Genomic DNA, 57671 nt, shown 5'->3' on the forward strand with positions numbered 1-57671 from the left:
TTATATGCAAATCGTTTTTTGAAGCCAAATGCAAAAATTCCATCCGATGAGACAGGGACACGTCACCGTGTCGCTCAGAGAATGGCACAACAAGCCCATTGTATTGTTGTTGCGGTGTCACAACGTCGTTCTTCGGTGACGATTTATGTGAATGATAAAAAGCATGTATTAGCCCCATTACCTACGTTGCTTAATAGAGCGATGCAATCATTGCAGACCATTGAGAAATTTTTAGTTACAATGAATCAGTCTTTGCAAGATTTGACTATTCGCGAATTTCAAGATGTAGTAACTATCTTTGATGTTTGCAAAACAATTCAAAGGACGCAGGTGGTTTTGAGGTTAGCAGATGAACTGAACCCAATTATTCTCGAATTAGGGACTGAAGGTCGGTTAATACAAATGCAATTGAAAGAACTATTAATTCCTGTTCCAGAGGCAGAACTGGTTATTAAAGATTATTACCGTGAACGGACTGGCTTCGATTACAATACTGTGTTGCAAAAGATTCACGAATTATCACAAAATGAATTAATAGACCTCGGAAATATAAGTCAGATTTTAGGTTATAGTGCGAATCTTCGTTCTGTTGATATATATCTAACACCACGTGGTTATCGTATTTTAACAATGACGCATAGATTACCCACAGCATTGATAGAGAATCTTGTAACAAAATTTGGTGGATTTAAACAAATTTTACATGCCTCAAAAGAGGACTTGATGGATGTCGAGGGGATAGGTGATGTCCTTGCGGAACGTATTAGAGGCAGTTTAAATTTATTACGTAGCCAGATGGGATTAGAATTTCGGAGGTAATATGAAAAAAATTCATGAATGTATTATTAGATTGAATAATGAGGTTTCACCTAATCATTACCGCTTGGTATTGCAAAATAAAGATATTCCTATCCATGCTTTGCCGGGGCAATTTGTGATGTTGGAAGTATCTACAGGGTATTATCCATTTCTTAGAAGGCCTATGTCGATTGAGAGAATATTCCATGATGGCATATCAATTTTATATAAAGTCTGCGGAGAAGGGACAAAGATTTTATCAACGTTGTCAGCTGGTGAAAAAATAAATGTGCAGGGACCGTTAGGAAATTCATTCCCTCTTCCAGAAGATAATAAACGTTCTCTAATAGTGGCAGGAGGAATAGGTGTTGCTCCTTTCCCCGCATTGGTAGAAAAAATATTAAATATTAAAGGTATTGCTCCAGAAGTAATTTTAGCGGGAAAGACTTTTAACCATTTGTTATGTGAAAAAGATTTTCGACAAATGGGATGTAAAATCCATTTAGTTACAGAAGATGGGAGTGCTGGTTATAATGGTATGGCAACAGATTTCCTTAAATCATTGGATTTGCCAGAAAATATACTTATTTATACATGTGGTCCTTTACCTATGATAAAAAATGTTCATGAGATATGTAATAAGAATGGGTGGCTATGCTATGCATCATTAGAAGCGGAGATGGCATGCGGTGAAGGTGTTTGTTTGGGTTGTGTTCTTCCAGCAAGGATTGAAGTAGAAAAAGAAATGATGGTTCGTGTTTGTAAAGAAGGGCCTATCTTTGATACACGGATAATTCTGTGGGACAAAATCGGAGAGGAATAATATGAATGTAAACATGAAGGTAACCATTGGAAACTTAACATTAAAAAATCCTGTAACTGTTGCATCAGGTACGTTTGGCTATGGTGAGGAATATTCAGAATACTTTGATATATCTTGTTTAGGTGCGGTAACTGTAAAAAGTTTAACACTTAAACCACGTTTAGGGAATCCACCACCTCGTATTGTGGAGACGCCCGCAGGGATGTTAAATGCAATTGGGCTACAAAATGTGGGACTTGAGGTATATCTTAAGGAAAAACTTCCTTATTTACGGCAAAAGAAATGCACAATTATTGCTAACATCTATGGGACTTCAATACAGGAATATGAGGAATTAGCCGAAAGATTAGAAAAAGAAGGTGGGGCAGATGCTATTGAAATGAATTTGTCTTGTCCAAATGTGCATGATGCACGGAGTAGATATAAATGTCCATTAGTTGCTCAATCGCCAGAATGGGTAGAAAAATACACAATGGCAGTTCGTTCAAAGATAAAACTACCCTTAATTGTAAAACTTTCACCGAACGTTACAGATATTACAGAGCCTGCAATCTCAGCTGAAAAGGGTGGGGCAGATGCTATATCAATAATAAATACATTATTAGGAATGAGTATTGATATAAAGACACAAAAGCCCAAATTAAAAAATGTTGTAGGCGGGTTAAGCGGACCTGCTATTCGACCTGTTGCAGTTAAGATGGTTTGGGATGTAAGTAGAACAGTAAAAATACCAGTGATTGGTATGGGTGGTATTTGTACTGTTAATGATGCGTTAGAATTTATCTTTGCAGGTGCAAAGTTGATAGCTGTTGGTTCCTTTATATTTCGTGACCCCTTAGCACCAATAAAGATAATTCAGGGATTGGAAGAGTATTGCAATTCTCACCGAATTGAAGATATTAATAAATTAATAGGTTCAGTAATTATTAGCTAACACTTAAAATAATTAATAAAGAGGGAAAAATGTCTGAGCGATTAATTTTAGGTTTGGATGTAGATACCATTTCAGAAGTAAAACAAATTGTAAGTATGTGCCCACAATGTCTCTGGTATAAAGTAGGTAGTCAACTTTTTACTCGGTGTGGACATGGGGTCATAACTTTTCTTAAAGAACAGGGGAAAAAAATATTTCTTGACTTAAAATATCATGATATCCCAAATACAGTAAGAAATGCGGTAAAATCTGCTTGTAGTTTAGGAGTAGATATGTTGACTATTCATGCCTTAGGTGGAAGGCAAATGGTTAAGTATGCAAGAGAAGGTGTTGAAGGAACAAATGTTAAAATTATTGCAGTAACCATATTAACAAGCCATACCGAAGAGCAAATTCAGAAAGAATTAGGTATATCTTGGAAATTAGAAGATGCAGTGTATAACCTTGCTAATATGGCTCTAAGTGCTGGTGGACATGGTATAGTATGTTCTCCTGTAGAAATTGCTATTTTAAGGGCAAGGTTAGGAAATGATTTTCTGTTGATTACTCCTGGTGTTCGTCCTACATGGGCATCAGAGACTCATGACCAAGCCCGTGTGATGACTCCAAAAGAGGCAATTCAACGTGGAGCAAATATGTTGGTTTTATCTCGTCCTATATTAAAAGCAGATAACCCAGGACATGCGTTTGACAATATTGTGAAGGAAATTGAACATGACCAATGATGAAGTTATCCAAATTTTTATTCAGCATAAGGCTTTACTAAATGGCCATTTTGTTTATGCGAGTGGAAGACATGGAAATAAATTCCTTCAATTTTCACGCATTTTGCAATATCCGAAAGTAACCGAGCGATTGTGTTCAGAGTTAGCAACGTATTTTAAAGAATTCCATGTTAATTTAGTAGTTGGTCCAGCAACAGGCGGAATTGTTCTTGCATATGAGGTAGCACGACAACTTGGATGTCTGACAGCGTTTCTCGAAAAAGAGCCAGATAAAACAATGGCTATGAAACGTGGCTTTACCTTAGTAAAAGGCTGGAAAGTTATAGTTGTAGAAGATATTACTACGACAGGTGGTTCTGTCAAAAAATGTATAGAACATCTCCAGGGGCGAGGTGCTGAAATTGTCGGAGTTGGTTGTATCGTTAATAGAAATCCAGGTAATGTATTGTTTGATGTGCCTTTTTTCTCATTAGCAGAAATAAATTTAGAAACATGGGAACCAGAAGAATGTCAACTATGTAAAGATGGACAATCTATTACAGAACCAGACAACATCCTTCTTACCTAAAAGATATAATATAAACTTATAGATATAGAGTAGGTTATGAGAAGAAGGGAAGTAACACATAATAGAATCCCCATGAAAATGGTAAAACGTTTAGCAATCCTTGGGGGGAGTAGCGTATATATTCCAGCATTTCTATATGCTGTTATGAAGAACAATTTAAGAATAAAAGAGATTGTATTGATAGGTAGAAATCCCGAAAAACTTGAGATAGTCTCGTCGTTTTGTAAAAGGATGGCTGATAATATAGGTTATCCATTAAAGATAAAAAGTTCGGTTTCAATTGAGGAAGGGATAGAGGATGCTCAAATTATCATAAGTCACATTAGGGTCGGTGGCTTTTTAGCAAGGATTGATTATGAAAAGAGACCTTTAAATTATGACTTGATTGGAGATGAGAGTTTTGGTGCTGGAAGTTTTATGAATGCTGTAAATACACTTCCCATAATGCTTGAAGTTGGAAAAATTATCGCCTTAATAAATCCCGATGCATGGCTAATAAATATGACCAATCCGATGGGGCTTGTTGTTGAAACGTTAACGAGATATGCAAATCTAAAACACGTTATTGGAATATGTGAAACAACAGCAACTTACAAAAGAATTATTTCTGACATATTTAGAGTCCCAGAAAAGCAGGTTCGTATTCAATATATTGGGTTATATCATTTGGGGGTTGTATGTGATGTGTTAATTAATGGTGAAAGTGTTATGGTGGAACTTATCGAGAAAATTGACAAAGAACTCCCAAATCAGTTTGACCATGAACTAATGTCTGTTTTTAATGTTATCCCTTCAAGAGCGTTAAGCATATTTCTTCGAAAAAATGAATACTTAAAAGAGCAACAACGGAAACCACAGTTTCGCTCCGAAATGTTATATGAAAACGAGTCAAAAATTTTGAACATCTATAAAGACGAACAAATAAAAAGTATTCCTGATATTGTATATGAACGGAATCCTATATGGTATGAAGATTTAATTGTTCCACTAATCCGTGATTTGCAAAGTATTTATTCAGAAGAACACATTATTTGTGTGCCAAATAAGGGATATATCCCAGAATTTCCTTATGATACATCCGTAGAAATTCCGTGTGAAATCAGCAGAAACAGATTTAAACCTTCTATGAATACTAAATTGCCAGAAGTCTTTCGTGGTTTGTTACTCACAGCAAAAGAAAGTGATAGATTGATGATTGAATCAGTTATTAATCGGTCTTATGAATATGCACTTAAATCCCTAACAATAAATCCATTTGTGAATTCATATTCTTCTGCTAAATCATTTTTGGATGGGCTTGTAAAGGAAAGAAGAATAAATTGGCGGGAAACGTAACGTTAATTTTTACTGTTTGTTTAAAAGTGCCATGATTAAACAAATTATGAGATAATTAGATTAAATTGAATAATTTTAATGATAATAAAGCAAATAAAAGGATAAAATAAAACATAAAAAGTAAGAAAGGGATGATATGAAATCAAAATGGTTTATAATGTGTTTTTTGATAACAATATTTGTATTTTGTCTATTTTCGGGAGTTATAACAGCACAGAATATAAAAATTACTGGTGACAAGAGTTTGGATGCGTTGTTAAAATCTGACAATCTTGTGACAGTTATATTAAAAAACTCAGGTGCACAAGATGTTAACCTTAAATTAATTGAAGTACATCCCGAGTACTTGGTTTTTGAATCTGAAAAAGAGGAACGAGTGACGTATAAATTAGACCAGATTTCTGAAATTATAATTCAGAAGGAAAAAAGGGAAAAGACATCAGTTCAAATTATGCCAGGTATCACATTGCGGACAGAAGACAGAATGACCGTTGAAAGAGCATGGGTTCGTGTTGAAGAAATTTACAAATCTTCGGAGAGCAATCAGGACTTAAAAGTGGAATGTGCGGTTTTGCTCACTCTTCACAATTCTCAAGAAGCATCAGAATATTTGCAAAAGTTACTCGATGCCAATGAAATATCAACACAATTAGTATCCGCAAGAGGGATATATCTTACAGGAGGACAGGTGCCAACCGCTTTACTTAGAAGCGGTTTGGAGCATGGAAATCGTGCGGTTCGAATCCAATCAACAATATTAAGTGGTTTAGTAGGTTATCGGGATGGTATCCCATCGTTAATGAATATGCTACAGGACAGGTCTGGAGAAATTAGTGGTCCTGCGGCTCGTGCATTAGCAATGTTAGGTGTTCGGGAAATTATTCCTAAATTATTAGAGATGTTATCTTCCCAGAACGAAGATAAGTCAGAATCAGCAGTCTATGCATTTGTAGAATTAGGTGGAGAGGATATAAAAGAACAATTAAGGCAAATCATTCCAAATTTACAAGGGATGGCACAATATCGTGCAATAAAAGCACTTTTCTTTATGAAAGATCCTAACGGAAAAGCGTTACTCTCACAAATATTTGAAGATCAGGTAACATTAAGACCAGAAATTGCTCTTTTACTTGCAAGAGAGCAAGAATGGAAAGCTCAACAATTTTTGAGGACACGATTAACCCGACGAGAAAATCCAACGGATTCTAATTTTATATATCGTGCTCGAGCCATTACCGCTTTATATGAAGGAGGAGACCCGACTGTTTTGCCTCAGTATCAAGAATTAATGCGAGAAGGAAGTCCTGTGGTTCGTAAGGAAGTGTGCAAACTTATATTTAAATTAGGGGATAAGAATTTATTAAAAATATTGCCTTCCTTAATTGAAAATCGGGAACCAGAGGTTGCATTTGAGGCTTGTCGTGCCGCTATTGGTGTAACCTTGCCTGAATACAGAAAAAGATACATTAGATTGAAGGGTGAACTGTGAGTTCAAAGCTTCATCTTGTAATTTATGGTATTGTCCAAGGTGTTGGTTTTCGATATGCGACATACCGTAAAGCAGTGCAATTAGGTTTGAGAGGTTGGGTTCGTAATAAAAAAGATGGAACTGTAGAAGCAGTGTTTGATGGACCTGAAGAAAAAGTGCAAGAGATGTTACTCTGGTGCCATAAAGGACCGCTTGGAGCTAAAGTTAGTCACGTAGATGTCTCTTGGGAAGAAACTTCGGAAAATTATACGACTTTTGAGATTAAATATTAATTTTGGAACTATAACAGTACAATTAACATCAATATATAAACTATTTTATGCTATTTCCAAATTTATAAATATTTTGTAGAGAGAATCCGTCTCTAAATTCAGAGGATAAGTATGAAATTGAAATAAATATATTAGTTGAACCATAATAAATGTCAGATTCAACCTAAGTATATAAAAACCCATCAAAAAGAAAGGAATATCTTATGCAACAGCTTTTAATTTCCTCATTATTTATTTCTCTGGTGTTGTTTGTTTCCGTTATTCTGTTAGGCTCAAAGACATCTTTTGCGGATAACGAATTGTATACTGGAGGTGCTCCCAACGCGGAAGCCATCGGCTGGAAGATTGGTTGTCAGGCATACTCTTTTAATCGGTTTACATTCTTTGAAGCAATCGATAAAGTCGCTTCTATTGGACTTCACTATATCGAAGCATATCCAGGCCAGAAACTATCCAAAGAGACAGGTGATGTCGTGTTTGACCATAATATCTCTCCAGAACTACAACAGAAAGTAAAAGAAAAATTACAGCAAGCAAACGTAAAACTTATAAATTATGGTGTTGTAAACCTTCCGAATAATGAAGAAGAATGCCGTAAGGTATTTGATTTCGCAAAAGCCATGGGGATAGAGACAATTGTATCCGAACCCCCTGCGAATGCAATGCAGCTTGTTGATAAACTGACAGGAGAATATGGTATTAAAGTAGCAATTCATAATCATCCTAAACCTTCTTTATATTGGGATTATAAAAAAGTTCTGGAAGTAACAAAAGATGTGAGTCCACGAATTGGTTCATGTGCCGATACAGGACATTGGATGCGTTCAGGAATTAAACCAATGGAAGCTATTGAGGCATTAGGAACAAGAATCATATCGTTCCATTTAAAAGATTTAGGTGAGTTTGGGAAGAGAGATGCCCATGATGTTATTTGGGGAACAGGACAAGCAGATATAAAGGCAATATTGACATATCTTTATAAACAGGGATTTAAGGGAGTTTTTTCTATTGAATATGAATATAACTGGGAAAATTCACTTCCTGAGATATCTCAATGTGTCAAGTATTTTGATGCTGTGGCGAAAGAACTTTCAGGAAAGTAGAGAACATACCATTACTAATATTCAAAATTGAATGAGGATGGAGGTGTAAGAATACACCTCCATTTTATTTTATGATAAACAATAAAATATTAAGAGGTACTTATGAATAAGATTCTCTTATGGTTATTTGTAATTATTTTGTATATGATACCTACCGCCTTATATACAGAAGATAGTAATCAAACACCTGTATTTAAATCAGGCGAGGAAGGGTATGATACATTTCGGATACCATCATTAATAAAAACAAAGCAAGGTTCACTTATTGCTTTTTGTGAAGGGAGGAAAGACTCCGTCTCAGATAGTGGAAATATTGACCTGATTTGTAGATGGTCGGAAGATGATGGAAATACCTGGGGACCTCTACAAGTAATATGGGATGATGATAAGAACACATGTGGTAATCCCTGTGCTGTGATTGATAGTGAAAGTGGAACGATTATTCTATTAATGACCTGGAATCTTGGAGAAGATTCTGAACCTGAAATTATCGCGGGAAAATCAAAAGATACACGTCGTGTATTTATTTCACGTTCAGTAGATGACGGTCAAACATGGACAAAGCCAGAGGAAATAACCTCCTCTACTAAGCATGCAGACTGGACCTGGTATGCTACAGGGCCTGGAATAGGTATACAACTGGAAAGTAACCTATACAAGAATAGAATTATCATTCCTTGTGACCATGCCAATAAAAAAGATAATCAATGGTACTCACATGTTATATTTTCAGATGATGGAGGGAAAACATGGAACTATAGCCAGCCAATAGGACCTAAGCAAAACGAGTGTCAGGTTGTAGAAATTCAAGATGGCAAATTATTGTTGAACATGCGGAATTACAATCGTGAATATCCATGTAGAGCCATCTCAATAAGTTCAGACGGGGGAACTCATTGGGGAGATATTAATTACGATTTAACACTTGTAGAGCCCGTATGTCAAGCAAGCTTGATTAAACATAAAAGGAATGATAAAGAATATCTTGCTTTTTCTAACCCTGCAGACAAAAAAGAACGAATTAATATGACTGTAAGAATAAGCGATGATTATGGCAAAACATGGAAATACAATCAATTAGTATATTCAGGTCCTTCTGCTTATTCCTGTCTTTGTTCCTTAAATAAGAATGAAATAGGGATTTTATTTGAATGTGGAATGAAAAATCCTTATGAACAAATTGTTTTTAAGAAATTAAATATTCGGTCTCTTATTAAGGAAGATTAACAAACAAAAAGGAAAAGAGTCATGGATATGAAATTGAGACAATTAGGGGAGAGTGATATCTATATTACTCCTTTGGGGTTAGGATGTTGGCAGTTTAGTAATCAAATTGGGTTTGCTGGAAAGTTCTGGCCATCATTAAAAGAAGTTCCGAGTGATGATATTATCCGTGTAACCTGGGAACAGGGCATTAATTGGTTTGATACTGCTGAAATGTACGGTTGGGGCGTTTCAGAGCAATGTGTAGCAAATGGATTGAAAAGAATTAATGTTCCGCCAGAAAAGGTTATAATTGCAACAAAATGGCACCCTGTTGCTCGACGTGCCTCGAGGATGTTTCATTCTATCGAAGAGCAAATTCAGCGGTTGTCTCCATATAAAATTACCCTCTATCAAATTCATTCACCTACGTCATTATCAAGTATTAAGTCTGAAATGGAAGTAATGGCAGAGTTGATAAAGTCAAAATATATTCAGGTTGCTGGAGTTAGCAACTATACTGCAAGTCAAATGAAAAAAGCACATACATATCTCGAAAAGTTTGGTTTTCCACTGGTATCAAATCAGGTACATTACAGTTTACTTCACCGTCGCATTGAAAAAAATGGTATTTTAAGAACAGCTAAAGAACTTGGTATGACTATTATTGCATATTCGCCATTAGAGCAGGGTTTATTAACAGGAAAATTTCATGAAAATCCAGACCTTATTAAAACAAGGGTAGGTTGGAGAAAATATTTTCCATTATATCGCCCTGCGGGTTTGCAAAAAACGAAGCCTGTGATAGATACATTAAGAAAAATAGCAGAACGGCATGGTGTTACACCGTCGCAGGTTGCACTTAACTGGTTAATACATTTTCATGGGGAACGAGTAGTTGCTATTCCTGGGGCTACAAAAATTGAACAGTCAGAACAAAATGTAGGAGCGTTAAAATTTCAACTATCAGATTCGGAAATGGATGAGATTGATAAAGTATCTCAACCTTTTATTTAATCGAAGTATTTTTTGAACTACCCATAAACATAAGAATTGTCATTGAAAATAGAATAACAATAAAATCGGATACCCATGTTTGTACCCGTGTTACTGCACAAGAACAACCGCGTCTAATTTGTGAGCCACATGTCTGTAGTTTTTTTATTGCCTCTTGTAATTCTTCTTTCGTTAGTTGTTCATCTTGATTTGAATCAAATGAGAGAAATACATCTAAACTTAATCCCTCAATTAAATTTTGTGCTTCCTGCAATGTTAGAAAGCCATCTCCGTTTGCGTCCATAGAATCAAAATTATCGTACATTGCGTACGCAAAATCTATTGGTTTATCTACTTTGGGTATATTAACGTTTTGAACACTTAATGTTATTAATAAAACAATACAGATTCCCATAATTATTTTCCTTATAGATTACATTATAATGTTATACTACATCCGTTAATTTTAGTGATGTCAGGATAAATTAAGCAAATTATCAATATCATGAAAAATACATTGAGAAATAATAACAGCAGTCATCATAATAAAACAGCGGTTATCATCCCCTGTTATAATGCTGGAAATAGGTTAAAAAAAGTTGTTGAAGCTACCTTAAAATTTCCAGTAGATGTGTTTGTTGTTGATGATGGTTCAACCGACAATTGTATAGATACAATTATTCAGTTGCCTTTACATATTATATCTTTACCCCAAAATCGGGGGAAAGGCTTTGCTATTATTGAGGGCTTAAAAACGTCTTTGACTTCTAAGGATTATGAGATATTTTGTTTTTTAGATGCGGATGGACAGCATAATCCTGAACTTTTGCCTATGTTTATAAAAATGTGGGAGGAACACAAATATGACATTATCATCGGCCAAAGAAGTTTTAAACCAGGACAAGTTCCGTTGGCAAGTAAGATAGGCAATTATTTTACCCATTTTATCCTACGTATCTTGGTGAAATGCCCTGTTTCAGATACACAATGTGGTTTTCGACTGTATTCTCGTGCATTCGCTGAAGAAATTATTCAATGCGTCAAGCCAGGACGGTATGAAACAGAAACATTAATATTATTGTTGGCAATTCAAAAGGAAAAAACAATAGGGACTATTCCTATTCCTTCTATTTATGAAGACAAAAATCGCTCATCCCATTTCAGAAAAGTTTACGATTCTTTTAGAATCCTTAGTGCAATCATTAAATATTCATTTATGAATTTATTTAAATAAAGTGTACAAATCAGTTTCTGAAAAAATCTAATGTCTCACGATAGAATGTGTTACCCATCATTGCTGTCATGTGGTCTCTCCCTTTAAGGAAAATACACCGTGCATTTTTCATATGTTTTTCGAGTTCTTCCACCCCTTTACTTAATGGGTCTTTATCACCCACAATTACAAGTGTCGGAACGTGGTTATTTCTTAAAGAATCTTCCGTTACAGCCATTTCTGGAAATTGTTTCATCACATCAGCCATTGCTTTTGAATCGGACATCATGTTTAATCCAAAATCTAACAATTTAATACGCCATTTTGGTGGTTCTTTTCTCCCTGGTTCTAATGCTTTGGTTAGGGGGTAGTATCCTTTTCCATTTTCTAAAGATTCTACCAGTTCCATAAGGATTTTTATATTATCTCCATCCACTTTTTCATATCCAGCTCCCCCAACAACAGCTTTGATTACACGTTCTGGATACATTGTTAAAAGTTTTAATGTTGTAAAACCTCCCATCGAATAGCCCATAATATACGCTTTGGGAATATTTAAATGGTCCAGTAATCGGATAACATCATTTACCATTTCTAATCCATATTTGTTTGGTTCAGAGGGTTTGCCACTTAATCCATGTCCACGATGGTCAAAAGAAATAACAGTAAAATGTTTCCTTAATTTTTTTATCATCCCATTCCACCTCCAATTTAAGTCTGCATTAACTGCATATCCATGAATTAAAACTAATGGCGGTCCGTTACCCTCAACACGATAATGTATTTTGCATCCGTTGGAATCAAAATATTCTCCTTTTACCCGATACTTTAATAAAAATAGAACCAGAAAAATACCAATTATAATTAATAAAATAAAAGAGAGGAGAATTATTAAAAAAATCGTCATATTGTGGTCTCCTTTTAGTTAGGGTTATTTTTAGTTATAAAATTTTCTACTGATGAGGCAAATTTCTTTTTGAGTAAGGTTGTCAAATGTGTCCCACCTTCTATCCAAACAACGTCATCATTAGGTAAGACAGTACTTAACTCATTTATTGTTTTGCACATCGGGTCTGCAGTTCCACCAATAAGTAATATTGGCACTTGGCAAGCCGAAAGGTCATTTTCCTCTACTTCAAGTGCGGTAACACTTTCTAATAAGTCGGCTATGGCATCCAAATCATTAGTCTTTTTGGCATAACAATTGGCAAATGCAATTGAAATTCTACCGAATCCTTTTTTCTCCATACCTACCAGTTCAAATAAAGGTGTGCAGTCCTTTTTTTCACGCATAGCATTATATATACGTTTTAACTTTTCTATATTTTCTTCCGATTGTTTCTCCCAACCAGCACCTGCTACTGTTACAGAATATGCTCTTTCAGGATAAAGTGTCGCAAATTTTAATGCGATGAAGCCTCCAAGCGAGTACCCGACAATATGTGCTTTTTGTATCTTTAAAGAATCCATAATTCTTCGAACATCCTCTACTAAGTTTAATCCATAATTTTCAACACCATACACAACTTCTGATTTGCCATGCCCACGTAAATCAAATGCAATGACATGATATTTTCTTGATAATTTTTTTGTAATCCCTGGTAACCGCCAATTTAGGTCTGCATTTGCAAGAATTCCATGAATAAGAATTACAGGTGTTCCTTGTCCTTTTTCTAAATAATGAAATGTAATGTCATTATTTAGGTAATGCCCTTGTTGTTGATGGAAGATAGCACAGCTTATGTTTATGATTGAAGTTAGGACTACTATTATGCTTAATTTTATGGTAAATCCTGAATTTTTAATATCTATTTTTGAAAATAAATCATCAAAATTCATATCATTTAACCCTTAAAATAATTTAATGTATAGATTTAGTAATGTAGTTTTTTATGTTATCATATCTGTTAGTATTTTTTGTAATATGAAGTATCTTTCTCCATATTTATATATGCTTGGAGCCTCATTTTGCTTTTCAATCATGTCGATTTGTGGAAGTTTAATTGGGGATAGCCTTTCTTGGATTGCGATTTCATTTTTTAGAATCCTTCCTACATTTATTTTTATTTTGATTTTTGCGTTGCTTATAGGAGAAAAACCCATTTTAATTGGTTCTTTTTCTTTATGGCTACGTAGTATTTTTGGGACTGTTGCATTACTTTGTACCTTTTATTCCTTATCCCATTTACATGCTACTGACACAGTTACTATTTTTGCTACAACCCCTATTTGGATAGGATTTATTATGGCAATTGTTTTCAAAGACAAAGCACCTCCGTTACTTTGGGTTTTTGTTATATCTACATTTATAGGAATATGCATAATAGAAAGACCACAATTTCAAGGCAATGTTATTCCTATATTTATTGCATTTATAGGTGCTATATGTGCAGGTTCTGCTATGGTTAGCTTAAGTTTCTGTGGAAAAATTACACCGATTACCGTTGTATCCCATTACAGTATGGTAGCAGTGATAACGAGTTTTATCCTTTTTTGCTTTTACTGCTCTCAATTTTCTAACATAATAGTCATAATGAAAAAATATTACCTCTTGCTTATAGTGATAGGAGTAAGTGGAACAGTAGGTCAAATTTTTTTAACAAATGCTTATGGTAATGGGAAACCACAGTGGATTTCTATTTTAGGATTAAGTCAAGTTTTAATCACTATGATGATTGAATTGTTTTTAAATCGAATGAAAGTGGATATATATCATTTGATTGGGATGATAATGGTATTATTCTCTATATCTTGTGTTATTTGGATAAAACCATTAAATAAAAATATATCCAAACCTATTTAGATTAAAAACTATAAATAAAAATAAAACTTAACAAAATGTCAAACATAAAGATGAATATGAAAGATAATAAAAAAGGAGAACCACTTTCTCTGTTGTGGGTGACAGATATACATTTAGACCATCTCCCACCTGAAAAAGGCTCTGCTTTTATTCGCGAAATAGCTGAGAAGAAACCTTCGTTAGTTGTTATAACGGGGGATATTTCGACTGCTGAGACAGTAGATAAGTGGTTATTATATATAGACCGTGTTTTTACGTGTCCCGTGTACTTTGTATTAGGTAATCATGATTATTATCATGGGTCAATAGAACAAGTTCGGCAAAAGGTCAGGCAGATTACGAGATACTCTCAGCGTGTTCGATGGTTACCAGAAGTGGGTATTGTTACATTAACCCCTAACACGGTACTTATAGGCTGTGATGGTTGGGGAGATGCGAGGCTTGGTGATTTTGACCATGCAGAAACGAAAATGAGTGACTATCTATTTATTAAAGAACTCATTGGGCTTGACCGTCCTCGAATTAAGCAGGTTATTCAGGCTATCGGTGCCGAGTCTGCTCGATATTTAGCTAAATTACTGCCTGAGGCGATGAGCCGTGCTCAGTATATAATAATTGCAACCCATGTTCCTCCTTTTGCTGAAGCATGCTGGCATCAAGGTCGCAGAGGGGATGCAAAATGGTTGCCAAACTATACATGTGGTGCCTTAGGAGAGGTTATTCAATCATCTGCTATGAACAGTATGTATCATCAATTTCTGGTTCTATGTGGACATACTCACGGGTATGCTGATGTACATATCCTACCTAATTTACATATTAAAGTAGGTGAAGTGGAGTACGGTAAACCAATTGTTCAGGATATAATTACAGTTTATTAAAAAGGGTATTTTAAGGTAGTACCTTTAAGTAATTGCAATTACTAAAATGATAAAGCATAGGGAATTGCAGAAAGGCATTCCGCAACATATCGATTTACAGGTGCCCTACCTTCATACCTTATAAATTCTACATGCCCGTCTAAATATAGCACATTACAACCACCAGGAATATGATTGAAATATTGTGTTTTACTTCCAGTAGCCAAAATATCAAACATAATCCACACGCTACTTTGTGCTTGTGCTTTACTGGAAGGATTGTTAATGTCCGTAATTAAAAATCTTTCAATACCTTCACGTAAGCGGTAAATAATATCTCCACCAGCATTCCCATTTGGAAACATTCCAGGGATGTCTTTATCAGCCACACTATAATTATGAGCCATAGCTCCTTGCATTGCGGTATAGGCTAATCCATTCCATAATTGAGCACTACCTTCTTTTGACGGTGCAAAAGGAGTTAAATTTGTTTTTGGGTCAGTTAACTCACAGCGGTCAAAAACCCAACCTGTATAAATATAACTATTCACCCCGAGTCGTACACCTGCGGAATGTAAAAGATGCCCAGTACCATCATCACAGGCATAGTTAATCATCCAATCACCTTTCGAGTTTTTTAAGTTATTTACGGTCACTTTTGAATTAGAAGGACAAACAAGAATAGCTGGGTCGGTAAGATATTCAGGATAAATATCAGATATTCTCGGATTTAAACCATAAACGTAATTCGTGGCTCCAGTAGGGGTAAGAGTCTCACAGTCATATAATGATTCCATGTTAATCAATACCATAGGAAATCGTTCTCCCTTAGCCTCTCCTGCATACATTTTTAGGATGATACCCCATTGTTTAAGATTGTTCTGACAGCTGGAACGGCGTGCCGCTTCACGTGCTCGCGCTAATGCTGGTAATAAAATTGCCGCCAATATACCGATAATCGCAATAACTACCAGTAGTTCTATAAGAGTAAAACCATATTTTTTCATTTCAAACACCTCCTAATGATTTGTAAGATAAAATAGTTAACTAAAGAAAGAGTAAGATTGAGTATTTAGAATTTTAGACAGGATGAATAGGGAGGTTTAATAATTTGGGGGACCCCGTCTGGAGTAAGGTTCATGAAAAATTTTTAAATAACATACCTTTGGTTTATGGGAACATGTGTTATCCCAAATTTGATATAAAAGATAAGATATAAAAACAGAGAAGATTAATAAGGGAGTAAACATTAGAATTCTAAAAGGACCTTTTCCCTCAGCTCCCCCAAAGGATTTTTTCCAAATTCCAGGAGCAATGCCGTGTAACACAGCAATGATAAGATATAGTGCGATTATAAAACTGAGAATTTTTGTAATTGTTCTATTTCGAAGGGGCATGTTTCCTTCCAAAGATTTGCAGTAGGTATTCGATATTATTTCAATGATGCATAGTTGCCATTTAAATTTTAAACACTTTTGTGAGTTTTATGCAAATGGAATCTTTAATTGGTTCTTCTTAAAGGTGAAGGCAAATCATGAATAATGGTATAATTTAATTAACACATGAGGAATTAACGATGATTTGCCAAAAATGCAAGAAAAAACTTGCCACAGTTAGATATGCAGAGGTTATAGATGGACATGTTACTGAGATTCATTTGTGCCCTGACTGTTTAATAGAAGTCCAAAATAACCCGAAAGGATTTAAACTGAGTTCAGAAGAACCACAAGTAAAAGAACCAAAAGAAACTATAGAAGATATATCCAAAAAGGCAAAAGTCAAATCTATATGTTCGGTATGTGGTACCCAGCTGAATTATATCCAGGAAAAAAACAAGGTTGGTTGTTTTACATGTTACAAAAATTTTGGTCCAGAAATAGAGTCTATACTTGAAGTTATTCAAGGTGGAGGCACTCATATCGGTAAAAAATTAAATTATTCTAATGATGAAGAGCGGGTTCGGGCACAGTTTCTTCTGGATACTAAAAAAGCGTTAATTCGACAAGCAATTAAAGCAGAAGATTACGAATTTGCGGCTAAGCTACGTGATGAAATTATAGATTTAGAGAAAACAATATCTTCTTGGAAAATGGGAAAGAATTAGTTATGATTATGAAAACGTGGGTAGATAATAAACCAATATGGTGGAAAGAAGAGGCAGAAGGTGCACCGGTTGCTATTTTTACTGTCGGGACATTATGTCGTAATGTTGCAGGGTTCTTTTTTCCAGTACGAATGGGCGAAGAAGAAAAAGAACGGCTTGAAATCTTATTGAAAGAAGCACTAACGCAGTTTGATGAGTTTTCAGTAGATGAATATGTCAGTTTTGCAGGAGTATCTCCACGAGAACACCTTTTTTTGTCAGAACGATTTCTCGTGTCTTACGATTTACTTTCAGGTATTGGACGTAGAGGTGTTTTTATTAGTAGAGACCAACGGTTTTCGCTAATGATTAATGGGGGAGAGCATCTTGTTCTTCGTTCCGTTTTTGCAGGGGCTCAGGTTGAGAAGGTCTGGGAATTACTTAATCAAATCGACGATAGAATAAGCAAGTCTATTGACTATATGACAGACTCACGGTTGGGATTTTTAACGTCAGATTTGAACCTTGTTGGTACAGGGTTGAAGTTATTTGTTATTCTTCATCTTCCAGGACTGGCAAGAACGGGGAGTATAATGCTCTGGGAAGAAAAATTGAAGTCATTAGGTTTTTATTTAAATGGAATTAAAACAGGTCCTCCCGTTGACGCCAGGCCATTATCCATCCCAAAACATCTTGTTGAACAAGGATTTCATAGTACCATAGGCACGCCAGTTACTGTCGGATTTATAGAGACAGTAGGTAGTCTTTTTGCCATTGGTAATAAGTATACCCTTGGATTTTCCGAAGCAGAGATAGTTTTTTCCTTATCCCACATGGTTAGTGAAATAACAAAGGCTGAAAATGATGCAAGACAGAAATTGTTATCTTCAAGTCGGTTAACATTAGAAGATATCGTAGGAAGAGCTGAAGGTGTCGCATACGGAGCTAAATTTTTGGAATTTGCTGAGGCAATTGAGTTATGGTCTGCTTTGCAATTAGGCTCTTCTTTGAACCTAACTTCTAAAAATATTCCATCTTTACCTTTACCTTTGCTTTTTGAACTTCAAGGAGGACATATTATCATTAATTTAACTGGAAATGGGAATAACACTGTGAAGATGAGTTTAGCACGCGCAAGCAAGTTTAAGGAAATATTCAAAAATTAATTTAAGAACAAAAGAATTTTTTATAAGGGAATAAGTAAATGTTATGGGAACGATTTACAGAACGAGCTCGGCATGTTATCGCTGTCGCTCGTAATGAGGCTGTAAAACGAGGAAGTGAATACGTTCGTACTGAACATATTTTATTTGCTCTTTGTCTTGAAACAGAGGGTATTGCTGCGAAGGCTTTATTAAATTTAGGCATAGATTTAGAACAGTTATTGCAAGAAATTGAACATCGTTGTCCTTCCGGACCGGCTTTGCTTTCATCCGATGAAATTACCTACACACCAAGAGCAAAAAAAGTTCTTGAGATGGCAGTTGAAGAAGCACATCGTTTTAACCATACTTATGTAGGTACCGAGCATATCCTTTTAGGTCTAATTAAAGAGGGAGAAGGAGTTGCTGCAAAATTGCTACATGATTTTGGTGTTGACTTACACCGTGCACAAGCAGAAATTATGAAACTTATCGGTGAAACCAGTAAAGGTGGAAAGAGCGAACCTCATGAGCGGAAAAAATCTACGACTCCTGCTTTAGATACATTTGGTAGAGATTTAACCTACTTAGCGAGAGAAGGCAAATTAGACCCCGTAATTGGGAGAGAAGTGGAAATTGAGCGTGTAATACAGATATTAAGTAGGAGAACAAAAAACAACCCAGTTCTTATTGGTGAGGCAGGTGTCGGTAAAACTGCAATAGTTGAGGGGTTGGCTCAGGCAATTGTAAATGGGAATGTGCCAGATTTGTTATTAAATAAACGTGTTTTGACATTAGATTTAGGAGCAGTTATTGCAGGAACGAAGTATCGGGGACAGTTTGAAGAACGATTAAAATCGGTCATGAAAGAAATTCAAAGGGAAGATAATATTATTCTATTTATTGATGAAATACATACAATTGTAGGTGCAGGAGCCGCAGAAGGTGCTGTTGATGCTGCAAATATGTTAAAGCCTGCTTTGGCTCGCGGTGAATTGCAATGTATCGGTGCCACAACTGCCGATGAGTATCGTAAATATATTGAAAAAGATAGTGCCCTTGCACGTCGTTTTCAAACTATTTTTGTGGATGCGCCTACTCCAGAAGAGACAATTAGGATATTGGAAGGACTGCGTGATAAGTATGAAGCACATCATAAAGTAAAATATACCGATGACGCTATCATCGCAGCAGTTCGATTATCCGACCAATATATTTCTGATAGATATCTGCCAGACAAAGCAATTGATGTCCTTGACGAAGCGGGGAGTCGTGTCCGTTTACAAATTACGACAAGACCAAAGGAATTAAAAGAATTAGAAGCGGAAATCGAAAAAGTAACACAGGATAAAGAGATAGCTATAAAACACCAGGAATTTGAAAAAGCAGCTTCACTACGTGACCGTGAACGGAGATTACAATCTCTTTATCAAGAGAAGAAAAAGGAATGGGAGTCACAGCGAGATTCTGCTCAAGCAGTAGTTACTGCTGAAGACATCGCTTACGTCGTTTCGAAATGGACAGGAGTCCCACTTACCAAGATTGGGGAGACTGAATCTGAACGATTGCTTCGAATGCGTGAAGAGCTACATAAATCGATAGTCGGACAAGATGAAGCGATTAATGCCATTACCCGCGCAATTCAAAGGTCAAGAGCAGGTTTGAGGCACTCAAACCGTCCTGTAGGCTCGTTTTTATTTTTGGGTCCTACTGGTGTAGGAAAAACACTTCTCGCTAAGAAACTCGCTGAATTCTTGTTTGGTGATGAGCGGGCTCTAATTACGTTAGATATGTCGGAATATATGGAAAAATTTACTGTATCACGACTTATGGGGGCACCTCCAGGATATGTAGGTTATGATGAAGGAGGTCAATTAACAGAGCAGGTAAGACGGAGACCATACTCAGTAGTGCTGTTCGATGAAATAGAAAAGGCACATCCTGATATTTTTAATGCATTATTGCAAATACTTGAAGAAGGCCAAATGACCGATGGTAGTGGAAGAAAAGTAGATTTTAAAAACACGGTAATTGTTTTAACGTCAAATATTGGAGCACGTAAAATTGGAAAGTCAACCTCATTAGGTTTTCAAAAAGATAGTATAGAAGAAGAATATGAAAAGATGCGTGACCGTGTTATGGAAGAAGTTAGGAAAACATTTAATCCAGAATTTCTAAACCGTTTAGATGAAGTCCTTGTTTTCCATCGCCTTACTCAGGAACAATTAGAACAAATTGTCGATATTCAAATGAATGAAGTTACTAAGCATTTACAAGAAAAACAAATGAAAATTGAAATTACACCTTCAGCTAAAAAATTCCTTGTAAATATAGGTAGTAGTGAAGAATATGGTGCTCGTCCTCTTCGTAGGTCTATTCAACAAAACATTGAAGACCCGCTTGCTGAGAAACTGCTCTCAGGCGAAATAAAGGAGGGAAGTACTGTATTAATTGATTTAAATTCCGATGGAACTGCTCTGGAATTTAAGGTAAAGGAGAACCAGTTTGAAAATCAATTACCAAAAACGGATAATAATACTGTAAAATTAATAAATAATTAGGGCAAAACTGTAGGCGAAAAATATTGAATATAACATAATGAAGGGATTTGTTCAATGTTAAGAACAAGATATGTACATGTCATTTTATCTATTGTTATTTTTATTTTATGTAAAAATTCTGTGACACAAGAAACGGATTATTCAGGCAAAGAAGTTCTTTCTGTAAATATTCAAGGGCTTGAAAAACTTAACGAACAGGTTGTGTTAGGACAGGTAGAAACAAAAGTGGGAGATAAACTCAATTCCAGAGCTGTAGCACGAGATATTAAACGAATTTATAATTTAGGCTATTTTACAAAAGTAAGTGTTGAGGTCATTCCAGAAGGGGATGGAGTCAAAGTGACATATATAGTGGAAGAAGAACGAAGAATATCAGATGTGAAAATAATTGGTTGCAAAAAAATAAAACCCCGTGCAATAGAACCTGTATTAAAGCAAAAAAGAGGAACTTCTTTTATTCCCGAACTTTGTGAGGAAGATAGAAAAGCAATTATTAATATGTATCAAGCAAAGGGATATGCAAATACAAAGGTTGATGTTATAACAGAAAAAGTGGAACCTGGACTTGTTCGTATTATTTATTCTATTGATGAAGGGAAAAAAGCAAGAATTAAAGAGATTGAAATTGAAGGGAACTCAGCACTGAGTGACCGTCAGGTAAAGAAAGCAATGAAGACCAAACCCGCTTGGTGGTTTTTGGGTGGTAAATATGACGAGACCAAATTTGAGACCGACCTGGAGAATATAGTTAATAAGTATGGAGACCACGGTTATTTAGATGCTAAAGTAACGCATACAGATGTTCTATATACAGATAATGGAAAAAAGCTTAGAATAAAACTTTTTGTTGAGGAGGGAGACCAATATAAAGTTCAATCTCTACAATACGCAAATAATATCGTTTTTGATGCTGAAGAGTTAGAAAAGGATATCAAAGTAAAACCAGAAGATATTCATAATAAAGGACAGGTGGCTAAAGATGCTCAAGTACTTGAAAAGAAATACCAAGATAGTGGTTATGTGGATGCTACCGTAACTCCACAGGTCTCAAAAGATGAACAGAATAAAACAACGAATATTGTATATAACATATCTGAAAGTGAATTGAAATATATAAAACAAGTTGATATTACGGGTAATGATGTTACACAAGATGAAGTCATTCGCAGGCAGGTATTAGTGAAACCTGGAGAACGATATGATGGTTCTGCTGTGGAATCAAGCCGATTGCGACTTGAAAATACGGATTATTTTGATAAAATCCGTATTACGCTCCATGATGATGAAGAAGACCCAAGATATTCTAATTTACTTGTAGATGTAGAGGAAGGGAAAACCAATACCTTTCTTTTCGGAGCTGGGTATAGTACAGATGAAGGTGTTGGCGGTTTTGCACAGTTAAGACTAAGAAATTTTGACATTACCAACTGGCCATCCTTTTCAGGGGGAGGACAACAATTTTCAGCACGTGTTCACGTCGGTGACAGAAGAGACCGCTATAGTGTAAGTTTCACTGACCCCGAGATATTTGGATATCCTATTTCACTTGGCGTAGATTTGTATGATGAATCCTATTGGGTTCGTAGTGGTGCAGACTACCGTGAAAATCAGACAGGAGGACAAATACGTTTTGGGAAGGCGCTTTCACTTTACAATACTGCACGGTTAGCATTTAGGGTTGAAGATGTCGATATTAGTGACCTTTCATGGTTTATAAATCCTGAAATAAGAAAACAAACTGAAAATTCAACAACGGTAAGTACAATTTTGAGTTTAGAGAGAAATACTTTAGACCGTTATCGTGACCCAAGTCGTGGTATTAATGCTGTGTTAAGTTCAGAACTTGCTGGACTTGGCGGAGATAATAATTTTGTAAAATTGCAACTTGATTTTGCTTGGTATAGGGCATTGGATAAAGATAAAAAGTGGGTTTTTATGCTAAGAACTCGTGAGGGTTGGATGACAGAATATGGAGACTCAGATTATATACCACTAATCTACCGTTTTTATGCTGGTGGTACTACCACAGTCCGAGGTTATGATTATCGTGATATTGGTCCTAAGATTCGTGAATATGGCTTCTTTGGAGATTGGATTGCCAAAGGCGGTAATTTACGATTAGTTAACAATTTAGAATTAAAGTATAAGGTGACAAATATCTTTAGAATTTATAGCTTTATTGATATGGGTGGTGTTTGGGAAGATGAGGGAGATATCGATTTGTCAGATTTAAGATATAGTAGCGGATTAGGAATAGGTGCAGAAATTCCGAAGATAGGACCTATTCGTGTTGATTATGGTATTCCATTAAATCCTGATGATGACCAAGGACACGGTAGATTACATTTAACTACAGGATTGCAATTCTAATCAAAAAGAATATATGATAAAGATTCCCTTATTCTTAGAAAAAATCCCGCATACGTGAAATTTAAAATAAAAATTTGATATACTTTCGTCTATATATTAAATAAGAATAAAATAACAATTGTTAAATTAACATAAATAGAAAGGATTCGCAGTGAACGGGAGATATTTTTTTATATCATTAACGATTTGTATTTTATTACTTCTTCCTGTCGGTATGATTTTTGCACAGGAACCAGTAAAGACTCAAAGTTCAGAAGCCTCATACAGAATTGCTGTTGTTGATGTTGAGCTTGTTATGAGGGAATACAATAAGAGAAAACAAAAATATGAAGAACTTCAAAAGGAAGTCGATTCCCAACAAAAAGAACTCGATAATCTGATGAGTCGTATTGAAGAAGATAGAAAAAAACTTGAGTCGGGTAAGTCTACAATGAGCGATGAAGAAAAACTGGATTTGAAAATGAAAATAGAACAAGAGGCGGCTACATATAGAGCAGAACTTGAAAAAAGGCAAAAAACTATTGATAGCAAGGAAGAACGAATTATTCGTGAATGTTTAGATGATATTCAAAACGCTATTAATGTAATTGCCACCTCAGATAATTATCATCTCGTATTCAATGCGGGCAAATCTCTGAAAAGCAGTTTATTATTTCACAGCCCAACAATGGATATAACCTCCAAAGTCCTAACCTATTTGAATTCAAATTCAAGTACTACGGAATCAGTAAAACCAAAGAAATAAAAACGGTTAATTGGTATATAGATAACTCTATATTGAAAAATTAAGAAAATGTCAATAAATGTGAAACAAATATCAGAATGGATAAATGGGATAATTATTAAGGGGGATGAAAACACTATAATAACAGGTGTTAATAGCATCGATAATGCGAGTAGTGGCGATTTAGTATTTGTCCGTGATAAAAAATATGAAGCGTTATTAACGAAAACCCAAGCATCTGCTGTGCTTATGTCCTCAGAACCTGTAGTTCCAGTACCAGAAAATCTTGTTTGTATTATAGTGACAAATCCAGAACTTGCATTTTTACAAGTATTACAACAATTTAATCCTCAAAAGATACAATTACCTGAAGGAATACACCCCTCTGCAGTTGTAGGGGATGATGTCACTTTGGGAGAGAATATTGCAATAGGTCCTTTTGTATTTGTTGGTAATAATTCAAAAATTGGCAATAAAACGAAGATATATCCCCATGTATATATCGGGGAAAACTGTGAGATTGGTGAAAACACCATTATATTTCCTAATGTCACTATCCGAGAAGAAACGAAAATAGGTTCTAATTGTATTATTCATTCAGGAGTATGTATTGGAACAGATGGATTTGGTTTCATTCATGATGGTAATTTGTGGCATAAAATTCCACAGATTGGATGTGTTATTATAGGAGATAATGTTGAAATAGGTAGTAATACATGTATTGACCGTGCTACATTTGGGGAGACCCAAATAGGCACAGGTACTAAAATAGATAATTTGGTTCAGATAGGACATAATGTTAAAATAGGTGAAAATTGTGCAATTGCAGCAACAACTGGTATAGCTGGCAGTGCTACTATAGGTAATAGTGTTCGAATTGGTGCCGGTGCGGGTATCAATGGACACATTAATATAGGAGACAATGCAACTATAGGTGCATGGTCAGGTGTAGCAAAGTCAGTGGAAGTTGGTGCTGTAGTTTCTGGTTTCCCTGCAACAGAACATTCGCGGGCAAAAAGGATATTAGTTGCCCAGCAGTATGTCCCCGAATTGCTCAGGAGAGTTAAAGAACTTGAAATGAAAATTCAAGAAATAGAGAGTAAAGTATATGAAAAATCAGCGAACAATCAGTAAAGAAGTATCTTTCTCAGGAGTAGGATTACATTCAGGAAGTTTAACAACAGTGACTTTTAAGCCTGCCCCCCCAGATACAGGAATTATCTTTATTCGAACCGATTTATCAGGAAAGCCAGCAATTCCTGCAGATATTGACCATGTAATTGATGTTTCTCGTGGTACTACTATTGGTTTAGGTAATGCCAAAGTAAGGACGGTAGAACATGGTTTGGCAGCAATGGCTGGCTTAGGTATTGATAATTTATACATTGAACTTGATAATGAAGAAATCCCTAATGGCGACGGGAGTGCTTTGCCTGTAATGAACTGCTTACTTCGGGCAGGAATAACAGAGCAGGAAGAGCCAAAAAGGTCACTGCTTGTTGATAGACCCGTATATTATCGTCAAGATGATGTAACTCTTAATATCCTTCCCGCAGATGAATTTCGCATTACCATGACCATTGCTTATGACCATGTTGCTATTGGTACACAGTATGCCAGCTTTATTATTAATGAAGAAACATTTATGAATCAACTTGCCCCTGCTCGTACATTTTGTTTTCTGAAAGAGGTAAAAATGTTGAAGGAGCAGGGATTAATCATGGGGGGAAGTTTAGAAAGTGCAGTAGTTATAGGGGATGAGGAAATTCTAAATGATGGATTACGATTTCCCGATGAATTTGTAAGACATAAAATTCTCGACTTGCTTGGTGATACATATCTATTAGGAAGACCTTTAATAGGACATATCATTGGCGTTAAGTCGGGACACGAAAAGAATGTAATGTTTACAAAACAAATAAAAAAAGTTTATCTGAACGGTTATGGGATTTATGCTATACATGACCCAAGACCAACAGCACATCGACAAATACCAGTTTTAGATGTAAATAAAATATTGAAAATATTACCACATCGCTATCCCTTCCTGTTAGTAGACCGAATTATCGAATTTACATCCATGAAAAAAGTGGTTGGAATTAAGAATGTTACAGTAAATGAGCCATTTTTCCAAGGGCATTGGCCTGATGTTCCTGTGATGCCAAGCATTTTGATTCTCGAAGCGATGGCACAAGTATCCTCTGTGCTCATTTTCCGAGAGAATGGCGACCCACCCCTTTATCAGGCATACTTCGTAGGTTTAGAAAAGGCGTCACTTCGTAGACTAGTAGTACCTGGAGACCAGCTTGTAGTGGAAGCAGAAATGGTTTACTACCGAAACGACCTATTCAAGGCAAAGGTTGTAGCTTCTGTAGAAAATCAAGTAGTGGCTGAAGCAACTATGAGTTTTGGTTTGGTAGAATTAAGAAAATAGATATTTTCCATTTTTATTTTTATAAACTATAAATGAGGGTGACTGAGTTCTGTTAATAATCATAAAGAGAGATTGGTTTTTCATAAATTGTTTGAAAAATTATAGTTAAAACAATTAATATTAATCATCAAAATATTAGAAGAAAAGAATGTTTTATAAAAATTGAGATTACATTTATATGTTGGCAAAAAGATGAAATTTAATAATTATTATATTGGTTATTTTTTTATTGCTATATTATTTTTATTTATTCAATCATGTGAAAATCCGAGAAAAGACATTTTTATAGTTTCTGGCCAAATAGAGTGCAAAGTACATACCCCTGGCTCGACAATAGGTGGACGTATTATTAAAATTTACGTAAACGAAGGGGATACGGTAAAAAAAGACCAATCATTAATTCAGTTTGATTGTGCTCAGCAAGAGTCAATGTACCAATCCGCATTGGCGGGTGTAAAACGTGCAGAAGCTTTAGTAGAAAAATTAAAAAAAGGGGCAACAGAAGAGGAACTTCGTCAGGCGGAAAAAGCAGTGGCTTCCGCAGAGGCACAGTATAAATTATTACTTGCTGGAGCAAGGGAAGAAGATAAAAAATCTGCAAAAGCAGCCTTGGATTCTGCTCAAGCTACTTATGAAATAGCAAAAAAAGATTATGAACGAGCAGAACGTTTATATAATGAAGGGGCTATATCGAAAAAAGAATGGGAACAAACAAAGATACTCTACGAAAAGGTTCAAGCTGAATACCGTGTTGCAGAAGAAAAATATAAACAACTTCAAAAAGGAGCACGAGACGAAGAGATAGAAGCGGCAAAATCCAACTGGGAAAGAACTTTAGCCATTCTTGATGAGGTGAAACGTGGGCCCCGAATTGAAGATATTCGTTCTGCAGAATCTGCCCTGGAATCCGCCAGAGCGGAACTTGCAAGAATGGAAACAATATTAAAGGAGTGTTTAGTAACATCACCTATTGATGGAATTGTCGAATCAATTTCGGTCCGAGAGGGAAACATAATCCCCCCAGGGGCGTGTATAAGAATAGTTAATCCTGATGATTTGGAAATGTTTATATATGTTCCTGCTTATGTCTTGGGGTATTTGTCCGTAGGGCAAGTTTTAAATTTTCGAACCGATGCTTATGGAGAAGAGGAATTTTCTGGAAAGGTTATATATATTGCTTCAGAAGGTGAATTTACCCCACGAAATCTACAAACACAAGAAGAACGGATACAGCAGGTATTCGCTGTAAAATTGGCATTAACTTCCTATAATGGAAGACTACGAGCAGGAATGACCGCTACAGTAAAAATTCCATTGACAAAATGAATATGACTATGACAACTATAGAAGAAAATTCCATTACCAATCATACTCCTTCTGCAGTAATACAGGTAAACGATTTAACACGAATGTTCGGTACTTATATTGCTGTTGACCATGTATCTCTAACAGTACGAGAACGGGATATCTTTGGATTATTAGGACCGAATGGTTCAGGAAAAACGACATTGATTCGTATGCTATGCGGGATATTACGCCCCACATCGGGTGACGCTTACGTATTGGGATATAACATTGTTTCTGAAAGTGAGGAAATCAAAAAATCTATTGGATATATGTCTCAGCAATTTAGTTTATATTCTGACCTTACTGTTTATGAGAATTTGAATTTTTATGCACAAATATATGGTATCCCGAGGAAGCACAGAAAAGAATCTATTGATGAGGTTGTTAATATTGTAGATATAAAACCTTATTTAAATTATTTGTCAGGGGCTCTATCAGGAGGTTGGAAACAACGATTGGCTTTGGCATGTGCATTGGTGCACAAACCAAAATTATTATTTTTAGATGAACCTACTGCGGGTATTGACCCTGTGGCGAGGCGTGACTTGTGGAATTTACTTTTTGACTTATCAGCCCGTGGAACTACCTTTTTTGTTACTACACATTATATGGATGAGGCGGAACGATGTTCTCATTTGGGCTATATCTATTTTTCAAAACTTATTGCATATGGGACCCCTGAGGACTTGAAAAGGATGCCTCGAGTTACTCCAGAAGGTTATCAGAGATATGAACTTCGTATAGACCATCTTACTGAAGCCATGCGAGAGTTATTAAAAATGGATTATGTACATGATGCAACAATGTTTTCAGATGTTATACATATCCTTATTAAGCAAGGTTATGACGAGGAACTTCAACAATCAATTCAAAAAAAAGGATTTCATATTCAATCACTTAGATTAGTACCTCCAACACTTGAAGATGTTTTTGTAAGTTTAACCCGTTCATATGGAAAATAATATGCTACAGGGCTTTTTTGCAATTGTGTATAAAGAGACAAGACACATAGTAAGAGACCCTCGTAGTCTATTTTTAATGTTAGTCATTCCAGGCTTAGAATTAGTTATATTTGGCTTCGCTGTAAATTTAGATATAAAAAACATTAAAACTGGGGTGTTAAACCAAGACAAGAGAATTGAGAGTCGGAATTTACTGGACCAATTTGTAAATTCGGGGTACTTCGATATTGTATATATTTGTAATTCTGAGGAGGAAATGGCATCTGCTTTGAGAAGAGGATATATAAGGGTAGGAATACATATTCCTCCTTACTACACAGATAGAATACTGAAGAACGAACATGTTGATGTCCAAATTCTTATCGATGGGAGTGATTCAACCGTCGCTATGCAGGCTTTAAACGTCAGTAATGCGATAGGATTGCGTGCATCAATAAAAATATTGAGTAAAACGAACTCTTTACCGTCTCAATTTCCGATTGATATGCGTCCACGTGTTTTGTTTAATCCCGACATGCGTACAGCCAATTTTATGATACCTGGATTAATTGGGGTCATCCTTCAGGTTATAGTAATGCTACTTACTTCCTTTGCAGTTGTTCGGGAGAAAGAACAACGAACATTGGAGCAATTGGTCGTTACCCCAGTATCAAGATTCGGTTTAATGCTTGGGAAACTGGTGCCATTTTTAGGAGTTGGAATTTGTGAAACAATCTCGGTTCTTTTTTTGATGAGGTTTTTATTCCAAGTTCCTATTGCAGGAAGTCTATTATTACTTTCTTTTTTTGCGATTATTTTCCTTTTCACAACATTAGGAATGGGTTTACTGGTTTCTACTTTTTCCCAAAACCAGATTCAAGCCCTTCAAATTTCTTTCGTTATCTTGCTTCCCTCATTCTTACTGTCAGGTTTTATGTTTCCTCAAGAAACAATGCCCCGAGTGATTTATTGGATTGGACAAGTTGTCCCAGCAACATATTTTATTCGCATCTTACGAGGTATTATTCTTCGTAATGCTGGTTTTTGGGACTTATGGCATAACGGTGCTATACTTGGAATAATGGGAATTATTATCATCGTTATTGCTTCGTTCCGATTCCACAAAACGGTTGGATAAATGCAACTATTTCTTGACTTTCTATCTTAATAATTTGCACTAATCTTTTCATATACATGATAATCCCATAATTTATTTATCTTCAGAATATAGAAAGATATGGTATGCTTATGTTGAAAAAGAGCACAGTTTCATTTTCTTTATTATGCCTTGTAGGTTTTTTGGTGGATTTTGCAATCATGGCTGGGATTGTCGCCTTGCCATTTTTAATACTTGAACATATTCCATCTGGAAATACCGCTTTATCTGGAAATGTTTTTGCTGTTCAAATGGCAACCTATACAATCGCATGTCTAATAATGTCAAGGATAGTAGGTGAGTCAAAAAATATATTGTTTTGGGCACGTTGGGGAGTTATTATTTTTACCTTTGCTTATCCGCTATTTCCTTTTATTCCTAATAAATTTACATTATATTTATGTTCAATATTCTCATTTATCGGTATGGCGCTTTCCTGGCCCGCTTTTTATGCATGGGTTGGTACAGAACCGAATGAATATAAAAGGCAGAGAAATCTTGCTATATTTAATATGTTATGGAGTCTGGGTTTTACTATGAGTCCGTTAATCTCAGGTCCTCTTTACGATTTTGATTATAGGGCTCCCTTTATCTTGGTTTTTTGTGTAAGTCTTTTTTCATTTATTTTACTTATGATTATTCCAGATGCAAGTAAGTATCATCCTATACCTCAAGAAGCAGAAGACACTTCCCGAGATAAAAGTGTAGAAATGGAAAATAATGGTATTTATTTGTATCCCTATTGGTTAGGAGTTTTTTTAGCAAATTTAATGACAATTATTCCAAGGTCGACTTATGCGGAACATTTGAAGCAGATGGTTGCTCAAGGGGAATTGAGGTTTTTATTTGAAAGTATTCCGTCTGCTCTATTACAAACAGACCCAGCAACAAAGTTTTCCTGGCCATCTGCGATGATGGCATTTGCCACCGCAGGTATTTTTTTGTTATTTGCATGGACCCAATTTTGGAGATATCGACTATCTATTTTAATTGTTTCTCAGGCGGTTTGTGCTTTATTCTTTCTTCTTCTCTCTGAAACTAAAAGTATTATTTTAATATGTATCGCTTTTGCAATTATAGGGGCTAATCATGGACTAACATTTTTTGCAAGCACCTATTATAGCGTGCATAATCCAAAGCTTAGACATCGTAGGGCATCTATTAATGAGGGATTAATTGGATTAGGTGGTGTAGTTGGAAGTCTTATATTTGGTTCCCTTGTCGAAAAATATGGTGTGAGATTATCATATAAAATTATAATATTTCTGATTGTGTTGGTTATTTTTATTGAGATTTTTATTTTTGACTATTTACAAAAAAAAGCACAATATAAATATAGGGATAGTGCTTGTAAATCAGAAAATAAGTAAAGAATTATTTAAGGGATATTTTTATGAAAAGGTTTGAAAATATCCAGTTTACAAGATATATATTTGCATGGACAATACATTTGTTTACTGCAATGGGTGCCGTGTTTGGTTTTCTGGCAATTATTGCAATAGGAAGGCATGAATGGCTATTGGCTTTTTATTGGATGGCTATATCTGTATTTATAGATTCAATTGATGGTTTATTTGCGAGAGCATGTAAAGTGAAAGAAGTTCTTCCACATTTTGATGGGGCATTATTAGATAATATTGTTGATTACTTTACGTATGTTATTGTGCCCGCAAGTTTTTTATATGAAACTCACAGTGTTCCGCAAAAACTTAATTTATTATCTGCTGTTTTAATAACGTTATCCTCTGCCTATCAATTTTGCCAAGCGGATGCTAAAACAGAAGACAATTGGTTTAAAGGATTCCCTTCATATTGGAATATAGTGGTATTTTATATCTTTATGTTAGATTTGCCAAAAGAAATTAATTTTTTAGTTATTTTTGTTTTAACTATCGGAGTTTTTATTCCTATACGTTATTTATACCCAAGTCGCACACGTGAGTATCGAATTTTGAATTTATTGCTCGTTTCAATATGGGCGTTATTGATACTCTTTTCTCTTTGTACGTACCCGAATCATTATAATTATATATATCTTTCGTTGATTTATGTCGCATATTATTTTGGATATAGTGTTTATTGGACATATAAATATATGAAGGTTAGAAGAAATGTACCTTGTGAATAAATTAATAGAGAAGACAGAGAAAATTCGAATAATAATAGAGGAGCAAGAATTCAAGGAATTAGTAATACTTCTATTTTTGGGTATGTCTCTTGTTTCGGTGGCAATATATAATTATTTTTTACAACCTTGGACCCTGGATGATGCCTTTATTGCATTTCGATATGCGGAAAATTTTGCAGAGGGAAAAGGAATTGTTTATAACGAAGGGGAATATGTAGAGGGATATACATGTTTTTTATGGGTTGTTTTGCTGGCAGGGCTAAAAAAACTGGGAATGGATTTACCCTTAACATCTAAAATATTGGGAACATTATTTACTTTTGCAACAATTATCTTAATGTCACAGATACATAAGATTATTGTAGGTACATCATGGTTTGTTTCACTCGTCGGTGTTATTTTGCTCGGAACTTTTGGAACTTTTACTTCCTGGGCTATGAGTGGTATGGAAACATCCATGACTGCTTTTCTGATTTTTTTAGTTTTTTTATTGTTTGGTGCGTTAGTTTCACGAAATTCTAATTCCAAAGCAGGTTATTTTATGATAGGGGTTATTACATCTCTTGTAGCGATGTCCCGTCCAGATGCAGGTATTATTTTCCCAGTAATAACATTGGCCTCAATTATAAACGCATTTAAAGACAGGAAATGGGTTTCTCCAATTCTTATCATTATCGGTTTTTCTATTGTTTTTGTTCCATATTTTATATGGCGATATTCCTATTATGGATGGTTATTGCCCAATACATTTTATGTTAAGGTTGGTTCGACATTCGAACAACTAAAAAGGGGATTTTTCTATACACGAGATTTCTTGTTTAGTTGTATGCCAATATTTGCCATTTTTATTTATGTCCAGTCTATTAAGTTCAAATCTTTACCTACAAGGGGTATTATTGTTTTTTCAATGAGCCTTGCCATGTTTCTTAACATTCTTTATGTGATTGCAGTTGGTGGTGATTGTATGCCAGCATATCGTTTTTTTACCCCATTTGCTCCATTGCTAATTATGGTTTGTGCTTATGCCTTTTCAATAAGTCAGGTGTCTGTTATAAAAGGTCTAATTATTGTTTTACTTATAGCAACATTTAATGTATGGCAATTACAAAATGACCGTAAATATTATAAAGAAATAACCTCAGATACAGTAGCAGAAAAGGGGATGGAAGTGGGCTTATGGCTCCGTGAAAATGCACCGCCAGATGCTGTTGTCGCTACAAACACTGCGGGTAGTGTCGCTTATTATTCTCGACTTAAAGTTATTGATATGTTAGGATTGAATGATGAACATATTGCCCATCGAAAGATTCCAACATTAGGAAAGGGTTCACCTGGTCATGAAAAAGGAGACGGAAAATATGTTTTATCTCGCAAACCTGATTATATAATGTTTAGCTCGCCTCCTGGGAGTAAGGAACCTCGAACCTTATTGAGTGATAGGGAAATAGCCAGTTCACCTGAATTTAGGGAAAATTATGTATTTAAACAGCACTCGTTACCCTCAGGTAAAATTTTACAAATATATGAAAGGAAAAAGTAAGTATTAAAAGTTGGATATCTGAAACATTGGATTTGAACGGCTTATATTTATTTTATACTCCCCTTGATTTATTTGCAGAACAAGAGCTCATTTTATACTATAAAAACTCTCCTTTTTTACCCCAGGACCTCTTAAGTAAGGTTATCTTTTATCGGTCCACAAAAAGGAGGAAAGAATTACTGTTGAGCAGATTCTTAATCCACCAAATTATGAATTTAATGGATATTAGTCTACATTTTTACGATTCTTTAATAAAAAAAGATACTTTGTGGTCACCAGAGTCAGGACATGAAAGTAAACATATGTTGCATATTTCTTTTAGCCATTCTCAAAATTGGATTGTTTTGGCTCTTGCTGATACACCGTTTTTAAGTATAGATATTGAATGTTCAAATAGAAAAAAGGAAAGATTACAATCCATCTTGAGAAGGTTATTTTGCAACTGTCCTATTCCTGATAAATTACACATATTATTACACTTATGGAATGTTCACGAGGCTTTATTAAAATTAGGATTTTCTATTGAAGAACAGGAATTGTATGTGAACTATTTGATCTCGAAATTGAAAAATATTGACTATGATGATTTAGATACTACGATTTACAAATTTGATTATTTAAACATATCATTTTTTCTCTGGCAACAAAGACTATTACCTGGTCCTGGAATTCTGGTAACAAATAAAGTTAACTGCAGATTTGTTAAGGCATATCGAATAACAAAAGAGAGTGACATAGAATTAAATAAGCCCTGTAAGAAGTATCTTGCAGGGCTTATAAAACTTGAACGTGTACTTGAACTACCTTTGTCCTAATGATTATACAGGTAATTCCCAACCTTTACGATATTTCTTTGTTAAATACTTGTTTGCTTTCTTAACATTCGTTATTTTCATAGAAGCCACATCAAATTCAATTTTTTCTCCTGCCCAAAGTGCGACATTGCCCATATTAGCAACTTCAGTAAGTGGTCCAGCATATTCGAAGTCAGAGCATGCTTTTTGATTTGATTTAATACTTTCTATCCAGTTTGTGAATGGATTTTCATCAGGGATGCGTGGAATAATTGGATCTGGTTTTTTGTAATCCTTCATCTTTTCAGAAGGCACTAATCTGGAATCACCTCCATAGCAACCTGTTGTTAAGTAACCCTTTGTACCGACAAATAACGAACCATTGTCACCGTCTCCTAATTTTTCATCTGCAGGAATTTCAGGTGGTCGTTTAGGTAGTAAGCCACCGTCATACCAATAAATATCAACAGGAGGCATATTGCCCCGTGCGGGGAACTGGTATTTAATTATAGATTTTCTTGGGGCTGTTTGTGTGTTCATACCCTCTTGCTGAATAACCTCTACGGTATATTTTGGAGCTTCGTATAATTTGAGAGCCCAGAATGCTGGGTCCATAATATGGCACGCCATATCGCCAATAGCACCACAACCAAAATCCCACCATCCTCTCCACTTGAATGGTGCATAACCAGGATTATACGGTCTCATAGGAGCAGGACCTATCCATAAATCCCAGTCAATAGTAGGTGGAACTTCTCTTGCAGGCAAAGGCTTTGTAATACCTTGTGGCCAGATAGGACGATTTGTCCAGATATGGGCTTCTTTAACATCGCCAATTGCACCTGTCCATATCATCTCGCACAATTCGCGAACTCCATCACCAGCATGCCCTTGATTTCCCATCTGTGTTATTACGCCTGTTTCTTTTGCCACCTTAGTAAGAAGTCGAGCTTCAGCAATCGTATGTGTTAGTGGTTTCTGAACACGGACATGTTTCCCCATCATCATAGCCATATATGCAGCGGGTGCATGCACATGGTCTGGTGTCGAAATAACAACTGCATCGATTTCTTTGTCAAGTTCTTCTAACATTTTTCTGTAATCTTTATACCTCTTTGCATTCGGTAACAGATAAAATGTTTCTTCTGCCCTTTTGTCGTCAACGTCGCAGAGTGCAATTATATTTTCACTCTTGCAATTCATAATATCTCCTTTTCCTTGTCCACCTACACCGATACCCGCAATATTTAATTTTTCATTTGGGGATACTTTTCTCGGAACAACATTTGCAGTATTCACTTTTTGTTTCTTTGCAAAAGCACTGCCTACTAATGCACATGTCGTTGTTACGGTGAGGAAGGCACGCCTTGTTAATTTACTATCATTCATAATCTTAACCTCCAGGTTATTGTTGGAAAATTTGAGTTTTTGGTAAATTTGAAATAGCCCATTAGCCACAGATGACTAATAGATACCACCATTTATGATATATTATATCATTATTAGGTTTCATTTAACATTTCATTTTTTGATTTTTTGTTTAAAAACGGTAAAATAGAAATATATAAACAAAAATGATAAGTATAAATTTATGTATGAATCGTTCTATGGTTTAAAGGAAAAGCCATTTAGTTTAACTCCTGACCCGAAGTACCTCTTTTTAAGCGATAAGCATAAAGAGGCATTTGCCCATCTACTTTTTGGGATAAAAAACAGGATGGGTTTTATTATGGTCACAGGGGAAATAGGGACAGGGAAAACCACTATTTGTAGAGCGTTATTATCTCAGTTGGATCCAGATACAGAACTCGCTTTTATTTTTAATCCTTGTCTTAATTCTGTAGAATTACTTAAAAGGATTCTTTCCGAGTTTGGGGTTCAGTCCAAGTATGAAACCCTACTTGAATTAACAGACCAGCTTAATGAATTCCTCTTATCAAAATCTCAACAGCAGAAAAATTGTGTTTTAGTTATTGATGAGGCACAAAATCTAACACCTGCAGTTTTAGAACAAATTCGCTTGTTATCCAATTTAGAAACAGAAAAGGAAAAACTTTTACAAATAGTATTGATTGGTCAACCAGAATTATTAGAGCGATTAAAACTTCATGAATTAAGGCAATTAAATCAACGAATTACGGCGAGATACCATTTAATCCCACTTGATGAACAGGAAACACGACAATATATTGCATATCGCCTTCATATCGCTGGTGGTAAAAAACGAGTTCAGTTTACACCAAAAGCATTGAAGTTGATTTACAAGCACAGCAAAGGAATTCCACGACTTATCAATTCAATATGTGACAGAGCCTTGTTAGTAGGTTATACACGAGAAAAACATACGATTGACCATGAAATTGTAAAACAGGCAATTAGAGAATTAGAAGGGCAAATTCAACAACCACAAAAAGAACAAAAGAAAATAAAAAAATGGAAAAACTTAGTACCGAGCCCTGCTTTTGTTGTGGGTATAGCACTTATCTTAATTGCTTTAAGAATTTGGTTTATTCCTTTAGATGAAATGGCTCGTGAATTGCGGAAATTTAATAATATGTTTAACCCTACTGATAACGATACGAGTAAGGTATCAACATCTCAAGCGGAAGCGGTTAGTAAAGATAAGGATATGGGTGTTAATCCCGTTTTGACTTCTCGCATAATAGAAAATTTGTGGGGTCATTTTTTAGAAAATTTTTCAACGCAAACATCAGTTTCATTGCAAAAAATAGATGAACTAACTGTTGACCCTGAAGTTTCCCGTGTTGAGAGTGCTTTATTATTATTAAGAATGTGGAATTTAGCACTTGTAAAAAGCCAACCTAACGACAATTCTTCACAGGGGTTAGTTCGGTTTTTTAATGAAAATGGTTTATCTGCGGAAATTCTACAGACAACTGTATCTCATTTATTTGCTATTGGCCTTCCTTCTATGGTGTATATAAAGAGTCAAGAAAAAGAATTATGGTGCTCTCTTATTCAGGAAAAAGATAATTCAGTTACTTTATTTTTAGGACCAAAAAATCTTGTTGAATTGCCAAAGGACCAATTTCGTGCAATGTTTCTAAATCTTGCTGTTATCCCATGGAAAGATGATGCAAGTTATAAATCTTTAGTTTTAGGCAATTCTGGTGATAATGTGAAGACACTAAAAAAATTACTTCAGAAAGGAGGATGGCTATCTACAACTAATGATACTGATAGATATGATGAGGAAACAGTGAAAGCAATAAAGAAATTACAGACCGAGATGGGATTACCTGTGGATGGGGTTGCGGGGAAACAGGTTAGGCTTGCACTAAAAAAATGGTCAACGGATATGTATGTCCCAAATTTGAAAAATCCTCCAATGTTTCTTCTTCATTTTTATTCAGGAAATAGTCAAAACACAAGTATGTAATAACTGTGTAAAAAATTTAATAGATAAATATGCCAATGGGTATACGTTTTGCAATTTAAAAGGATGTTAGGATGGATGGATAAATAACAATCTTTTTAGGAGAATGGATGATGATTGATAATTCAAATGTCCTTTTGCAGAGAAGAGCAGACTTATTAATTGATTGTTATGATAAACCTGTTGTTGTGATAGATAGTGAAGGCTATATAATTAATGTTAATACATCATTTGTAAAAATAATTCAAGGGTATGATGAGGATTTCAAAAAGAAGTCTATTTTCCTTTATTGTGATGAAAAAGCAAGTAAAGAAATTAAAAGAATTATAAGACATAGAAGTCTTGTTGGACCTTTTGTATTTAAAGGAGCACTAAAAATCAATTCTGAAGTGGATATCCAAGTTTCTTTTACTGCAAGATTTGTTTTTGATGAAGAACAGCAAACCCGCGAAATATTATTGTTTATAGAACCTGAAATTCCGATTCGTTTTTCATTTTCTGAAATCATAAAATATTTTGGTGAAATATTCTTACCTAAAGTTCCTACTGCATCCCAGATTATTGATACCCAGAAAAAAGTTCTTTATTCAGTAAATTGGGATGAATTACCAGAGAAATTAAGAGAAATAAATAAAAATGAGCGAATTTGCTGTTATTTGCTAAAAAAAAGTGGAACTATTAGGGAGTGTGTTTGTGAAAAAGCATTAAGAACGGGTGACACTCTTGTTGAAGAGGTTTGTATAGAAACAGATGAAGGTCCTTACTGGTTAGCTATTGTTGTTCTTCCGTTAGTAGATGAGAATAATAGCGTTAAGTCTGTAATAGTAATGTTGGATAACATCACAGAAGAACGACGGATGGCAAAAAATATGGAAAAATATTTAATTATGTCTCAACAGAATTTAGTAGGTCCTCAATTTTCAATAGCATTAGCACGACATTTGAGGAATCCTCTGACTGTAATGGTAGGTGCTATTGAAATACTTGAAGGGGATGTTAAAGACACATTCTTAAAAGGTGTCATTGAAAAATTAAAGAAAAATTGCGAAATATGTAAATCAATTGTCAATCAGATTTTTAACTTTAATAATGTTTCATACGATGGAATAGTAAAAACAGAAATAAATGCGTTAGTCCGTTCTATGGTTTTGCCTATCTATGCAACAAACTCTTCAAAGAATGTGGTGTTCCGTTTTTCAAGGTCTTCTCTTTATGTAAACTGTATTCCTCAGCAAATTGCCCAAGCATTTATATCCATTATTAATAATGCGATTAAGTATGCAGAGAATGAAGTAATGGTTGAAGTAAATCCGAATGACTTAGAGGTTACCATCTCGATAATGGATGATGGACCTGGAATTCCAGAAAATATAAAAAATAAAATTTTTGAACCTTTTTTTACTACAGATGATAATTCAAAAACATTAGGATTGGGTCTAACCCTTGCACGAACTGCTATTGAATTTATTGGTGGGAGGATTGAAATAAAAGACAGCCATTTAGGAGGAGCCAATTTTGTTATTCATTTACCTCTTGTAGATGAAGATGTCGTAGACGAAGTAAAAATGCCCCCTACCGAGGAGAAAAAAACACGAAAATTGTTATTAATTGAAGATGAGAAAGATTTACAGCACCTTGTCTCTTTGTGTTTACAAAAAGAAGATATTAAAATCACGAACGCTTATACATCTGATGAAGCAATAGAATACATGGATAATGAAAGGTATGATGTAATAATTATCGATGTCCAATTGCCAGGGTCTTTGAATGGATACCAATTATATGAACAAGTATGTGGAATTGGCAAATATAATGAAGAGCAGATAATAGTCATTACTGCCGATATCTTAAATTTAGGTACACAAGAATTCCTGAAAAAGATAAAAAGTCCCTATCTGGAGAAGCCCTTCCAGTTTGAAGATTTAAAGAATTTGGTCCATCAAATTCTTAATCGTTAATTCGCAAAACAACTACTAATTGTATTATTATTTTTTTATCTTCTATTAGTTGTATGAAATATTTAATTTTAACATTAGAGAATGGATGAGGATGAATAAAGTTAAGATTAGTAATTTGTTAGATTTATTGTGTAGATTGATAATAGTTATAGTATTTTCCATTTCTATTATTATAGGTTGTGCCAAGGAACACCGATTAAGACCAATTCAATTTAAACCTCACCCACCTTCTGAAATTCCAGAGAAAGAGTTACCCCCCATACCTACCGCTTCACCTGTACAGTCATTGAGGGTAGCGGGAGCATATTTCAATGAGGCAAAAGAAGCCTTAAAAAAGGGGGATAAGAAAACGGCACAGGAGAAATATGTAACTGTTCGTAGAACTCTTATTAATGCTGGTATTGTCCCTGGAATCTTTCAAGAATTAAATAACTTTTGGGAAGTAGAAATGCTACCTGCCACAGAGCGTAGCATAAGCTTTGAATCTATGAACACTTATAAGATTATAGATGGACTTAAGGCAACACCTCCTTATAAATCTATAGAGATTCCATTTCCAGTGCCTGAACGTGTCTTATATGAGATAGAAGACGCTCAAACTCGATATCCCGACCGCTTCCAGGAGGGGTTGGATAGGAGTGGTTATTACGTGCCACATTTGAAGAATGCCCTTAAACAAGCAGGATTGCCACAAGAATTATGTTGGGTTGCTATGGTTGAGAGTATGTATAAATTAAAAGCATATTCCTCTGCAGGTGCTGCTGGGATGTGGCAATTTATTCGTTCTACGGGTAGCCATTATAATTTGAGAATAGATTCTTATGTGGATGAGAGATATAATTGGCGAATTGCTACTTCTGCTGCTATAAATTATATGAAAAACCTTCACGACTTTTTTAATGGCAGTTGGGAACTTGCAATTAGTGCTTATAATATGGGTGAAGGAGGGTTACTACGTGCTATAGAAGCTAATGGTGGAGATAGAAATTTCTGGACATTAACAGAAACCCCTCCAGCTTGTTATCGGATAAAGGAAGAAACAAAAAAATACTATCCAAGATTTCTTGCTTATATTCTTATTTGTAATGATCCGACACCGTATGGCTTTACACCGTCTTCATATTCACCAATACAATGGGATGAAATAGAAATTAAAGGAATGTATGCATTAGACACATTAGATAGTGTTATGAATTATAAACCAGGGACCCTTTCAACATGGAATCCACATTTAATTCGGGGAGTTACACCGCCTCAAGGGTGTAAACTTATGTTGCCTGCAGGGGATGGGGTCAAATTAGCAAAGGTTTTGGATGACCCATCATTAAAACGGACAGAATTTATAGCGTATACAGTAAAGAAAGGAGAAAGTGCTTATCAGATTGCACGTAAACATGGGATTAGTGTTGATGAGCTTTTAAAGGTAAATGGCTTCTCCTCTGTAAAATCAATAAAAACTGGGGTAACATTACAGGTTCCAATGTCTAATTATAAAGTGGTTAATTTTGCGAAACATCATGAGGAAAGTGAAAATATAAAAAAGAAAGACTTAGATTATCATACCGTTAAACAAGGTGAAACTTTGTATCACATAGCCAAAAAATATGACATTCCGCTTAATGATTTGGCTGTTTGGAATAACATTACTGGAGATAGACGGCTTAAAGTAGACGAAAAAATTAGATTAAAACCACAGACCGAACAGGGTGTTTCTTTTGCGTCAAATTCTACTACAAACAATACGAGTAAAGATAAAGAATCATCCACTCAGCAAATGATTAAGAAAAATGTTTACTATACAGTAAAAAATGGGGATACAATTAGCTCTATTGCAAAGCAATATTCGGTTAAACCTGAAAAGATAATGGAATTAAATAACTTAAGCAACAGGTCAATTCTAAAAATAGGACAAAAGTTAATCGTTAAGCAAGAAACAGCCCAAATGGAAACTAAGAAACCACAATCTGAATATGCAAAAGTGCAAGAATCCAATATGGAGGTAAAAACAACAAAATTGGAAAATAAAGTGTATACAGTTAAACAAGGTGATACTTTGTCGAAAATTGCGAAAGAAAATAATGTTTCACTGCAATCTCTTTTAGAATGGAATAACTTGGATACTAAATCTCAGTTAAAAATTGGTCAGAAAATATTATTATCAAAAAACACAGAAATGAATAATAAGACCGACACAGTGAAAGTTGTTAATGAGGATAAAGTTGATGGAACGTCTAAGGGAAAATTGGACGAGAATAAAACAAATAAAAGTGTTATGGGAACGATAGAACATACCATTCAATCTGGTGAGTCCTTATGGTCAATCGCTAAAAAGTATAATATACCCTCAGAAAAAATATTAGAATGCAATCCGCAAGTAAATCCGAAATCCCTCAAAATAGGAATGAAATTATCTATTCCTGCTTCATCGTTATCCACTCCGTATGAACCAAATGTTTCTAATTCGAGTAAGGTGGAAAAAAAAGAAAAAGAACCTAATACAAGTCATAATGAAGTTGAGCAAATGCAGGTAGCCAAATCTGAAATTTATAAAGTACAACCTGGCGATAGTCTGTGGAGTATCGCACAAAAAAATAATGTTTCTGTTTCTGACATAATGACATGGAATAATTTAGAGCCAACATCAAAATTAAAAATAGGCCAGGAATTAAAAATAAAATCAACCAAATCTTCACAGAATATCTTGAATACTGCTTCTGTGAAGCCAAAAAGACAAAGAGTAGAAAGTGAGAGGACAGAAACAGCTAACGAACCAAAATCAAATATATATATTGTGGGAAAAGGTGATTCTCTATATACAATATCGAAAAAAACAGGTGTCCCTGTAAAAAAGTTAATGGAAATTAACAAAATCGATGAAAAAAAGGTTTTACAGATTGGAGAAAAAATTCTTATAAGTAATTGACATCATACCTTAATTTTTATAATAGTGTTTTATTAAAAGTTATTTTCTTTAATTCCTTGAATAGTTTATAATTATATTGTGGTAAATAAGGAGTGAAATCATGAAAAGAATTTTAATTCTGCTTCATATAGTTATAATAGTTTTATTCCCTTTGTTTACATATACTGATGAACCAAAACCTATCGGAGATGTAGATATGTCAAATGCAAAATTAACAATAACAAGTTCTGCATTTAAGATGGGCTCTCCTATCCCTAAAAAGTATACAGGAGATGGTCCTGATTTGTCCCCCCCATTAAATTGGGAAGGAGTTCCAGAAGGAACTAAATCGCTTGCTTTAATTTCTGATGACCCTGACGCACCAGTAGGAACGTGGGTACATTGGGTTATCTTCAATATTCCACCAACGGAAAAAGGATTACCCGAAGGTGTCCCGAAACAAAATACACTTTCTAATGGAGCAAAACAGGGAACCAACGACTTCCGTAAAATAGGATACAATGGACCTGCACCTCCGCCAGGAAAACCACACCGATATTATTTTAAGTTATATGCATTAAATGTAGTTTTAGACTTACCTGCTGGTTCCAAAAAGGCAGACCTGTTAAAGGCGATGGAAGGGCATATACTTGCCAGTTCAGAATATATGGGTACTTACCAGCGATAATTTTTAGTTGTATAATACCTATTTTAAAAATTTATCAAAAGATAATAGGTGGTATTTTTATACTTCATAGACATAGAAAGGATAAATAATGTTACCATTGGAAGTAGAACATAAGTTGGAGCATAGGTTAGAGGCTATAAGTAAATGGCGTTTTGGTAAGATATGTGACGTGCCTTTAGAGATGTCTCCAACAATGGAGCATTTTAGACAGCCTCCAGACCATCTTAAATATGAATCAGCCCCGATTGGTTCAAAATGGGGGAAACACTGGGAAACGGTTTGGTTCCGCGGAAAAATAGAAATACCAAAACAATTCAAAGGGTATCGAATCTTTTACCGTCATGATAGTGTAGCCGAAAAATTACTATTTGTAAATGGTAAGCCGTATGCTGGTATGGATATAAAGCACAGAGAGGTGTTATTAAATAATTATGCTTATGGTGGCGAAGAGTATAGTATATATATTGAAGCATATTGTGGGCATCCTTTTCCTGGGGTTGAAGGATACGACCTAAGAGTGAGAACATTACATTCTGTAGGCGAGGCTCCAGAAGAGGAGCCACCTTTGACATTAGAATCCAGTGAATTACTTTTTGAAAGACCGTTTATCACCCAGCTTTATTTTGACTGCTTAGTCCTGTTTCATATAGCAAAAATACTTGATAATAATTCATTACGACGTGCCAGAATCTTAAAAGAACTAAACAAAGCACTTGACCTTATTCCAATGCATTGGGATTCAGAAGAAGAATTAGAACATTCTGCAAAATCAGCTCAAAAAATAGTTGCATCATTAATGAAGTGCCAAAATGGTTCTACAACGCCTTTTGTCGGGGTTGTTGGGCATGCTCATATCGATATTGGTTGGCTTTGGCCTGTTCGCGAGACCATACGAAAATCAGCCAGAACTTTTTCAAGTATGCTGTTGTTATTAGATACATACCCCGAATTCCGATTTATTCAATCTCAGCCTGTATTGTATAAAATGATAGAAGAGCATTATCCAGAGTTGCTTACAAAGATAAGTAAAAAAGTCAAAGAAGGTCGTTGGGAACCTAATGGGGGTATGTGGGTCGAGGCAGATTGTAATATCTCTGGAGGTGAATCTCTTGTTCGCCAGTTTATTGAAGGGATTAAGGCAGTAAAAAAATATTTTGGTTATACCCCTGATACGCTCTGGTTGCCTGATGTGTTTGGTTATTCTGCTGCATTACCACAAATTTTAGAAAAATGTAATATCAAGCACTTTGTTACCAGTAAGATTAATTGGAATGACACAAATCGTTTCCCATACGATACATTCTGGTGGCAAGGAATTGACGGGACACGAATCTTTACTCATTTTCTAACAACTCGCACCAATGGGTATAACGCTTTTCCTACGCCGACTGTTATAAAAGAAACATGGGATTATGTCCAGCAGAAAGACATACAAGATTCTGTTTTATGTTCTATAGGTTATGGAGATGGCGGTGGTGGTACAACCCCTGAAATGATTGAAATTGCTATGCGACTTAAAGATGTCGAAGGCTGTCCAAAAGTTAGTTTTGTGAATGTGTCAGAGTTTTTATCAAATCTTAAAGAAAAGATAAAAGATGAACTTCCCTGTTGGGTAGGTGAATTATATCTTGAATTACATCGAGGAACCTATACAACTCAGGCAAAAACAAAAAAATTTATGAGGAAGCTGGAACTTCTTCTTCGTGAGGTAGAGATTTGGAGTTCACTTGCATTTATATATGGAAGTAAATATCCGTCTCAAATATTAGAACAATTATGGCGAAAACTCTTGACAAATCAGTTTCACGACATTCTACCAGGAAGTTCTATTCATGAAGTATATGAGACTGCTGAAAAGGAATTTGCCGAAATTGAAAAAGAGCTGAATACAATTAAAGATGAGACGTTTCGATTTTTAGGGAAGAATGTATATTCGGATCCTGAAAAACAAGGATATATTGTTGCAAACTCATTAGCATGGACAAGAAATGATTTGATATTTATTCCAGAACATGAATTTAACGAGGCTGTAGATGTTAAAGGAAATCATTTAGAAACTCAACAGGTAAAAGATGGTTTGTATGTCTCTATGCTTTTACCTCCGATGAGTATTGTGCCAATTGCTTTAAGAAAAACAGAGCGTATAAAGCCAAGTCCCTTTGTAAACTTAAATAGCACATTGGAAACGCCATTTTATCGAGTTAAATTTGATAAGGCAGGAAGAATCATAAGTTTATGGGATAAAGAATGTCAACGTGAGGTTGTAAAACCAGGATTTTGTTTGAATTATTTATTTACTGCTGAGGATATTCCCGTATGCTGGGATGCATGGGATATTAATGCAGATTATCGAGACAAAATTTTTAGTGAGGAGCGATTAATATCATCTGAAATTATTGAAGATGGCTCTCTTGTTCATTCTATTCGCCGACAATATAAAATTGGGCGAAACTCAAAACTAATTCAGAACGTTATTTTTTATGCTAAGAGCCGAAGAATTGACTTTAAAACTGAGGTAGATTGGCACGAACGGCATACCATATTAAAGGCAGGTTTTTATTTCAATATATTAGCAGAGGAATTTAAGAATGAAATCCAGTTTGGATATGTTCAACGTCCATTGCACCAGAATACATCATGGGACAGAGCAAAACTGGAAGTATGTGCACATAAATGGGTTGATATTTCTGAAACAAATTATGGTGTAGCCCTATTAAATGATTGTAAATATGGACATGATGCCTACGAAGGTCGCATCTCAATAACCTTATTACGTTCCCCTATGGCTCCAGATATGGAAGCAGACCAAGGGTTACATACCTTCACATATTCAATTTTGCCTCATATGGGAGCATTTAACGTGAAAACAGTTGTAAATTCAGCTTACGAACTAAACATTCCACCTATGATTTATAAACATTCGTATCAGGAAACAGAGGCAAATGAGTCTCTTAATTTGTGTCTAATTGATAATCCAAATATTATCTTAGAAACTGTAAAAAAGGCAGAACAAGATGATGCCCTAATACTAAGATTATACGAAGCAGGCAAGTCTCGGGGGGCTACAAGTATTGTATTTCCGTTCCGAATTCGAAAAGCATATATATGTAATTTATTGGAAGAAAATACAAGTTCATTGGAGATAAGTAATGGAAATACTGTTTTGTTAGACTTCTTGCCATTTGAAATTAAAACAATAAAAGTATATTATCGTAGTTAAAGATAGAGAATGTTTTATGGAAAACAAAACAAGTAATTTTGACAAAAAAGTAATTAATTTTTCTCAAGAATGTTTGCGTTGGGTTATTCGATTTTTAACACTGATTATGGTTTTTGTCATTGCTTATTCAGCAATTGATATCGTCAGTGTGGTTATGTCAAAAATATGGAATGTCCCAAAATTTTTGCTAACGGTCGATGATTTAGTAGATATTTTCGGTGCATTTTTAGGTGTTTTAATTGCCATTGAGATATATGAAAATATAGTTCTTTATCTTCGAGAAGACGCAATACATGTCAAAACAGTTGTCGCAACAGCACTTATTGCAGTAAGCAGAAAAGTTATTATTATGGATTTTAATAAGGTTGAACCTTTTAATGTATTAGCACTGGGTGTATTGGTTATTGCAGTTGCGGTTGCATATTGGTTTGTGAAAATAGACCAAGTAGTATTCAAAAAAGAGAAATAGATGTTACCTGTATGGAAACAACGGTAATATTAAAAACGGTCAACTTAACTAAAAAATATTCGGGGCTAACCCCCGATAGAATACATGCGGTGAAAGACCTCACATTAGAAATAAAAAAGGGAGAAGTCTTTGGGTTTTTAGGTCGTAATGGAGCAGGGAAAACCACAACAATAAAAATGATATGTGGCTTGTTATTACCTACTTCTGGAGAGGTTTATATAAATAATGTTGAGGCAACAAACCCAGAGGCAAGACGCACCTTAGGTTATTTGCCTGAACAACCTTATTTTTATGAGTATTTGACACCACGGGAAACAATCGATTTTTATGGCAGATTAAAAGGGATGACATCTAAAGAAAGACATGAGGAATGGTTACGACTTGAAGAACTTCTGCAGTTAAAAACAATTTCTGATATACGATTAAAGAATTTTTCAAAAGGAATGAGACAAAAGATTGGATTTGCTATTGCTTTAGTTGGAAACCCTGATTTGTTAATATTAGATGAACCTATGAGCGGACTGGACCCTGTTGGTAGAAAGCATATCCGTGAACTTATACAACAACAAAGGGAGTTTGGTAAAACTATCTTTTTTAGCTCTCATGTATTGAGTGATGTAGAACAATTATGTGATAGGGTAGGTGTTTTATCCCGAGGAAAACTTGTTGCATCAGGTAATATTAGAGATGTATTACAACAAGAAATTAGGAAGGTCGAAGTTGTCTTTAAAAGTGCACCTACACACGTGATAAGTGAATTAGAATATCAAGGGATACTTCTTAGAAAGTGGGAAGATTATACACATTTTCAATTTGAGAATTTACAAATAGCAAATGACGCTGTTTTTAAGTGTATATCTGCTGGAGGACATTTAGTAGAGTTATCGCCACAGAAGGAAACACTGGAAGATTTCTTTATTCGTATGCAAATAAAAGAAGAACAACAAGAGAAGAGAAAAGAAATATATTATTCACGGGTCGAGGAATAAACGGTGAGAAGGATATTAGCGGTTGCATTAAATACGTTCAGAGAGTCCGTTCGTGACAAAGTATTATATGTTTTACTATTCTTCGCTCTGGTAATTATTGTTGGCTCAAAGGCAATAGGCTGGATTAGTATTGGACAAGATATTAAAATCATTAAAGACCTTTCACTTGCAGGTATATCTGTATTTGGTGCATTAATTGCTATTTTTGTTGGAACCAGTCTCGTTTATAAGGAGATTGACAAAAGGACAATTTATACCATCATTGCTCAACCCATTCACCGTTATGAGTTTGTCATTGGTAAATATATGGGATTATCAATTTTAATTGCGAATGTAGTGATTATTATGAGTTTAATATCTGCTGGTTATGTCTGGATTTTGGGAGGGGATATAAATTATTGGTATTTTATAGCCTCATTTTTAGTTCTTATGAAGTTACTATTAGTCACATCACTTGCTGTTCTCTTTTCGACATTAAGTTCACCTATTTTAGGGGCTATTATGGTTTTTTGTTTCTATGTTTTTGGACATGCCACTGGTGTCCTTATTGATTTACCAAAAATGTTTGAAGGGAGCTGGACAAAACCACTATTAGAAGGGTTGTACTATATCCTTCCAAACTTTGCTAACTTTGATATTCGGTCTGAAGTTGTCAATGGTGTGCCAATTTCATTTGCTTATGTTTTATATGTGGTTGTTTATGGAATACTCTATACTTTATTTTTCATATATCTTGCAATTTTAATGTTCCAGAAAAAAGATGTTTAATTTTTCGCAAAAAAAAAGAAAAGGACTTCATTTCTTCTTTCTTATTGTAGTACTTATTTTTGTTGTGTTATTACAGTATAAAATAAGTACTATTCAACGCACTTCATCTAAAGAGTTACTCTACCTCCCCAATGAAAAATTATTACGGTATTTTACGGCGGGATTAGACACGATTGTAGCCGATTTGTTATGGATACATTGCCTACTTTATGTAGGTTCTGAAATCCACGGTGATTATAAATTTGAGTGGTTGGAAAAAATGTTAAATGCAGTTGTTCAGTTAGATCCATATTTTAGGGAGGTGTATCGTTTCGGCAGTATATTTTTATCGTCATTACGGGCGGACTCTGATGCTGCACTTAATTTACTACATCGTGGAATATATTACAGACCAGAAACATGGGATTTACCGTACGAAGCAGGTATGATTTATCTGTTAAATAGGGCAAATCAACCAAACTCGAAGAAACTCGCAGGTTATTATTTTGCAATGAGTGCCGCTACAGGTAAAGCTCCCCAATTTATCGTTGATTTAGCAGAAAAATTAAATTATGAGCATGATTTGATAGAAATAGAAAGAGATATGTGGTCTAAACTATTAAATAGTGAGGATAAATTGCTACGAGATTTAGCAGAACGAAAAATGATACAAGTGGAGATAAAACAAATATGTAGAGAACTAACAAAACGGTTGAAACAGTATGTCTCTCAGTATAATAAATTCCCTGAAGGGTTAGAGGAACTTGGTCTCGCAAAAGAGTCGATTATAGACCCATTAGGTGGAAAGTTTTTTATAACGAAATCAGGAAAGGTTGAAAATACAACTATTTTGGATGAACAATTAGAAAGGAACAGGCATCTAATTGAAAATGGGATAAAAACTTTTTATGAGCGTTTTGGAAGGTATCCATTTACATTGCAGGAATTAATTGAAAAACATGTTATGACCTTTATCCCTGAACAACCGTATGAAAACCGAGAATGGGATTACAATCCTAATATAGGTACCCTTAGTTGGCGACAAGTGAATAACTGAATAAATCTATGTTATTCCAAAATGCCTTCAGTAGATATAACACTATCTTTTAGGTTTGTATTTGAAGGGATAGAGACATTATTTAGGATAACGCATTTATCAAGGTTGCAATTATCTCCAATTTCAACATTATCCCCCAACACAGAATAAACAATGGAACAATTTTCGCCTACTTTGCAGTTTTTACCCTGAATCATATTCTTACCCTGTCTTGTTAGTTCAAGATGGCAACAAGTTATTAAGTCTTTGATATAAGTCAGATTTACATCCCATTCTACAATAGGTAATGCTTTTACAGAATACCCTAAGTCAATCAAGATTTGAATTGAATCTGTAAGTTCATACTCGTCTCTTAAGGCAGTTCGAGGTGTTCTATGAATTCCTTCAAATATTCGCTCATCAAATAGATAAATTCCACAGCCTTTAATTTTTGTTTGGGGATATTTAGGTTTTTCAATAACCCGTGTTACATAACCTTCAGAATTGATTTGCACACTGAAATTTTTTCGAATGACTTCAAAATTTTGTTCTTCCTTGGTTGCTAAGATGCAAGCACAGGCTTCTTTTTTCATAATTTCACACATTTGGCTTAATTGAGGAGCGTGGAAGAAAATATCACCTAATATCAGTAAAAAAGGACTTGAAATATAAGGTTCCAACTGTCCTACTGCATGTGCCAATCCTAATCTCTTTTCCTGCTCCACATACCGAATATTTACTCCCCATTCACCACCATCGCCAATTGTTTGAATAATACGGTAACCTAAATGCCCAATAAGAATAATAATATCTGTAATTCCTATTTGTTTAAGCGCTTCAATTTGGTAAGCAATCAAAGGTTTATTTGCAATAGGTACAATTGGTTTTGGATTTTGTTGCCCGAAAGAACCTAACCTTGCTCCATGTCCTGCAGCTAATATAACTCCTTGATACATGAAAATGTCCTCTTTTTGTTTGAAAAATTAATATATATGTGAACCTAATGGTAAAACACGTATTAACTCTTCTAATGTTGTGATACCTTTCCTTGCTTTCTTTAAACCGTCTTCAGCCATTGTTTCCATTCCTAACGAAACTGCGAGTGTATGTAATTGTGACACAGTAGGATGCTTTAAAATCAACTCTTCAATTGCAGAGGTTACATACAATAGTTCACCGATACATGCTCTACCTCGATAACCTATATACTGGCATAAGGAACACCCTTTGCTTCTGTAAAAGGTTTCTTTGGTGTTTTTTAAGTCAAAAAAAGAATAAACAGATGGATGTGGATTATAAGTTTCAATGCAGTCAGGGCAATTAATACGAACTAATCGTTGTGCCAAACTTGCAATAACGGAAGATGCCACCAAATATGATTCAATGCCCATATCTATTAATCGTATAAAAACACCTGCAGATGTTCCACTATGAATGGTACTTATGACGAGATGTCCTGTTAAGCCTGCCTGAATGGCAATTCTTGCTGTTTCATAGTCTCGAATTTCACCAACCATAATAACTTCAGGGTCTTGTCTTAAAATAGAACGAAGTGCATTTGCAAATGTAAAGTCGACATGAGGATTAATTTGAATTTGAGAGATTTTATCCATCGAATACTCAACAGGGTCTTCAATAGTGACAATATTAGGTAAGTTTCGAGGAGCATTAATCATCTCCTGAATTAAGGCATATATCGTTGTTGTTTTGCCACTACTGCTTGGACCTGTGAGCAAAATAGTTCCTTGGTTTCTGCGAATAATTTCTTTTAATTTTTGTTCAACATTGGGTTGAAACCCAAGTACATCAAGATGAAATAACTCCTGGGTTTCTCCCAAAACGCGGATAACTACTTTTTCACCTTTTATTGTAGGTATTACAGAGACTCGCAGAGGATATTTACAAGAAGTTTTTGTTGGGTCTATCCTTCCATCTTGCGGTATATCTTTTCTGTAGATGACAAGGTCTGCTAATACCTTAATTCTTGCAACTAATTTTCCATGATATTCTTTTGGAATTAAGGCTACTTGGTGTAATATACCGTCAATGCGATAGCGTAAAGCAGTATGTTCTGTCCATGGTTCTAAATGAATATCACTCGAAATATGATAAGCCCCTTGTGTAATTATGAAGTCGATTAGATCCGCAATTGTAGTTTCGTCACTCTCTTCTAACACAGTAGAAATATATCCTTGAATATCTGATAAAGGAACAATTTGTTTAGGTAATTTTTTATCTTTTGATTTTGACATACAAATAACATCCTTTTTTGGTATAATATAACAAAGTTTATTATTTTAACGGTAATAAAGTTTGGGCTAATAATAAAAATGGATTATTATCCGACAATAGATGAACTTGTATATCTTTTTGCATTTGTATCACTTCTTTTGTTAGTGGGAAAATTTATTAAAATAATATTTGTGCAGAAGAGAGAGAGTCCAAAAATATCTATTATTGTTGTTCTATGGTTGACCCTTTTAATTGTGTATATGTTATTTTCAGGGTATATGTATTTAAGAGCAGAACCATCACATCGAATTACTATTCTCGGATGGTGTTTACTTTTTTGGATTATCCCATTGTTTTACTATTCCTTTTTATTTCTTAATGCTGTGTCCAGTCGCATAATGGAACAAATAAGTCCTGTTGGTGCTAAAATTGAAGACCCATCTCCATTTGCATCAGCAAGAAAATTAGCATTATTAGGTGATATTGATGGAGCCATAGAATTATATCGAAGTTATAAAACGCATCAAATAGAGGCTCTTTTTGAGGCTTTTCGGCTGTTAAAATCGAAAGGTAGATATGAAGATGCTTTTAATATCCTTCAAGAAATTATTGATAAGTATCCCGACAGGTCGGATGCTTGGGTTGAAGCCAAATATTATCAAGCAAAAATTAAGGCGAATATATATCAGCAGTTTTCAGAAGCAATTCAAATATATAAGCAAATACTGAAGAAAAGAACCAAAACGCCATTTCATTCTATTGCGGTTAATGAAATTGCTCGATTACAGGCAATACAAAAAACATCAGGAGTTGTTGAAGAGTCTGTGAAATCTGACATAGAAGAAACTCAGCCTGAAGAAAAATTAGAGCAAGTAGAAGAAACTCATTTGGGGAGAATGTCAAAAGATGGGAAGAAAAGATATTTACTTGCTATTGAAGATACTCTCTTTGGAACCTATGTTCCCCCAGACCCATTTTACAAGGGAAAAGATGATAATAAAGATAAATTAGACACTGTTGAAATAGACAAGAAAAAGAAAGTAAAACAAAAAGTTTCTAAACAGAAACATGCTAAAAGTAAAGCAGTGTCTAATAAAAATGAAGAAAAAAATAAAAAGACACCTTCCCAAAAAAATCTTAGTAAAAAATCAACAAAGAAAAAGAGTGAAAAACTTTAGTTAATGTATCCGTAATATACGCCCATCCAATAGGGGAGAAGGAAGAACGTTCCTTCATTTTCGTTTACCCCATCCCTTCCTGAACAACTATTCAGTGTAAATGGGTCATTATCATTACGGAGATGAGGTAATTCTTGAATAGGCAAAGCATACCCATCAATATGCCAACCTCGTACCCGTTCGGGGTGTCGGTCTGCGTCAAACACAACATCAAGCCTTTTCGTATTGTCCATACAATAAGAGATTAAATCTAAGGGGATTCCTTTTAAGGTTTCTAACGCATGCTCTAAAGCAATTTTATTTGGTTCCGTATAACTCATCAACACCATTGGAACTAACCCAGGGACATCTGAATATAAGTCCTTAAAACGATTTTCTTGAACATGTTTTGAAAACTCTTTTGCACATGCAAGATATAGGAAATTCCAGAAAGGCTGTTTCATCCTTCCAGCATGTTGCCATGCATGGTCTACTGCAATTCGCCATAGAAGTAATTTTTCTGGGTCATTTTCATATCTAAAAATTCCAAACCAGCTCATAAGACAAAGATTATTATCCCACGGGACAACATAATCTGGTGGGAAATACATCTTCGATTGCATTGCATTAATATGATAGAAATACTTGTTACATAACTCATTAAATTTTTCATTATAAATCTCATCCCCTGTAATATGATGTGCTACACGGAGAAAGGATAACATCATCATAGAATTTAATCCACGTTGTTCCCAGCCTTTGAGTGAATGTAGCATTTCAGGGTTGAAAAAAGCCCAGCGGGTAGGTTTCCCATCATGGTCTATAAGGCAATAATTGTTTTGAATAAGATGGTCAGTTATTGTTTTAACCACTTCACGAACAGGTTGTTTTTCTTCTTCATTTTCAGCTACAAGGTCGTAATAAATTCCATAAAAGAAGTAGTGTCCTGCTAATTCGTCAGAACTTGTATCACATTTCCACATATATTTCCCATCAGAGGATGTTACAAATCGGGGTACAATCTGTTTCCACAGGGGGTCGGTTATTTGCCTACGTGCATTATATTCTTTTCCCATTAGTTCATTTACAGGTTCACGCCAGTCTATGGGAATAAGGACTCGTGCAGGGAAACCTCTTCCTGTAATGTCAACAAGCCGTTTACATGCAAAGAAACTTCTTTTTGCAATTTCTTTTGATTGTAAGTCTTTTGTAACTGCATAACGAAAGGCATGAACCGCACCGTACATAGATGTATATAGCCCGTCATTATCAGATATTTCCGATTCCCATGTGTCAGTATTATAAGGCTCGAGAAGTCTACATTCGGCAATATAACCGTCACGATTATGACGTTTTTCAACCTGTTGAATAAAATAATCAGATTTCTCTTCTAAGGTCATGATTTTCCGTTCAATTAGAGAGAGTCCATCAGGTGTGGCAAACCACGCATTACCATTGGGTTCAATTGCAATAGAATTGACATGGTCATTTAAGAGCCAGCGATGGCTAAAACGGTAACTGAATTTGTTTTGTTCATACCTTATTGCACCTCGTTTAGTGGCAAACCAAACGATATCATCCTTTTCTCCAGCCACGGCAGAGATAAATTCATTCCATGGGAGTCCCTCTTTCCCTGTAAATAGGCTCCATGAATTGCCATTATATTTTCCAACACCTTCTTTGGCTCCAAACCATAAATTGCCCTGATTGTCATAAACTAACGCATGAACATCCCGAGGTGCCCAACGGCGATTCTCATCTTCAGGTAGTAACCATACCCATTCTGCTTTTGTATTGTCATATTGGTAAATACCTTCTTTTGTTCCTATTGCAAGTTCGTTGTTTTCCCCTATAGCAATAGAATAAATATCAACACCGGGTCCTTTAATTATCTTTTGCTCTGTTTGGGTTATTTCTAAAATATTTTTCCCACAATTTACATATAACTTTGAATTAAAACAGTATAGGTCTGTGATGTTATCATGAGCGGGTAAAGAAATATCACTCCATTTCTTATCATTAAAGTTATACTCATTTACCTGCTTTTCATCAGCGATGTATAATTTATTTTCAGCTGATGAGATATATAACGGCTTAAAAGGAATGTCTTTTAGTTCTTCCCATTTATTATTTTGATATATTTGTATCATGCCAGATTGAGTTAATATAACAATGCCTATGTTAGGCAAATAGAGGACATCCTTTACATTATTTTCTACCAATCCTTCTTTATCTCTGAAAAAGGTCCTTACTTCCTGAACGAAATTCTCATTTCTTTGAGAAATAGAAAAAGTATCGGTAGTGAGTATAGATAGTGAAATAAGAATAGCGATAAAAATAACGTTTTTCATGATATGGCTCCTTATATCTGTTTGTTACCAGTTTATATCCAACTGGTTTCTTTTTGTATCGTAGAACTGAATTGAAAACCCATGATTTCCTTTTTCCTTGACACACTCAATAAAAATATTGTTTTTCCATCGTTTAAGTGTCACCTTAGCTTCAAGAATTTGGACTTCGTTCGAATGGATTGGGTTTTCAATTATTTTAGAATTATTGAGCCATAATTTTATTCGGTTAGTAGTCTTAACCTGAACAATAACCTCCTTATTATCCTCATAATTAAATTCCGCAAAAGCGAACGCAATACCGTTATCTTGTTCGAGGTAAGAAGGATGTAATGGAATTGTAAGAGCTTGATGGAAGTTAAGGAAATGATTATTTTTCTTGTTTGTATACCATGGCTTCCATGTATTCACGCCATATTTGCCGTAAAAAGATTCTGACAAATTTGTATTTTTGAATGAAGGATAATAGGTATCTTCTTCACTTTTGGGTATGGGAAATTCTCCAATAACCAACCATTTACGGAAATATTTATCTCTTTCCGACCTAAACCACTCCACCGAAGATTGTGGAATAGGTAAAGGTTCTTCTGAAGGTATAGCCCTTCTCGAAAAATAAGTTGCCATATTTGTAAAGATATGAGTAGCCAATGGGTCAATGGAAATGTTTTCTAAAATATGCAGATGAGTGAATACAAGTTTTCCAATTCCGTAACGTTGGACCAGTATGTCATTAGCCCAGAAAGGTTCTATTTCATCTTGATGTGGGAAAACAACACAACCACATATATCCTCATCGCCTTTTTCTGCAATGACCTTAGATGAAATTATGTTATTAAAAGGTTTTTTCATAAGACATCGATTAGGTAGGTTTAAAAAGATAGGATGTGGTTTGACATAGTGAAAATGACTGCAATCGGGGTAGTTGTTTAAGTCTATTGTTGTAAATTCTGGACAGTCAGGGAAAATTTCCTTTAGCCTATTCCAATCATCAGGTGGAGAAAAGACAATCCCAATGGCTCCATACCGAACTTGTTCTAACATCATTAGAATCTCTTTATCGGGATAGCCAAAAATAGTATTAGAGATTGGAGGTAGAATATAAATATGAGGGATTTCTCCATTTTGGTCTATCCATTCAGAACAAATTTTTTCATAATAATTTGTAGGATCTATTATTTCAACTGGTATTTTAATAGGTGTAGGTGTAGGTGCTACATAATAGTCAAGTTTTACTTCCGAAACAACGTTATTATCTATTGATAGTTGAGCAACTAATAAATGATTCCCAATATTACTTGACCCTGAAATGTCCCCTTGCCATAAATCTGTGGTGTCTTTTTTAATTTTGATATTCTTTTTTTTCTTCTTCCATAACACTTGATTTGCTGGGCTTAGAATCTGAACAGTTAATCCAACTTGAATTTCGGACTCATCTGCATCAGAATTTATAAAAATTTTATTATCTAAGCGGGGTAATGATATAACAACTGGGGATTCTTCTCCCTGAGTAAGATTTTGTTTTTCCAATGATAAGGAAATACGAAGATTATTATTTAGTGAGGAAAATTTCTGTAGGAGCTCGGTTGAGTTCTTAAATGTGTCTAATAAGGATTCAGCTTCTAAAAATAATGGTCGATTTAAAGTAGAAATACAATGCCCTGCAATTTTCCTATGCTGATAACAAGTATCTATATACGTTTGAATATTTGACAAATAAATCTCTTTGATTTGTTCAAGCAAATTTTCAAAAGAATTTAAAGATAAGTTCAGGTCTCTTTCTTCAAACCCTTGTTTGATTTGTAGATAATATTTTTCGAGTATATTCCCTTTTGCATTTTTATCACATTCATTTTCTGAAATGACGTTATCAATACTCTTTACAGCAAAATGTAATATGTTATCATTACAAACATGCTCTAAAAATAATCGTGTCGCATTATTTGTGTATTGCTGAGGTTTAATGGAAATGTATTTCATTGGAGATAAATCAACTTTATAGGGTGGGCAAAAACAAAACGTATCATTATTTCCCGAATCTTTATGTTGGATGCTAATAAATCTACTACGGTCAATTTTTCTAAAGAAATGGATAAGTGATTTTGGCTCTGGTGTCTCTGATGCATCTTCTATTTGAAACCAAACCAGAGAAGGATGATTTATTTGATTTGTTACAATTTCATCTATTT

General features: G+C 35.0%; 47 protein-coding genes (1 of these 47 running past the window's edge). 38 read left to right on the plus strand and 9 right to left on the minus strand.

The features are described 5' to 3' along the window. The 11 genes from disA to PLJ10_01385 form a co-directional block, all read left to right on the plus strand. A partial coding sequence (gene disA / locus PLJ10_01335) for a DNA integrity scanning diadenylate cyclase DisA (GenBank protein ID HOK08285.1) occupies window positions 1–819 on the plus strand: 819 nt, incomplete at its 5' end. A gap of 1 nt (window position 820) precedes the next feature. After that, window positions 821–1621 (plus strand): dihydroorotate dehydrogenase electron transfer subunit, encoded by an 801-nt coding sequence (locus PLJ10_01340; GenBank protein HOK08286.1) that lies wholly within the window; start codon window positions 821–823, stop codon window positions 1619–1621. 1 nt (window position 1622) lies between these two features. Next, entirely contained in the window at window positions 1623–2555 is a 933-nt protein-coding gene (locus PLJ10_01345) for a dihydroorotate dehydrogenase (protein HOK08287.1), read from the plus strand. A gap of 29 nt (window positions 2556–2584) precedes the next feature. After that, entirely contained in the window at window positions 2585–3280 is a 696-nt protein-coding gene (pyrF, locus tag PLJ10_01350) for an orotidine-5'-phosphate decarboxylase (protein ID HOK08288.1), read from the plus strand. Beyond that, a complete protein-coding gene (gene pyrE / locus PLJ10_01355; GenBank protein HOK08289.1) occupies window positions 3270–3848 on the plus strand; it encodes an orotate phosphoribosyltransferase in 579 nt (192 codons plus the stop codon). The genes pyrF and pyrE overlap by 11 nt, the downstream gene beginning before the upstream one ends. Window positions 3849–3884: 36 nt before the next feature. Next, a complete protein-coding gene (locus PLJ10_01360; protein HOK08290.1) occupies window positions 3885–5183 on the plus strand; it encodes a hypothetical protein in 1299 nt (432 codons plus the stop codon). Between the two features lie 136 nt (window positions 5184–5319). Next, window positions 5320–6672, plus strand: coding sequence for a hypothetical protein (locus tag PLJ10_01365; GenBank protein HOK08291.1), 1353 nt, complete (start codon window positions 5320–5322; stop codon window positions 6670–6672). After that, window positions 6669–6944: an acylphosphatase gene (locus PLJ10_01370; protein ID HOK08292.1), complete on the plus strand. Its 276-nt coding sequence runs from the start codon at window positions 6669–6671 to the stop codon at window positions 6942–6944. The genes PLJ10_01365 and PLJ10_01370 overlap by 4 nt, the downstream gene beginning before the upstream one ends. A 203-nt stretch (window positions 6945–7147) precedes the next feature. Next, a complete protein-coding gene (locus tag PLJ10_01375) occupies window positions 7148–8047 on the plus strand; it encodes a sugar phosphate isomerase/epimerase (protein HOK08293.1) in 900 nt (299 codons plus the stop codon). Window positions 8048–8149: 102 nt separating this feature from the next. After that, on the plus strand, window positions 8150–9274 hold the full coding sequence (locus PLJ10_01380) for a sialidase family protein (protein HOK08294.1): 1125 nt from the start codon (window positions 8150–8152) through the stop codon (window positions 9272–9274). A gap of 21 nt (window positions 9275–9295) precedes the next feature. Next, window positions 9296–10267 (plus strand): aldo/keto reductase, encoded by a 972-nt coding sequence (locus tag PLJ10_01385; protein HOK08295.1) that lies wholly within the window; start codon window positions 9296–9298, stop codon window positions 10265–10267. Here PLJ10_01385 and PLJ10_01390 read toward each other — a convergent pair. Further along, window positions 10260–10661 (minus strand): hypothetical protein, encoded by a 402-nt coding sequence (locus tag PLJ10_01390; GenBank protein HOK08296.1) that lies wholly within the window; start codon window positions 10659–10661, stop codon window positions 10260–10262. The two genes, PLJ10_01385 and PLJ10_01390, sit on opposite strands and share 8 nt — an antisense overlap. A 90-nt stretch (window positions 10662–10751) precedes the next feature. On the opposite strand from PLJ10_01390, the gene PLJ10_01395 reads away from it, so the two are divergent. Beyond that, complete coding sequence (locus PLJ10_01395) at window positions 10752–11480, plus strand: glycosyltransferase family 2 protein (protein HOK08297.1); 729 nt, start codon at window positions 10752–10754, stop codon at window positions 11478–11480. 10 nt (window positions 11481–11490) lie between these two features. Here the strand turns inward: PLJ10_01395 and PLJ10_01400 are convergent, their stop codons facing one another. Further along, complete coding sequence (locus PLJ10_01400; protein HOK08298.1) at window positions 11491–12366, minus strand: alpha/beta hydrolase; 876 nt, start codon at window positions 12364–12366, stop codon at window positions 11491–11493. Window positions 12367–12380: 14 nt separating this feature from the next. Next, window positions 12381–13298 carry an alpha/beta hydrolase gene (locus tag PLJ10_01405; GenBank protein ID HOK08299.1) on the minus strand — a complete coding sequence of 306 codons (918 nt, stop codon included), beginning with the start codon at window positions 13296–13298 and terminating at the stop codon, window positions 12381–12383. Between the two features lie 85 nt (window positions 13299–13383). Between PLJ10_01405 and PLJ10_01410 the strand changes: the two genes are divergently transcribed. Together PLJ10_01410 and PLJ10_01415 are read left to right on the plus strand one after the other, a co-directional pair. Then, a complete protein-coding gene (locus PLJ10_01410; protein ID HOK08300.1) occupies window positions 13384–14262 on the plus strand; it encodes a DMT family transporter in 879 nt (292 codons plus the stop codon). Window positions 14263–14318: 56 nt separating this feature from the next. Next, window positions 14319–15143 (plus strand): metallophosphoesterase, encoded by an 825-nt coding sequence (locus PLJ10_01415; protein ID HOK08301.1) that lies wholly within the window; start codon window positions 14319–14321, stop codon window positions 15141–15143. Between the two features lie 41 nt (window positions 15144–15184). Here the strand turns inward: PLJ10_01415 and PLJ10_01420 are convergent, their stop codons facing one another. After that, window positions 15185–16129: a DUF1559 domain-containing protein gene (locus PLJ10_01420; GenBank protein HOK08302.1), complete on the minus strand. Its 945-nt coding sequence runs from the start codon at window positions 16127–16129 to the stop codon at window positions 15185–15187. A gap of 569 nt (window positions 16130–16698) precedes the next feature. On the opposite strand from PLJ10_01420, the gene PLJ10_01425 reads away from it, so the two are divergent. The 14 genes from PLJ10_01425 to PLJ10_01490 all read left to right on the plus strand — a co-directional run bounded on the left by PLJ10_01425 (window position 16699) and on the right by PLJ10_01490 (window position 34363). Then, window positions 16699–17226: a UvrB/UvrC motif-containing protein gene (locus tag PLJ10_01425; protein ID HOK08303.1), complete on the plus strand. Its 528-nt coding sequence runs from the start codon at window positions 16699–16701 to the stop codon at window positions 17224–17226. Between the two features lie 2 nt (window positions 17227–17228). Then, the gene (locus PLJ10_01430; protein ID HOK08304.1) at window positions 17229–18371 is read left to right on the plus strand and encodes a hypothetical protein; all 1143 of its coding nucleotides are present in this window, start codon (window positions 17229–17231) and stop codon (window positions 18369–18371) included. Window positions 18372–18409: 38 nt separating this feature from the next. Further along, complete coding sequence (locus tag PLJ10_01435; protein ID HOK08305.1) at window positions 18410–20908, plus strand: ATP-dependent Clp protease ATP-binding subunit; 2499 nt, start codon at window positions 18410–18412, stop codon at window positions 20906–20908. 54 nt (window positions 20909–20962) lie between these two features. After that, entirely contained in the window at window positions 20963–23278 is a 2316-nt protein-coding gene (gene bamA / locus PLJ10_01440; protein ID HOK08306.1) for an outer membrane protein assembly factor BamA, read from the plus strand. Window positions 23279–23429: 151 nt separating this feature from the next. Beyond that, window positions 23430–24023 (plus strand): OmpH family outer membrane protein, encoded by a 594-nt coding sequence (locus tag PLJ10_01445; GenBank protein ID HOK08307.1) that lies wholly within the window; start codon window positions 23430–23432, stop codon window positions 24021–24023. A gap of 60 nt (window positions 24024–24083) precedes the next feature. After that, on the plus strand, window positions 24084–25136 hold the full coding sequence (gene lpxD, locus PLJ10_01450; GenBank protein ID HOK08308.1) for a UDP-3-O-(3-hydroxymyristoyl)glucosamine N-acyltransferase: 1053 nt from the start codon (window positions 24084–24086) through the stop codon (window positions 25134–25136). Then, entirely contained in the window at window positions 25111–26436 is a 1326-nt protein-coding gene (locus tag PLJ10_01455; GenBank protein ID HOK08309.1) for a bifunctional UDP-3-O-[3-hydroxymyristoyl] N-acetylglucosamine deacetylase/3-hydroxyacyl-ACP dehydratase, read from the plus strand. The genes lpxD and PLJ10_01455 overlap by 26 nt, the downstream gene beginning before the upstream one ends. 192 nt (window positions 26437–26628) lie before the next feature. Next, on the plus strand, window positions 26629–27762 hold the full coding sequence (locus tag PLJ10_01460; protein ID HOK08310.1) for an efflux RND transporter periplasmic adaptor subunit: 1134 nt from the start codon (window positions 26629–26631) through the stop codon (window positions 27760–27762). 8 nt (window positions 27763–27770) lie between these two features. After that, the gene (locus tag PLJ10_01465) at window positions 27771–28745 is read left to right on the plus strand and encodes an ABC transporter ATP-binding protein (protein ID HOK08311.1); all 975 of its coding nucleotides are present in this window, start codon (window positions 27771–27773) and stop codon (window positions 28743–28745) included. A gap of 1 nt (window position 28746) precedes the next feature. Then, a complete protein-coding gene (locus tag PLJ10_01470) occupies window positions 28747–29862 on the plus strand; it encodes an ABC transporter permease (GenBank protein ID HOK08312.1) in 1116 nt (371 codons plus the stop codon). 104 nt (window positions 29863–29966) lie between these two features. After that, window positions 29967–31250: an MFS transporter gene (locus PLJ10_01475; protein ID HOK08313.1), complete on the plus strand. Its 1284-nt coding sequence runs from the start codon at window positions 29967–29969 to the stop codon at window positions 31248–31250. Between the two features lie 23 nt (window positions 31251–31273). Continuing rightward, window positions 31274–32008, plus strand: coding sequence for a CDP-alcohol phosphatidyltransferase family protein (locus tag PLJ10_01480; GenBank protein HOK08314.1), 735 nt, complete (start codon window positions 31274–31276; stop codon window positions 32006–32008). After that, on the plus strand, window positions 32001–33548 hold the full coding sequence (locus tag PLJ10_01485) for a hypothetical protein (protein HOK08315.1): 1548 nt from the start codon (window positions 32001–32003) through the stop codon (window positions 33546–33548). The genes PLJ10_01480 and PLJ10_01485 overlap by 8 nt, the downstream gene beginning before the upstream one ends. Window positions 33549–33730: 182 nt before the next feature. Continuing rightward, window positions 33731–34363 (plus strand): hypothetical protein, encoded by a 633-nt coding sequence (locus PLJ10_01490; protein ID HOK08316.1) that lies wholly within the window; start codon window positions 33731–33733, stop codon window positions 34361–34363. A 3-nt stretch (window positions 34364–34366) separates the two neighbouring features. On the opposite strand, the gene PLJ10_01495 is transcribed toward PLJ10_01490, so the two are convergent. Beyond that, window positions 34367–35731 carry a Gfo/Idh/MocA family oxidoreductase gene (locus PLJ10_01495; GenBank protein HOK08317.1) on the minus strand — a complete coding sequence of 455 codons (1365 nt, stop codon included), beginning with the start codon at window positions 35729–35731 and terminating at the stop codon, window positions 34367–34369. Between the two features lie 202 nt (window positions 35732–35933). Here PLJ10_01495 and PLJ10_01500 point away from each other — a divergent pair, with 202 nt between their 5' ends. The 9 genes from PLJ10_01500 to PLJ10_01540 all read left to right on the plus strand — a co-directional run bounded on the left by PLJ10_01500 (window position 35934) and on the right by PLJ10_01540 (window position 49769). Beyond that, on the plus strand, window positions 35934–37742 hold the full coding sequence (locus PLJ10_01500) for an AAA family ATPase (protein HOK08318.1): 1809 nt from the start codon (window positions 35934–35936) through the stop codon (window positions 37740–37742). A 110-nt stretch (window positions 37743–37852) separates the two neighbouring features. Beyond that, window positions 37853–39697: an ATP-binding protein gene (locus PLJ10_01505; protein ID HOK08319.1), complete on the plus strand. Its 1845-nt coding sequence runs from the start codon at window positions 37853–37855 to the stop codon at window positions 39695–39697. Window positions 39698–39788: 91 nt separating this feature from the next. Further along, window positions 39789–42620: a LysM peptidoglycan-binding domain-containing protein gene (locus PLJ10_01510; GenBank protein ID HOK08320.1), complete on the plus strand. Its 2832-nt coding sequence runs from the start codon at window positions 39789–39791 to the stop codon at window positions 42618–42620. A gap of 100 nt (window positions 42621–42720) precedes the next feature. Then, window positions 42721–43287 (plus strand): YbhB/YbcL family Raf kinase inhibitor-like protein, encoded by a 567-nt coding sequence (locus tag PLJ10_01515; protein HOK08321.1) that lies wholly within the window; start codon window positions 42721–42723, stop codon window positions 43285–43287. Between the two features lie 88 nt (window positions 43288–43375). Continuing rightward, window positions 43376–46507, plus strand: a complete 3132-nt coding sequence (locus PLJ10_01520) for a glycoside hydrolase family 38 C-terminal domain-containing protein (GenBank protein ID HOK08322.1) — start codon at window positions 43376–43378, stop codon at window positions 46505–46507. Window positions 46508–46523: 16 nt separating this feature from the next. Then, window positions 46524–46976 carry a phosphate-starvation-inducible PsiE family protein gene (locus PLJ10_01525; GenBank protein ID HOK08323.1) on the plus strand — a complete coding sequence of 151 codons (453 nt, stop codon included), beginning with the start codon at window positions 46524–46526 and terminating at the stop codon, window positions 46974–46976. Between the two features lie 11 nt (window positions 46977–46987). Next, window positions 46988–47965 carry an ABC transporter ATP-binding protein gene (locus PLJ10_01530; GenBank protein ID HOK08324.1) on the plus strand — a complete coding sequence of 326 codons (978 nt, stop codon included), beginning with the start codon at window positions 46988–46990 and terminating at the stop codon, window positions 47963–47965. Window positions 47966–47968: 3 nt separating this feature from the next. Further along, entirely contained in the window at window positions 47969–48733 is a 765-nt protein-coding gene (locus PLJ10_01535; GenBank protein ID HOK08325.1) for an ABC transporter permease subunit, read from the plus strand. After that, the gene (locus PLJ10_01540) at window positions 48726–49769 is read left to right on the plus strand and encodes a hypothetical protein (protein HOK08326.1); all 1044 of its coding nucleotides are present in this window, start codon (window positions 48726–48728) and stop codon (window positions 49767–49769) included. Before PLJ10_01535 ends, PLJ10_01540 begins: the two co-directional genes overlap by 8 nt. Window positions 49770–49780: 11 nt before the next feature. Here PLJ10_01540 and PLJ10_01545 read toward each other — a convergent pair whose 3' ends face one another. Together PLJ10_01545 and PLJ10_01550 are read right to left on the minus strand one after the other, a co-directional pair. Then, complete coding sequence (locus tag PLJ10_01545) at window positions 49781–50704, minus strand: sugar phosphate nucleotidyltransferase (protein ID HOK08327.1); 924 nt, start codon at window positions 50702–50704, stop codon at window positions 49781–49783. A gap of 27 nt (window positions 50705–50731) precedes the next feature. After that, window positions 50732–52000 carry a GspE/PulE family protein gene (locus PLJ10_01550; GenBank protein HOK08328.1) on the minus strand — a complete coding sequence of 423 codons (1269 nt, stop codon included), beginning with the start codon at window positions 51998–52000 and terminating at the stop codon, window positions 50732–50734. A 78-nt stretch (window positions 52001–52078) separates the two neighbouring features. Here PLJ10_01550 and PLJ10_01555 point away from each other — a divergent pair, with 78 nt between their 5' ends. Then, a complete protein-coding gene (locus PLJ10_01555) occupies window positions 52079–53158 on the plus strand; it encodes a hypothetical protein (protein ID HOK08329.1) in 1080 nt (359 codons plus the stop codon). Here the strand turns inward: PLJ10_01555 and PLJ10_01560 are convergent. Together PLJ10_01560 and PLJ10_01565 are read right to left on the minus strand one after the other, a co-directional pair. Then, window positions 53155–55488, minus strand: a complete 2334-nt coding sequence (locus PLJ10_01560) for a hypothetical protein (protein ID HOK08330.1) — start codon at window positions 55486–55488, stop codon at window positions 53155–53157. The two genes, PLJ10_01555 and PLJ10_01560, sit on opposite strands and share 4 nt — an antisense overlap. Window positions 55489–55512: 24 nt before the next feature. After that, a protein-coding gene (locus PLJ10_01565) for a glycoside hydrolase family 2 TIM barrel-domain containing protein (protein HOK08331.1) crosses the window boundary here: on the minus strand, window positions 55513–57671 show its 3' portion. It continues 1048 nt past the right edge of the window; the window shows 2159 of its 3207 coding nt (coding positions 1049–3207); its start codon lies beyond the right edge, outside the window — the gene reads right to left on this strand; it ends in the stop codon at window positions 55513–55515.

Source organism: Candidatus Hydrogenedens sp. (assembly GCA_035361075.1).
GTDB lineage: Bacteria > Hydrogenedentota > Hydrogenedentia > Hydrogenedentales > Hydrogenedentaceae > Hydrogenedens.

What these genes read in the sequence shown, in the direction of transcription:
- bamA (HOK08306.1), top strand. Translation starts at nt 20,963, where the DNA reads ATGTTAAGAACAAGATATGTACATGTCATTTTATCTATTGTTATTTTT.
- PLJ10_01420 (HOK08302.1), bottom strand. Translation starts at nt 16,129, where the DNA reads ATGAAAAAATATGGTTTTACTCTTATAGAACTACTGGTAGTTATTGCG.
- PLJ10_01430 (HOK08304.1), top strand. Translation starts at nt 17,229, where the DNA reads ATGATTATGAAAACGTGGGTAGATAATAAACCAATATGGTGGAAAGAA.
- PLJ10_01510 (HOK08320.1), top strand. Translation starts at nt 39,789, where the DNA reads ATGAATAAAGTTAAGATTAGTAATTTGTTAGATTTATTGTGTAGATTG.
- PLJ10_01400 (HOK08298.1), bottom strand. Translation starts at nt 12,366, where the DNA reads ATGACGATTTTTTTAATAATTCTCCTCTCTTTTATTTTATTAATTATA.
- PLJ10_01480 (HOK08314.1), top strand. Translation starts at nt 31,274, where the DNA reads ATGAAAAGGTTTGAAAATATCCAGTTTACAAGATATATATTTGCATGG.
- PLJ10_01500 (HOK08318.1), top strand. Translation starts at nt 35,934, where the DNA reads ATGTATGAATCGTTCTATGGTTTAAAGGAAAAGCCATTTAGTTTAACT.
- PLJ10_01495 (HOK08317.1), bottom strand. Translation starts at nt 35,731, where the DNA reads ATGAATGATAGTAAATTAACAAGGCGTGCCTTCCTCACCGTAACAACG.
- PLJ10_01380 (HOK08294.1), top strand. Translation starts at nt 8,150, where the DNA reads ATGAATAAGATTCTCTTATGGTTATTTGTAATTATTTTGTATATGATA.
- PLJ10_01360 (HOK08290.1), top strand. Translation starts at nt 3,885, where the DNA reads ATGAGAAGAAGGGAAGTAACACATAATAGAATCCCCATGAAAATGGTA.
- PLJ10_01525 (HOK08323.1), top strand. Translation starts at nt 46,524, where the DNA reads ATGGAAAACAAAACAAGTAATTTTGACAAAAAAGTAATTAATTTTTCT.
- PLJ10_01405 (HOK08299.1), bottom strand. Translation starts at nt 13,298, where the DNA reads ATGAATTTTGATGATTTATTTTCAAAAATAGATATTAAAAATTCAGGA.
- PLJ10_01455 (HOK08309.1), top strand. Translation starts at nt 25,111, where the DNA reads ATGAAAAATCAGCGAACAATCAGTAAAGAAGTATCTTTCTCAGGAGTA.
- PLJ10_01560 (HOK08330.1), bottom strand. Translation starts at nt 55,488, where the DNA reads ATGAAAAACGTTATTTTTATCGCTATTCTTATTTCACTATCTATACTC.
- PLJ10_01410 (HOK08300.1), top strand. Translation starts at nt 13,384, where the DNA reads ATGAAGTATCTTTCTCCATATTTATATATGCTTGGAGCCTCATTTTGC.
- PLJ10_01365 (HOK08291.1), top strand. Translation starts at nt 5,320, where the DNA reads ATGAAATCAAAATGGTTTATAATGTGTTTTTTGATAACAATATTTGTA.
- PLJ10_01550 (HOK08328.1), bottom strand. Translation starts at nt 52,000, where the DNA reads ATGTCAAAATCAAAAGATAAAAAATTACCTAAACAAATTGTTCCTTTA.
- PLJ10_01520 (HOK08322.1), top strand. Translation starts at nt 43,376, where the DNA reads ATGTTACCATTGGAAGTAGAACATAAGTTGGAGCATAGGTTAGAGGCT.
- PLJ10_01385 (HOK08295.1), top strand. Translation starts at nt 9,296, where the DNA reads ATGGATATGAAATTGAGACAATTAGGGGAGAGTGATATCTATATTACT.
- PLJ10_01435 (HOK08305.1), top strand. Translation starts at nt 18,410, where the DNA reads ATGTTATGGGAACGATTTACAGAACGAGCTCGGCATGTTATCGCTGTC.
- pyrE (HOK08289.1), top strand. Translation starts at nt 3,270, where the DNA reads ATGACCAATGATGAAGTTATCCAAATTTTTATTCAGCATAAGGCTTTA.
- PLJ10_01390 (HOK08296.1), bottom strand. Translation starts at nt 10,661, where the DNA reads ATGGGAATCTGTATTGTTTTATTAATAACATTAAGTGTTCAAAACGTT.
- PLJ10_01540 (HOK08326.1), top strand. Translation starts at nt 48,726, where the DNA reads ATGTTTAATTTTTCGCAAAAAAAAAGAAAAGGACTTCATTTCTTCTTT.
- PLJ10_01545 (HOK08327.1), bottom strand. Translation starts at nt 50,704, where the DNA reads ATGTATCAAGGAGTTATATTAGCTGCAGGACATGGAGCAAGGTTAGGT.
- PLJ10_01470 (HOK08312.1), top strand. Translation starts at nt 28,747, where the DNA reads ATGCTACAGGGCTTTTTTGCAATTGTGTATAAAGAGACAAGACACATA.
- PLJ10_01425 (HOK08303.1), top strand. Translation starts at nt 16,699, where the DNA reads ATGATTTGCCAAAAATGCAAGAAAAAACTTGCCACAGTTAGATATGCA.
- PLJ10_01375 (HOK08293.1), top strand. Translation starts at nt 7,148, where the DNA reads ATGCAACAGCTTTTAATTTCCTCATTATTTATTTCTCTGGTGTTGTTT.
- pyrF (HOK08288.1), top strand. Translation starts at nt 2,585, where the DNA reads ATGTCTGAGCGATTAATTTTAGGTTTGGATGTAGATACCATTTCAGAA.
- PLJ10_01395 (HOK08297.1), top strand. Translation starts at nt 10,752, where the DNA reads ATGAAAAATACATTGAGAAATAATAACAGCAGTCATCATAATAAAACA.
- PLJ10_01515 (HOK08321.1), top strand. Translation starts at nt 42,721, where the DNA reads ATGAAAAGAATTTTAATTCTGCTTCATATAGTTATAATAGTTTTATTC.
- PLJ10_01465 (HOK08311.1), top strand. Translation starts at nt 27,771, where the DNA reads ATGACAACTATAGAAGAAAATTCCATTACCAATCATACTCCTTCTGCA.
- PLJ10_01340 (HOK08286.1), top strand. Translation starts at nt 821, where the DNA reads ATGAAAAAAATTCATGAATGTATTATTAGATTGAATAATGAGGTTTCA.
- PLJ10_01415 (HOK08301.1), top strand. Translation starts at nt 14,319, where the DNA reads ATGAAAGATAATAAAAAAGGAGAACCACTTTCTCTGTTGTGGGTGACA.
- PLJ10_01345 (HOK08287.1), top strand. Translation starts at nt 1,623, where the DNA reads ATGAATGTAAACATGAAGGTAACCATTGGAAACTTAACATTAAAAAAT.
- PLJ10_01530 (HOK08324.1), top strand. Translation starts at nt 46,988, where the DNA reads ATGGAAACAACGGTAATATTAAAAACGGTCAACTTAACTAAAAAATAT.
- PLJ10_01475 (HOK08313.1), top strand. Translation starts at nt 29,967, where the DNA reads ATGCTTATGTTGAAAAAGAGCACAGTTTCATTTTCTTTATTATGCCTT.
- PLJ10_01505 (HOK08319.1), top strand. Translation starts at nt 37,853, where the DNA reads ATGATTGATAATTCAAATGTCCTTTTGCAGAGAAGAGCAGACTTATTA.
- PLJ10_01460 (HOK08310.1), top strand. Translation starts at nt 26,629, where the DNA reads ATGAAATTTAATAATTATTATATTGGTTATTTTTTTATTGCTATATTA.
- PLJ10_01555 (HOK08329.1), top strand. Translation starts at nt 52,079, where the DNA reads ATGGATTATTATCCGACAATAGATGAACTTGTATATCTTTTTGCATTT.